Here is a 53,942-nt window from a genome sequence, read left to right as displayed (position 1 = left end):
GCACCGCGTCCGCGAAATTGACATTGGGCCCGCCGACCATGGCGAAGGTGAAATACATCACGAACACGGTGAACAGGAACATGGAGAAGGGCGCGACATAGCGGGCGCGCTTCCCCTCCACATAGTCGCGGGTCAGCGTGCCGGGGCGCAGCGCCAGCATCGGCAGTGTCCGCCAGCCCTTGCTGTCGAAGTGCAGGACGCCGTGAATGATGTCGTGAAAAATGTGCCCGATCGAACGCGGCAGGTGGGCGCTTTGCCCGCATTCGTGGCAATAATGGCCGATGATGGCGGTTTCGCAGTTGGGGCAGATCGTCTGCACCTCGCCCGCTTTTGCGTCCTGTTTGTCCAGCGCCGCCGCCACCAAGCCGCCCGCCGCCAGCGTGCCCGCCGCATCGATCTCGCTGCTCATTGCGTCCCGCCCCGCCTGTCCGAATATCCGCCCGCCAAGTTTCGGCGCAAAAGCTGCGACGATCAAGCGTGCTGCTTGCAGTTGAACCGGGTGCGGTGCCTCTCTATCTAAGCCCCGATAACCGGCTTGCCAGCCAAGGAAGGACATACGCCCGTCATGACCAATTTCAACGACCGCGAAAAGGCTTTCGAGAATCGCTTCGCGCGCGATGCCGAGCTGCAGTTCAAGGTCACGGCGCGGCGCAACCGTCTGCTCGGCAACTGGGCTGCGGAAAAGCTCGGGCTGAACACCGCGGAGGCGGATGCCTATTCACGCGAGGTGGTGGCTGCCGACTTCGAGGAAGCCGGTGATGACGACGTGTTCCGCAAGGTCTACGGCGACCTGACTGCCAAGGGCGTAGAGGTCACCGAGCACGAAGTGCGCCGCGCGATGGAGGAAAAACTCGTCGAGGCGCGCCGCCAATTCATCGAGGAAGTCTGAGGGCCGCGCCATGCCGATGGACGCAGGCGCGATTGAAGACATGATCCGGGCGGCGCTGCCCGATGCGGTCGTGGAGATCACCGACCTTGCCGGCGACGGCGATCATTATGCGGCGCGCGTGGTTTCGGAGGCGTTCCGGGGCCTGCCGCGCGTCCGCCAACACCAGATGGTCTATGCGGCGCTTGGCGGCCGCATGGGCGGCGAACTGCACGCCTTGCAGCTGACCACCGAGGTTCCGGCCTGAGCCGGACGAGGAGCAAGACATGACCGATATCAACACCCGAATCGCCGAGAAGGTGAACGGCAGCGACGTCGTGCTGTTCATGAAGGGCACGCCGCTGTTCCCGCAGTGCGGCTTTTCGAGCCGCGCCGTTGCGATCCTCGAGCACCTTGGCGTCGAATACGACAGCGCGGACGTGCTGCAGGATGCCGAGCTTAGGCAGGGCATCAAGGCGTTCAGCGACTGGCCGACAATCCCGCAGCTCTATGTGAAGGGCGAGTTCGTGGGCGGCAGCGACATCATGATGGAAATGTTCGAATCGGGCGAGCTGCACGATCTGCTCGTCCAAAAGGGCGTTCCGCACGCCGCCTGAACCGGCGTTCGTTTTCAAAATTGGGGGAGTGACGCGTGGCGCTAGCGATCGGCAAGGCCTGGACCGACACGATCGCTGACGTGCAGCGCCGCTTCGGCGAATTCGCGCTGCCGGCCGCAGCCTTCGTATTCATGCCCTCCCTGCTGATCGCGCGCTTCGCCGACGAAAAGGCGCTCGGCGAGCAGAATGCGCAGCTCGCGCAGGCGGTGGGCGGGCTCATCGGCGTGATCGGGCAGGCAGCCATCGTGCTGCTCGTGCTGTTTCCCAATATCGATGCCGGATCGGCGATTCGCCGCGCCGTGGGGCTGACACCGCGCATCATCGTGGCGAGCCTTGCTGTCGTCGTCGTCTTCATGCCGGTCGGCGTCCTCTATCTGGCGGGCGCGCAGCAGGCATCGGTGGCCACGAGCACGCTTCTGCTGCTCCTCACGGCGATTGCCGTCTATTTCGCGCTCCGCCTGTCGCTGCTCGCAGCGATCATCGCGGCCGAGAATGCCCGTGCCGGCGAGGCGCTGCGCCGCAGCTGGGCGATGACGGCCGGGAGTGTCGGGCGTATTTTCGCGATCTTCGCGGTGTTCGTGCTGATCTTCGCGATCCTGAGCGGGCTCGTCGGCGCGATCGGGATGGCCGCCACGGGCGGTACGCCGGACGACCCGTCCTTCCTCACCGAGCTTCTGATCTCCATCGTTGGCGCCGTGTTCAGCGTCTTCGTCTCGGTGCTGTCCGCCAACATCTACCGCCAGCTGGCGGCCTAGCTCCAGGTTGCAACCGGCGGCAGGCTCATCAGGATCGCGTCGATGTTGCCGCCGGTCTTGAGCCCGAACAGCGTTCCCCGGTCGTAGACGAGGTTGAATTCCGTATAGAGGCCCCGGTAGGCGAGCTGGCGGGCGCGGTCTTCCGCCGTCCAGTCTTCATGCATGTGGCGGCGGACAAGCTCCGGGTAGATGCCGAGGAACGTTTCGCCGACGTCGCGGGTGAAGGCGAAGTCCGCGTCCCAGTCCCCGCTCGCGAGCTGGTCGTAGAAGATCCCGCCCTGCCCGCGCGCCACGTTCCGGTGCTTGATGAAGAAATACTCGTCGCACCACGCCTTGAAGCGCGCGAAATATTCGGGGTCGTGGCGGTCGCAGCTGGCCTTGAAGGCGGCGTGCCAGTCGGCGGTGTCCGCCTCCACGGGAATCGGCGGATTGAGGTCAGCGCCGCCGCCGAACCACGCTTTCGTCGTTACGAGATAGCGCGTGTTCATGTGAACGGCGGGCACATGCGGGTTCACCATGTGCGCGACGAGGCTGATGCCTGTGGCAAAAAAGCGCGGGTCTTCGGCAGCGCCGGGGATCGTTTTCGCGAACTCGGGATCGAACGCGCCGTGAACGGTGGAGATGTTGACCCCGACCTTCTCGAACACGCGACCCTTCATCACCGACATCGTGCCGCCGCCGCCGGGCGCGCCCGTATGATCGGCGCGGTCCCAGGTCCTGCGTTCGAATCGGCCGGGCGCGGCATCGCCGCCGAGATCGTCCTCAAGCGCTTCGAAAGCTGCGCAGATGCGGTCGCGAAGGGTTCGGAACCAGTCGGCGGCGGCAGTCTGGCGGGCGTCGAAAGTCGTCATTTGGGAGAGAATCCTGTCTGTCTGAGGGCCTCGCCCGCCACCATCGCGGCGGCAAGCGCGACGTTCAGCGAGCGGAGACCCGGCTTCATCGGGATACGGACACGAAGCGCGGCGGCATCATGCACGAAATCGGGGGCGCCGACCGATTCCTGCCCCACCACCAGCACATCGTCCGGCAAATAGGCGGCATCCGTGTAGGGCACCGAGGCCTTGGTGGTCAGCAGCACGCGTCGGCCGGGCACGCCATCCTGAAACGCGGCCCAATCGGCATGGATATGGATTTCCGCCTGCTCGAAATAGTCCATCGCACTGCGGCGAAGCGCCTCACGTCCGAGCGGAAAGCCACACGGACGGATGATATCCACAGCAAGGCCGAGACACGCGCCCATCCGCACCAGCGTGCCGACGTTGGGCGGCAGATCGGGCTGGAAAAGGGCGATGCGCATGGCGCCTTGCGCTAGCCCAGCCATGCCTCGACAGCAATGCGCCAATTTTGACCATTGCGGCCAAGGGCCATCGGCGGCTATCAGGCGCCCAAGCATCGAACCTAAGGGGGCGTTCGGGCGGAGCATGCCCGAATATCTCCCGCGCGCGGGGTTAGTGAATGACGACAGTCGAAGACACCACCGGTCATCCGATCACCGATGAAGGCGTGCGCCGCCGCGACTTCATCCATGTCGCAACCGGCGCCTTTGTGGGCGTCGGCGCAGCGGCGGCCGCCTGGCCGCTCGTGGACCAGATGAATCCGTCCGCCGACGTGCTGGCGCTCGCCTCGATCGAGGTCGATCTCGCACCGGTCGCGGCAGGGCAGGCGATCAAGCTCAACTGGCGCGGCAAGCCCGTGTTCGTGCGCAACCTGACGCCCGCCGAGATCGCCGAGGCGAACAAGGTGCCGATTTCGGACCTGCGCGATCCGCAGACGCTCGCGGAGCGTACCAAGGAAGGCAAAGCGAACTGGCTGATCACGCTCGGCGTCTGCACCCACCTCGGCTGCGTGCCGCTCGGCGCTGCGGAAGGCGAGAATCGCGGCGACTACGGCGGCTACTTCTGCCCCTGCCACGGTTCGCACTACGACACCGCGGCGCGCATCCGCAAAGGCCCGGCACCGAAGAATCTCGAAGTGCCTGAGTACGCCTTCACGTCCGACACGCGCGTTCAGATTGGATAACCAGCGATGAGCTTTCCCTGGGCAAACCACTATCAGCCGAAGCACCCGTTCATGCAGTGGCTGGATTCGCGCCTGCCGCTGCCGCGCCTCGTCTACAACAGCGTGGGCGCCGGCTATCCGGTTCCGCGCAACATCAACTACTGGTGGAACTTCGGCGTTCTCTCGGGCCTCGCGCTCTTGATCCAGATCGTCACTGGCATCGTGCTCGCCATGCATTTCGGCGCGAACACGCTCGTCGCTTTCGATTCGGTCGAGCACATCATGCGCGACGTGAACTACGGCTGGCTGCTCCGCTACGCGCACGCCAACGGGGCGAGCTTCTTCTTCATCGTGGTCTACATCCACATCTTCCGCGGGCTCTACTACGGCAGCTACAAGGCGCCGCGCGAGCTCGTGTGGATGCTTGGCGTCGTGATCCTGCTGCTCATGATGGCCACGGGTTTCATGGGCTACGTGCTGCCGTGGGGCCAGATGAGCTTCTGGGGCGCGACCGTGATCACCAACCTGTTCTCGGCCATTCCGGTGGTCGGCGACAAGATCGTGACGCTGCTGCTCGGCGGTTTCGCGGTCGATAACGCCACGCTCAACCGCTTCTTCAGCCTGCACTACCTGCTGCCGTTCGTGATCGCGGGTGTCGTCATCCTGAAGATCTGGTCGCTGCACATCCCGGGTTCGAACAACCCGACCGGCATCGACGTGAAGGGCCCGGCGGACACGCTGCCGTTCCACCCCTATTTCACGACGAAGGATCTGTTCGGCGCGGGCGTCTACCTGATCCTCTTCTCGGTGTTCGTGTTCTTCCTGCCGAACTATCTCGGCCACCCGGACAACTACATCCCGGCGAACCCGATCTCGACCCCGGCGCACATCGTTCCGGAATGGTACTTCTGGCCGTTCTACGCGATCCTGCGCGCCTTCACGGTGGACTTCATCCTGCCGGCGAAGCTGTGGGGCGTGCTCGCGATGTTCGCGGCGATCCTGCTGCTGTTCTTCCTGCCGTGGCTCGATGGTTCGAACGTGAAGTCGAATCGCTTCAAGCCGGTTTCGAAGCAGCTCTTCTGGGTGCTGATGCTCGATCTGTTCATTCTCGGCCTGTGCGGCGGCAAGCCTGCCGAAGAGCCGTGGGTGCGGATCAGCCAGATCGCTTCGATGTACTACTTCGCGCACTTCCTCATCATCCTGCCGATCGTCTCGCGCATCGAGCGGCCGCTCCCGCTGCCCAACTCGATCGCCGAAGCCGTGCTCGGCAAATCTGAACCCGCGCCCGCCACGGCGGCGGCGCAGCCGGCCGAATAAGGGACACGACGTCATGGTTCGTCTTTTCGGAATCGCCATCGGCGCCGTTTTCTGCGTGGTCCTGCTGTTCGCGGCGCTCTCGCCCCGCGAAGCGACGGAAGTCGATCCGACGCTTGCGTTCCACAAGCACCCCAAGCAGGTGCACTGGTCATGGGACGGCCCGATCGGGCTCGGCGTGTTCGGCGGCTACGACCGCGTTCAGCTGCAGCGCGGCTTCCAGGTCTACAAGGAGGTCTGCTCGGCCTGCCACAGCCTGAACCGCGTCGCGTTCCGCAACCTCACCGAGATCGGCTTCTCCGAAGCCGAAGTGAAGGCGATCGCCAAGAACTGGGTGCACGAGGTCCCGACGATCAATCAAGAGACCGGCGAAGCGGCGACCCGTCCAGCGATCCTGTCGGACAAGATGCCGCTCGTCTATGCGAACGAGATCGCCGCGCGCGCCGCGAACAACAATGCGCTGCCGCCCGATCTCTCGCTGATCACCAAGGCGCGTGCCGACGGCTCGAACTACGTCTACTCGCTGATCAGCGGTTTCGAGGATGCGCCGGCAGACTTCCCGGCGGACCGTCGCCCCGAAGCGCCGCTCCACTACAACCCGTATTTCCACAGCCTCGCAATCGCGATGGCACCGCCGCTCAGCGCGGGCCAGGTGACCTATGCGGAAGGCCAGCCGGAAGCGACCGTCGACCAGATGTCGCAGGACGTTGCGGCGTTCCTCACCTGGGCGGCCGAGCCGAAGATGGAATCGCGCAAGCGGGCGGGTCTTGGCGTCATCGTCTTCCTGCTGATCCTCACCAGCCTTGCCTACATGAGCAAGCGCAGGGTCTGGGCGGCGATCAAGCACTAGGCCCGGCACCGGGCGATGGGGGGCAAGCTCGGCATCATCGGCGGCAGCGGGCTCTATGCCCTGGGCTCGCTCACCGATGTCGTCTGGCGCGCGGTCGATACGCCCTTCGGCGCGCCGTCCGATGAATTGCTGTTCGGGCGGCTCGGGCAGGTGGATCTCGTCTTCCTGCCCCGCCACGGACGCGGCCACCGGCTGACGCCGTCGGAGGTTCCCTACCGCGCGAACATCGCCGCGCTGAAAGCGGCGGGTTGCACGCACGTGCTGTCGCTCTCGGCCTGTGGGTCGTTCAAGGAAGCGCTCAGCCCCGGCACCTTCGTGCTCGTCGACCAGTTCGTGGACCGGACGCGCGGCCGCGTGAAATCGTTCTTCGGAAACGGCATCGTCGCGCATGTCAGCCTCGCCGATCCCGTCTGCGGCCCGCTCGGGGCGCGCGTCGCGGAAGCCGCGAAGGCGCTCGGTATCCCGTTCGTTTCAGGTGGCACCTACCTCGCGATGGAAGGTCCGCAGTTCTCCACGCGCGCCGAATCGCGCGCTTACGTGGCGGCGGGTTTTGACGTGATCGGCATGACCAACATGCCCGAGGCCGCGCTCGCTCGCGAGGCGGAGCTTTGCTACGCGAGCGTCGCGATGGTGACGGATTACGACAGCTGGCGCCCGGCCGAGGAAGGCGCGAACGTCGCCGACATTCTCGACGTGATGCATGGCAACAGTGCCAACGCGCGCGCGCTCGTCGCGGCGGTTGCGGCAGCGTGGGTACCGTCTGCGGCCTGTCCGCAGGGCTGCGACCATGCGCTCGACCACGCCATCATCACCGATCCGGCGCTGTGGCCGCCGCCGGTCGTGGAGACGCTGCGCGGCGTGGCGGGGCGTGTGCTCAAATGAGCGACCGGAACGCCGACCTTCGCGCGCTCGTCCGCACGATTCCCGATCACCCCAAGCCAGGAATCCTGTTTCGCGACATCACCACGCTGCTGCTCGATCCAGTGGGCTTCGCGGCCACGATCGACCGGATGGCAGAGGCGGTGGCGGGACCTTTCGATCTCATCGCCGGTATCGAGGCGCGCGGCTTCGTGTTCGCCGCCGCGCTCGCGCCACGGCTAGGCGCGGGCGTGCTGCTCATCCGCAAGCGTAACAAGCTCCCCGGCACGGTGATCGGCGTCAATTACGCGCTCGAATACGGCGAGGACCGGGTGGAGATGCACGCAGATGCCTGCGCGCCCGGCGCGCGCGTGCTGCTCGTCGATGATCTGATCGCCACGGGCGGGACGGCCATCGCCGGCGCCGAACTCATCCGCCGCGCGGGAGGTGTCGTGACGCAGGCGGCGTTCGCGATCGATCTGCCCGACCTTGGCGGCGCGGATCGGCTACGCGCTGCGGGTGTGGAGCCCGTAACGCTGATGGCGTTCGAAGGGCACTAGGCCCTTACGCGGGCCGGCGCCGCACCAGGCCGATCGACTTCATCGTCATCACCGGCTCGTCGTTCTGATTAAATACCGTAATGTCGCTGTGCACCGATCCGATGTCAGGCTTGCTGCGCGAAGGGCGAACCTCGGTGACCACCGTTTCAACGCGCAGCGTGTCGCCGGGATAAACCGGCTTCAGCCAGCGGATCTGGTCGACGCCCGGCGAGCCGAGCCCGGCGTGACCGCCGACGGTGAGGTTTTCCACCATCATGCGCATCGTCATAGCGCAAGTATGCCAACCGCTTGCGGAGAGGCGGCCGAAGTAGGTTTTCGCGGCGGCCGCGTCGTCGAGATGGAAGGCTTGCGGATCGAACTTCGAGGCGAAGCCGATCACCTCCTCACGCGTTACCGGATAGTGACCGAAGGCTGCGTGATCACCGACATTCATGTCTTCGAGATACTTCACGGCATCGGTCATAACGCGCAGGTCCTTCAGGCAAATTCACATTTTTCGAGGGGGCGTCAGTTCGCCGCCCGAAGCAATGGGTTGAGCGTTTCGGCGCGGCCATCGACGTTCGAGACCGGCGCGATACCGACGAGGCGGGCGAGCAGCGGATAAACGTCGACATTGTCGAACACCGGAAGCGCGGCGCCGCTCGCGATCGCGGGGCCGGCCGCGATAAACACTGCCGCCATGTCGGGCTCCGCGGGATCGTAGCCGTGCATGCCCTTCAGAATATGTTCGCGGTCACGTGCCTGGATCGCCCAGCCGCGCGCCGCGAGGCAGAGGAATTCGGGGACGCGCGGGTTCTTGCCGTAGGCGAAGTGGGCGGGCAGCGCGCTCTTCCGCCAGCACTGCATATGCTCGTGCGGCGCGAGCAGGGTTGCGGCCACCTCGGCGTCCTTGCCGGGCAGGGCATTGACGCCGGAAAGCGGTCCCTCGGTAACGATCATTCCGACATCGGGCGCGATCATGCGGTCGATGCGGATGACGCGATCGTCGGCGGTGGCGCCCATGCCGTGATCGGAGACGAGGAGAATGTTCGCCGACTGCCCGATCACCTTCAGCCCAGAGATGAGTTCGCCGATCAGCCGGTCGACCTCGGCGAAGGCTGCGGTGGTTTCCGGCGCGTCGGGGCCGAGCTCGTGGCCCACGGTGTCCACCGTGTCGAAATAGAGCGTGACGAACCGCGGGCGTATCGCGGCGGGGCGGCGCATCCAGTCGAGCACGGTGTTGATGCGCTGCGTGCCGCTGACCGCCTTGTCGTAGCGCAGCCAGTCCTGCGGGCGCGCGCCGTGGATGGCGACTTCGGAGCCGGGCCAGAACATCGTACCTGTGCGGATGCCTGCCTTCTCGGCGGTCACCCAGATCGGCTCGGCCTCATCCCACCAGAACGGGTCGAGTGATTGCCGCGGATCGCCGAGTGTGAAGCGCACGTCGGGGCGGCGCGCGTCGATCATCGTGTTGTCGACGATGCCGTGGCGATCGGGGCGCAGCCCGGTGACGAGGCTGTGGTGGTTCGGGAAGGTGAGAGACGGGAACGAGGGGCGCATCGACGCTTTCACGCCGGATGCGGCAAGCGCGTTGATGTTGGGCGAAACACCACGGTCCAGATAATCGGGCCGCAGCCCGTCAATCGAGATGAGGATGGTGACGGGCGCGCGCGCTTCGGCGGCGACCTCCGCGACAGGGCGCGATGTGCCCGCGCAGGCGGACAGCGCGAGGATCGAAAGCGCGGCGAACAGGGTGCGGAGGTGATTGTACATCATGCCCATCTGCCTGCGTGATCCTCGTGACCGGCGGATGACTACACGTTGAAGCGGAAGTGGAGGACGTCTCCGTCCTTCACCAGATACTCCTTGCCTTCCAGGCGTAGTTTCCCGGCTTCCTTTGCGCCGTGCTCGCCGCCCAGGCTCACGAAGTCATCGTAGGCGATGGTTTCGGCGCGGATGAAGCCCTTTTCGAAATCGGTGTGGATGACCCCGGCGGCATTCGGGGCGGTGGCGCCTTTTTCCACCGTCCACGCCCGGGCCTCCTTGGGGCCGACCGTGAAGAAGGTGATGAGGTGCAGGAGGTCGTATCCGGCGCGGATCACGCGCGCGAGGCCGGTTTCGGTGAGGCCGAGGTCGGCGAGGAAGTCGGGACGGTCGGTCGGGTCCATCTGGCTGATTTCCGCCTCGATGGCCGCGGAAATGACGACGCTCGCGGCGCCTTCCGCTTTCGCCTTCGCGGCGACCTTTTCGGAGAGCGCGTTGCCGGTTGCGGCTTCGCCTTCGCCGACGTTGCAGACATAGAGCACGGGCTTCGCGGTGAGGAGCTGCGCCTGCGCGAGCACGCGGGCCTCTTCCTCGTCCTTCGCTTCGACCATGCGCGCGGGCTTGCCCTCTTTCAGAACATCGAGCGCGCGGCCGAGCACGGCGCCCGCGACCTTCGCTTCCTTGTCGCCGCCCTGCCCCTTCTTGACGAGCGCGGGCACGCGGCGCTCAAGGCTCTCGATGTCGGAGAGCATCAGCTCGGTCTCGACAGTCTCGGCGTCGGCGATCGGGTCGACGCGGCCATCGACGTGGGTGATGTCGCCGTTCTCGAAGCAGCGCAGCACGTGGACGATGGCGTCCACCTCGCGGATGTTGCCGAGGAACTGGTTGCCGAGGCCTTCGCCCTTCGAGGCGCCGCGCACGAGGCCCGCGATGTCGACGAAGGCGAGTTGCGTTTCGATGACCTTCTGCGAGCCGGCGATCTCGGCGAGCTTGTAAAGGCGGGGGTCGGGAACCGGAACCTGGCCCACGTTGGGCTCGATCGTGCAGAACGGGAAGTTCGCCGCGGCGGCGGCGGCCGTTTCGGTCAGCGCATTGAACAATGTCGATTTGCCGACGTTGGGCAGGCCCACGATACCGCACTTGAAACCCATCAGATCAGGCCTTTCCGTTCGTTTGCATGGCAAGCGCCACGTCGTTCATGAAGCGCGCGTCGTCGCCTTCCGCAAGCCACCTTGCCTCGCGCGCGATGGCGCCAAGGAGGTCGGCGAGCGGTTCCATTTCCGTCTTCGCATAGTTGCCGAGCACATGGCCCGTCACTCGCGCCTTTTCGCCCGGGTGGCCGATGCCGATACGGACGCGGCGAAAATCCTCGCCGATGTGCGCGGCGATCGAGCGGATGCCGTTGTGGCCCGCCGCACCGCCACCCGTTTTCACCTTCACCTTCATGGGCGCAAGATCGAGCTCGTCGTAGAACACCGTCACGTCGCCCGTGGACAGTTTGTAGAAGCGGAGCGCTTCGCCGACGCTGCGGCCGCTGTCGTTCATGAAGGTTTGCGGCTTCAGCAGCAGCACGCGCGCGTTGCCGATGCGGCCGTCCGCGATCAGCCCCTTGAACTTCTTCGTCCACGGGCCGAAGCGATGGACATCGGCGATGGTATCGGCAGCCATGAAGCCGACGTTGTGCCGGTGAAGCGCATACTCGCTCCCCGGATTGCCGAGGCCGACGAACAGCTGCATCGCGTTTAGAAACGCCCGGCGCGAAGGCCGGGCGTTCTAAGATCAGGCGGCTTCGCCTTCGCCCTCGGCGGCGGATTCGGCATCTTCGCTCGAGCGCAGCGCCGACGGCGCGACGATGGTGGCGACGGTGAAGTCGCGGTCGTCGATCACCGGCTTCAGCTTTGCCGAGAGATTGAAGGCGGAGATGTGCAGCGATTCGCCCACATCGAGACCCTTCAGCGACGCCACGATCTCGTCCGGGATCGCATCGGCCGGGCAGACCAGCTCGACTTCGTGGCGGACGATGTTGAGAACGCCGCCGCGCTTGATGCCGGGCGATTCTTCTTCGTCGGTGAAGCGCACCGGAACGGCGACCGTAACGCGCGCGTCTTTCGACAGGCGCAGGAAGTCGACGTGGATCGGACGATCCGTGACCGGGTGGAACTGTACGTCACGCGGCAGCGTGCGCTCCGTCTTGCCGCCGACTTCCAGCTCCACCACGGAGCTGAGGAAGTGACCGGTCTGGAGCAGCTTCACAAGGGCTTTCGCCTCGACGTGGACCTGCACGGGTTCCTTCTTGTTGCCGTAAATCACGGCGGGTACGCGGCCTTCGCGACGGATTGCACGGGAGGCTCCCTTGCCTGCCCGGTCGCGCGCTTCAGCCGCGAGCTTCAGCGCTTCACTCATGTGTATTTCTCCATTTTCTCGATCCCCGCGGCCGCCTCCAGGGATGACCAGCCGCTCGGGAAGCGGTGCCCCTACACGCCGAAGCGCGGAAATGCAAGGGATTCGGCTTAGTTCAGCCGCTCGACCTTGAGGCCCTTCGCCTCCAGCATCGATTGCACGCTGTCCTTGCCCGCAAGGTGCCCGCTGCCGACGGCGATGAATACGGTGCCCGGCGTGGTTTCGAGGCGCTTCTCGATCCAGTTTGCCCAGTTGAGATTGCGGTCGGTGAGCAGCCGCTTGGCGAGGCCGGGGGAATCGCGCGTGTCGTCCTCAAGCAGCGCGGCGACCGCGTCGACATCGCCCGCCTGCCAGCTCTTCACGGCGTTTTTGATGACGGTGTCGATCTCATCGATGTCGTCGAGGGAGTTGACGAGGAGCGCGCGCTGTTCGGCCTCCGGCAGCGTATCGAAGAAGCCGAGCTGCTCGGTCATCGTCTCCAGCGCCTCGATCCGCTTGCGCTGCGCAGTGGCGCGCGCGGACAGCTGATATTCGACGCCGCCCTCGATACCGTAGCCGAGCTTCTGGATGCGCGCGGTGGAGAGCGACATGCTGGCAAGCCAGGTTTCCATCGCATCAAGCGCCTGTGGCGGAACACCCGCGTGCGTGATGGCGGCGGCAAGCTCGTCGCGCTCGTCGGCCGGAACGCGCTCGGCGAGCGGCGGCAGGCCGGGCGTGTAGCCCATCTTGAGGATGATCGGTGTCGTTACCTTCGGATCGGTGGTGCCGAGCACCTCGAGTACGAGCGTATCGGCGGCATCGAACGCCTTCGCGATCGGCGGCACAAGCCACTCGGTGCCTTCGGGCAGCATGTGGATCGTGCCGAACAGATAGATCGTCGTGTCGGCGTCCTTCACCGCCCACAGCGCCGGACCTTTCGCGACAGAAGCGCCAGCGGATGCCGGCGGGGCTTCCTCCTGTGCTTTTCCTGGGGACTGCGCCGTGCAGGCGATGAGCATGAAGGCGCCGAGCGCCGCTTTCAATCGCGATATCATGAGGGGAACATAGTGATGCGGTCGGGGCTCTGCCAGAACCGTCGGAATTTCTTACAGAATCAAAATAATTTTCAAAAAGGATTATTATTTTCTCTTTGAAAATATAGGAAAGCCAGCCTTGGCATCGATCCTGCATTCACTGCCCAAAGAGGGCGCGTGCTGGTTCGCGTCCGCTGGAAGGGGACGAAAAATGCGCTTGAAATTATTGGCCTGTGCGTCGGCGCTGCTGACAACACCGGCAATCGCTGCCCCTGTCGACCTCACGGGGTGGCAGGCTGACGTACTCGACGATGTGGCCGGGAATGCAAACTGGGCTGTGCAGCCCGGAAACGATTCAGTGTTGCAGACCGTGAACGGGCTGCCGACGATCTTCTTCAAGGACGGTGCCAGCGCGCAGGGCCTTGCGCTCTCCGGCTCGATCAAGGTCACGACGACGGGTGACGACGATTATGTCGGCTTCGTGCTCGGCTACAGCGACGGCGAAATCAATTCGTTGAGTGCCAATTTCATCCTGATCGACTGGAAACAGGCGGATCAGTTCTCCGGCAATATGGCGTACGAGGGGCTGTCCATCTCCCACGTTTCCGGAAACGCGGCCGCAGCGTCCGAATACGATTTCTGGGGCCACGAAGGCGTCGTGAACGAACTGAAGCGGGGGACGACGCTCGGCTCCACCGGTTGGGACGACAATGCCGAATATACGTTCGATCTGATCTTCCTGCCGGACCTCATTCAGGTGAAGGTGGGCGGCGTTCTGGAGCTGAGCCTGACGGCTGCCGAAGCTGGGCTTGCCGCGTTCGACAACGGGTCGTTCGGATTCTACAATTACAGCCAGAGCTTCGTGCTTTATGCGGGCATCACGGAAGATGTCGCGCCGGATCCCGATCCCGAACCGCCGGTCGTCGATGTGCCGGAACCCGGAATGATGGGCCTGTTCGGGCTCGGCCTTCTCGGTGTGGGCCTGCGGCGCCGTCGTCGCGGCTGAGCATGGACTGAATGGCCTCGGGGGCGTCCGGTGCGGCGCCCCCGTTTCCTTTGCGCGTCATTGTTTCCGTGCGTAACGGTCCTTGAGCAGGCGCTTGTAGAGCTTGCCCGTGTCATGACGCGGCAGCTCAGCCTCGAAATCGACCGAGCGCGGGCATTTGACATGGCTGAGGTGCGCGCGGGTGAAGGCGATGAGCTCGGCTTCCAGGTCCGGCCCCGCATCTGCCCAGTCGCGCGGCTGCACGACTGCCTTCACCTCCTCGCCCATCTCCTCGTGGGGCACGCCGAATACGGCGACGTCCGACACCTTGGGATGCATGACGAGCACATTCTCGGCTTCCTGCGGATAGACGTTCACGCCGCCGGTGATGATCATGTAGGCGGCGCGGTCGGTAAGGAAGAGATAGCCGTCCTCGTCGAGATAGCCGATGTCGCCGAAGGTGGCGCCGTGTTCCTTGTGCTGGACGCTTTTCGTCTTCTCGGGATCGTTGTGATAGGCGAACTCGCCGCCGCCCGCGAAGTAGATGCGGCCCTCGCGCCCCGGCGGCAGCACATTGTCGTCCTCGTCGAGAATGCGAATCTCGCCGAGGAGCGAACGGCCCACCGTTCCCGGCTTCTTCAGCCATTCCTGCGGACCGACGGCGCAGAAGCCGGCGCTTTCGGTGGAGGCGTAATATTCGTAGATCGTCTCGCCCCACCAGTCGATCATGCGGCGTTTGACCTCCACGGGACAGGGCGCGGCTGCATGGATCGCGATCCTGAGGCTGGAGAGGTCGTAGCGCGCGCGGGTCTCATCAGGCAGCTTCAGCATCCGCACGAACATCGTCGGCACGAGCTGCGTGTGCGTGACGCGGTATTGTTCGACAAGCGCGAGATAGCGCTCCGGATCGAACTTCTTCATCACGACGAGCGTGCCGCCCGCGCGGTGCACCGACATTGAATAGCGCAGCGGTGCCGCGTGATAGAGGGGGGCGGGCGACAGATAGATCATGTTCTCGTCGAAACGGTAGATCATCTTCGTCAGCACGAAGAGCGGGCTCTCCTCGTCGATAGGGCCTTCGGAAAGCGGCCCGATTACGCCCTTGGGGCGGCCGGTGGTGCCCGAGGAATAGAGCATGTCGCGGCCCTGCGATTCGTCGGCGATGCGCGTATCCGGCATTGCGGCGACGGCAGCGCCGAAGTCTTCGAAGCCGGGAATCGCGCCGCCGACGGAAAAGCGCGGACCGGGCACTGCCAGCTGCGCCGCGATGTCGGCGAGGCCGGGGCTCGCAAGCAGCATCTTCGCTGCGGAATCTGCGAGGATATACTGTGCCTCATCCAGCGTGAGCTTGGTCGACATCGCTGTGAAGACGATGCCGGAGCGCTGCGCGCCCCAGCAGATCGGGATGAACTCCAGACAGTTTTCCATCATCAGCGCGATCACGTCGCCGCGCTTCAGACCGTGCGCGCGGATCAGCTGTGCGACCCGGTTCGAAAGCGCCTCGAGCGCTCTGTAGGTGAGCGTTTCGCCGGTTTCGGCGATGACGATCGCGGTCTTGTCTGGGGTCTTATCGGCAAAAACATACGGGTGCATTGTGGTTCCGGTCCTCCCACGCGGAGGCTATCAAAAGCTGTTGCATAAAGACACGCTGGCGGCTTCGTCAGGTATGGGGCGATTGACGACGGCAGGGCTTGGCCCTATCCGCCACAAGGCGTTTTGAAGCGCCAGGGAGGCGGTATCGTGCGGCGTTCCGATGGGCCCGAGTGGGGTGGGTTCCCGGTCATGCATGACGCTGCTGGCAGTATCTGAAAGGGCCCCATGAGCACGTTCCGCGTCACCTCGTCTTTCGCCGCCAACATCTGCGCCGGCGTTTCCCTGATTGCGCTCGCCGCCGGGCCGGCCGTCGCAGCGGACCTGACCGTTACAGGCACGCGCAACACGCCGATCACGACGTCCAACGCCAACAGCGGGCCGGGCAATGTCATCGTCGACGGCACCGTCGACGTTTCCAGCGGAACGGCGATCACGGTCGATTCCAGCAACAGCGTGACGGTGAACGCCTCGCGCACCGTGAAGACGACGACGCAGTCGAACGGCACCGGTGTCGCGGTCGTGGCACCTGCTGGCGGGCTTTCGGGCACGATCACCAACAACGGCACGATCCAGGTGACGGGCACCGGCGCGAGCAATGCGGTCGGCACCAACAACGTCGGCCTGTTGATCGGCGGCGCGGGCGCGTTCACGGGCAATGTGGTGAGCGGCGGCGGCAGCTCGATCACGGTGGGCGGCACGGACTCTTACGGCGTCTCGGTCACCTCGCGTCTCAATGGCAACCTCGGCGTGAATGGCGTTTCCGTGACGGGCGCGCGCTCCACTGCGGTTTCGGTGTCGGGCGAAGTCACCGGCAACGTGAAGGTCACCGGCGGTGTTTCCGCCACCGGCGCAGACGGCACCGCGCTTGCGGTGACCGGCACGGTCGGCGGCGGTATCGCGAACGCGGGCACCATTGGTACGGGCCAGGCGCAATCGACGACTTCGGACGGTACTGTCGTGCCCGCCGTGGCAGGCAAGGCGAGCGTCCTCATCTCCGGCACGGTCGGGGGCGGCTTCGTCAACGATCGCTATTATGTGGATTCCAACGGCAATCGTGTTGCGCCGGCCGACGTCGATACGACGAAGCACACGCTTGTTGCGGGTAACGTTGCGGCGCTCGGCGGCGCGCCGGCGATCCTGGTGTCGCCCGGTGCGACAGGTACGGCGAACACCGTTGTCGGCAATGTCGGCACGGGCGCTGACGCCTATGGCATCGTCAACCGCTCGGCGATCACGGCCAGCGGCAGCACCGCGGGCCGCGAGACCGATGCGATTCGCGTGGTGGGCGGCAATGGCTTCACGGCGAGTGTCGGCGGCGGCATCAACAACCAGTCGGGCTCCAGCGTCACCGCCTCCGCGATCGATGCGGCAGCGAGCGGGATTCGCGTGGGAAGCGGCGGCATCGCCCCCGATATCGTGAACGGCGGCCGCATCACCGTGCGCGGCAACCGCACCTCGAACAGCGACGGCACCTTCGGTGTGGGCGGCAACGCCTACGGCATCCGCGTCGATGCGGGCGCGACCGTGAATACCGTGACGAACAGCGGCACGATCGAGGTGACGGCGAACGGCAACAACCGGACCGCTTATGGTATCTATTCGGCCGGAAACGTCTCCACGATCACGAACAGCGGCACGATCGACGCGACGGGCTTCAGCGGCGAAAATGTCACTGCTTACGCGATCGACACGTCGGCGAACGGCACGGGTGTCACGCTCACCAACTCCGGCACGATCGATGGCGCGGTGCGCCTCGGCGTGGGCAGCGACACGATGAACGTCACGGGCGGGACGGTCACTGGCGCCATCAGCTTCGGCGGCGGCACCAACGCGCTCAATATCAGCGGCGGCACGGTTACCGGCGGCCTCTCCGCAACCGGCGGCACGCTTGCGCTCGGCATGACCGGCGGCACGCTCGATCTCTCGGGACAGAACAGTCTCTCGCTCCAGACCCTGAACGCGTCCGGCGCCTCCAAGATCATCCTCGACGTCGGCACGGATTTCACCGGGATTAATGTCGCGGGTGCGGCAAATTTCACGGGCACGAGCACGATAGAGCTCAACATCACCGATCTGCTGGCAGGCGAGCGGACGATCGACGTCCTCACCGCGGGCGGCGGCCTCACGACCGATCACCCCGGAACGATCCTCACCGCCGACAGCGTGCCTTACATCTACGCCGTCGACGACGTGGCCGTGGACGCCGACTCGATCAGCATCGACCTTCGGCGCAAGGGCGGCAGCGAACTCGGCCTCAGCAGCGAATACAGCAAGATCTACGAAGCTTCGATCGGTGCGCTCAGCGAGGAGCAGGCGCTGACGAGCGCAGTGAATGCGCTTCGCGATGAAGCCTCGGTGCAGGCCGCCGTCCGCCAGATGACGCCGACGACGTTCGGCAGCGCCGCGGCGCGCGTGCTCATCGCCAATCAGGACGCCGGCTTCGGCGTGCTCGGCCACCGGATGCAGACGATCCGCCAATCGTTCCACGGCGGCGGCATCGACGCGGTGGAGCGCGCCCGCTTCGGTGTGTGGGTCCAGCAGACCGGCAACTTCTTCAGCAAGAAGGAGCGGGACAACGACCCGGCCTTCGACGGCAACTCCTACGGCCTCACCATCGGCGGCGATTATCTCGTCGGCGAGAAGGCTGCGGTCGGCGTCGGCCTCAGCTACATTTCGAGCGAGATCGATCCGGACGGGCTTTCGGACAGCCCGCTCGTCGTGAAGAACCTGCAGGGCGACATCTACACGACGGTCCGCTTCGGCCGCCTGTTCGTGGATGCGACCGCGGGCTATGCGATGAACGACTATCGCAGCCGCCGCGTTATCACCTTCGGCGGGCTGGACCGTGAGGCGGAGGCGAAGTTCTCAGGCTCGCAGCTTTCGGGCAACCTCACCGTCGGCTACGAAATGCCGCTCGGCAAGCGGCTGCGGTTCACGCCCAGCAACAACATCAATTTCCTGAAGGTGAAGCAGGACGGCTACACCGAGGACGGCGCGGACGCGCTCAACCTCGATATCGACAGCGTGTCGTTCGATCTCGTGCGCGGCACGTCGAAACTGGCGCTCGGCTACGGCATCCCGCTGGGCGACGGCGAGCTGTGGCTGGAGATGCGCGGCGCCTACATCTACCGCCTTGCGGGCGACACGATGATCGCCACCAAGGGCCAGTTCCTCGCCACCGGCGCGGCGTTCTACCTCGAATCGAAGTCCTCGCTCGACAGCGGCTGGCGCGCGGGCGCGAGCGCGAACTACGTCGGCGGCCGCACGGCGCTTGGCGTCAACTACGACCGCGAGGGCGGCTCGGGCTACGCGAACGACGCGCTCACGATGTCGCTGGCGATGCACTTCTGAGGACCGTGATGCTTGCGGGGACGGCCCGCGCCCGTTAGACGCGACCCGACTTTTTTGCACCTGCGAAGGGCGGACGCGCGTGGCACTCAGTTTTCAGGAGATCATCCTTACGCTTCAGCGTTTCTGGGGTGACCGGGGCTGTGTGATTCTGCAGCCTTACGACATGGAAATGGGCGCGGGCACGTTCCATCCGGCGACGACGCTTCGTGCGCTGGGGCCGAACCCGTGGAACGCAGCCTATGTGCAGCCCTCGCGCCGGCCGACCGACGGCCGCTACGGCGAGAATCCGAACCGGCTGCAGCATTACTACCAGTTCCAGGTGATCCTGAAGCCGAGCCCGGCGGATATCCAGGACGCGTACCTCGATAGCCTCCGCGCCATCGGCGTAGACCTCGCCAAGCACGACATCCGCTTCGTGGAGGACGACTGGGAATCGCCGACGCTCGGCGCGTGGGGCCTCGGCTGGGAGGTCTGGTGCGACGGCATGGAGGTGACGCAGTTCACCTATTTCCAGCAGGTCGGCGGCTACGACTGCAAGCCGGTGGCGGGCGAGATCACCTACGGGCTTGAGCGCCTCGCCATGTATATTCAGGGCGTCGACAACGTCTACGACCTCGATTTCAACGGGCGCGGTGTGACGTACGGCGACGTGTTCCTCGCGAACGAACAGCAGCAGAGCGCCTACAACTTCGAACACGCGGACACCGATGCGCTGCTCCGCCAGTTCAAGGACGCGCAGGCCATGTGCCGGACGCTGCTCGATAATGATCTGCCGCTCCCCGCCTATGAACAGGCGATCAAGGCGAGCCACATCTTCAATCTTCTGAACGCGCGCGGCGTCATCTCGGTTGCCGAGCGTCAGGCCTACATCGGCCGCGTGCGCGACCTTGCGAAGGGGGCGTGCGAAAGCTGGATGAAGGTCAACAACTGGCTGGAGACGGCATGATGGCCGACTTCCTGCTCGAACTGTTCAGCGAGGAAATCCCCGCGCGGATGCAGCGGCAGGCCGCAGCCGACCTCGCGCGCCTGCTCGCCGCCGAGATCGCGGGCGCGGGGCTGAAGGCGGAGGGCATCGAAACCTTCGTAACGCCGCGCCGCCTTGCGCTTATCGCGCGCGGCCTCCCCGCCGAAACGGAAGCCGTTTCCGAAGAGCTGAAAGGCCCGCGCACCTCCGCGCCGCCGCAGGCGCTCGAAGGCTTCTTGCGCAAGACCGGTCTGACGCAGGACCAGCTCGAAGAGCGCGACGGCGTTTACTTCGCCGTGATCGCCAAGCCCGGCCGCAAGACGGCGGACGTGCTCGCTGAGGCCGTGCCTGCCGTGGTGCGCGCCTTCCCGTGGCCGAAGTCGATGCGCTGGGGCGAGGCGAGCCTGTCGACGGAATCGCTGCGCTGGGTGCGGCCGCTGAAGGGCATTGTCGCGCTTTTGGGCGGCGAGGTGGTGCCGTTCGAGATCGCGGGTGTTGCTTCGGGCCGGACAACGCTCGGCCACCGCTTCATGTCCTCCGGCGCGATCGAGATCGCGGACGCGGACGATTACGCGCCGCGCCTGCGCGCTGCGCACGTGATCGTGTCGTCGGAAGAGCGCGCGGGCATTATCGCGGACACTGCCGAGCGTCTTGCGGCAGACGCGGGGCTTGATCTCGTGGCGGACGCGGCGCTTGCCGAGGAGAACGCGGGCCTCACCGAATGGCCGGTGCCGTTGCTCGGTCGCTTCGATCCGGCGTTCCTCGATGTGCCGCCGGAGGTGATCCAGCTCACCGCTGCGAAGAACCAGAAGTATTTCGTCTGCCGCGACAAGGCGGGCAAGCTCGCCCCGGCGTTCGTCTGCACTGCGAACATTGTGGCGAGCGACGGCGGCGCGTCGATCGTCGCAGGCAACCAGAAGGTGCTTGCAGCGCGGCTTTCAGACGCGCGCTTCTTCTGGGAGCAGGACAAGAAGAAGCCGCTCGCAAAGCACGCGGAGAAGCTCTCGGAGATCGTGTTCCACGAGAAGCTCGGTACGGTTGCGGACAAGGTGGAGCGCGTGGCGAAGCTCGCGCGCTGGCTGGTCGAAGAAGGCATCGTCAAAGGCGCCGATGCAGACCTGGCCGAACAGGCTGCGCGGCTCTGCAAGGCCGACCTCACCACCGGCATGGTCGGCGAATTTCCCGAACTCCAGGGCCTGATGGGCGGTTACTACGCCCACGCCGAGGGACAGGACCCGCAAGTCGCCGACGCGATCCGCGGCCATTACAAGCCGGTCGGGCAGGGCGACGACGTGCCGACTGCGCCGGTGACAGTGGCGGTGAGTCTGGCGGACAAGCTGGATACGATCGTCGGCTTCTTTGGAATCAAGGAAAAGCCTACGGGTTCTCGAGATCCCTTTGCCCTGCGTCGTGCTGCATTGGGAGTGATTCAGCTCATCCTGCGGAATGGGATACGCGCTGGTCTGGAAGTGCTCATAATGTCCACGGCGGGGGGCTTTGTATCCGAGCGCTTCTATGAGGGCATGACAGACGAGGAATACGAAGCGGCGTCGACATGGCTCGAAGATTTTAACGCTGGCCAACTCGCGGTTTTTGATATTCACGACTTCTTCGCCGAGCGCCTCAAGGTGCAGCAGCGCGAGGCTGGAATCCGCCACGATCTGATCGACGCCGTATTGATAGAGGACGATCTCGTCCGTCTGCTCGCACGCGTGAAAGCGTTGCAGGCGTTCATCGGTACTGATGACGGACTGAACCTACTGGCGGGCTATAAGCGCGCGGCGAACATCCTGAAGGCGGAAGCGAAAAAGGGCGCCCCTCCCGTCACCCCGGCGGAGGCCGGGGTCCATGGGGCCGTGGGTATGGATTCCGGCCTTCGCCGGAATGACGCAAAGGTGCAGGACGCGCCCTCTTACACGCCCGAGCCTGCGGAGGCGGCACTGATTGCGGCGCTTAGCGATGCGGCGCCGAAGGCGGAAAGCGCGGTTGCGGCGGAGAATTTCCAGGGCGCGATGGCGGCGCTCGCCAGCCTCCGCGCGCCGATCGACGCTTTCTTCGAGGATGTCACCGTTAACGACAGCGATCCCGGGAAGCGGGCCTTTCGCCTGTCTTTGCTGGTGCGTGTATGCAGCGCGGTGCACCGCGTTGCCGATTTCTCAAGAATTGAGGGGTAGCGGCGGGTGTCTCCCCTCCCGCCGACGAAAACAAAGGAAGCGAGCGACATGACGCAGTGGGTTTACAGGTTCGGTGGCGGCGTTTCCGATGGCGGAAAGGGCGACAAGAACCTGCTGGGCGGCAAGGGCGCAAATCTGGATGGCATGGCCTCGATCGGCCTGCCGGTGCCTCCCGGCTTCACGATCTCCACGGCGATGTGCACGCATTATTACGAGGCGGGCGAGAGCTTCCCGGATTCGCTGCGTGAGCAGGTCGCGAACGGGCTCGCGCATATCGAGGGCATCACCGGCAAGCGCTTCGGAGATAGCGCCGATCCGCTGCTTGTCTCGGTCCGCTCGGGCGCGCGCGTCTCGATGCCGGGCATGATGGATACAGTGCTCAACCTCGGCCTCAACGATGCGACCGTCGAGGGGCTGGCGGCGTCTTCGGGCGACGCGCGCTTCGCGTGGGACAGCTACCGCCGCTTCATCCAGATGTATTCGGACGTGGTGCTCGGCATCGATCACTACATCTTTGAAGACGTGCTGGAGATCGCCAAGGAAGACAAAGGCGTCAACCTCGACACCGAACTCAGCGCGGAGGACTGGCAGCGTCTCGTCGCCACCTACAAGACGAAGGTGGAAGAAGCGCTCGGCCGCCCGTTCCCGCAGGATCCGATGGACCAGCTGTGGGGCGCGATCTCGGCGGTGTTCGGCTCTTGGCAGTCGGAGCGCGCCAAGGTGTACCGGCGGCTCAACGACATTCCGGCCGATTGGGGCACGGCGGTGAACGTGCAGGCGATGGTGTTCGGCAACATGGGCGACACCTCGGCAACGGGCGTCGCCTTCACGCGCGATCCCGCCATCGGCACGCGCGCCTACTACGGCGAATACCTGATCAACGCGCAGGGTGAAGACGTCGTCGCGGGCATCCGCACGCCGCAGTACCTGACGAAGGCCGCGCGCGAAGCGGCGGGCGCGACGGCAGCCTCGATGGAAGAGGCGATGCCGGAGACGTACCAGGAATTGGCGCGCGTTTTCGATCTCCTCGAAACCCACTACCGCGACATGCAGGACATCGAGTTCACCGTCGAGCGCGGCAAGCTGTGGATGCTGCAGACGCGCAGCGGCAAGCGCACGGCGAAGGCGGCGCTCAAGATCGCGGTCGACATGGCCGAAGAGGGCCTCATCACGCAGGAAGAGGCGATCCTGCGCGTCGAGCCGGGCGCGCTCGATCAGCTTCTGCACCCGACGCTCGATCCCGCCGCCGCGCGCGACGTGGTGACGACGGGTCTTCCAGCGAGCCCCGGCGCGGCCTCCGGCATCATCGCGTTCGATGCGGACGAGGCGGAGCGGCTGGCCGCGCTCGGCGAGGACGTGATCCTCGTGCGCGTCGAAACCTCGCCTGAGGACATTCACGGCATGCACGCGGCGCGCGGCATCCTGACGGCGCGCGGCGGCATGACCAGCCATGCGGCGGTCGTCGCGCGCGGCATGGGGCGTCCCTGCGTTTCGGGCGCGGGCGCGCTCAGCATCGACATGGAAGCGCGCGTGATGCGCATCGGCGCGCGCAGCTTCAATGAAGGCGACACGCTCACCATCGACGGCGGCACCGGAGAGGTGATGGCGGGCAAGGTCGCCACGATCCAGCCGCAGCTTGCGGGCGATTTCGGCACGCTGATGGTGTGGGCGGACAAAGGCCGCCGCATGAAGGTGCGCACCAACGCCGAAACCCCGGCGGACTGTGCCGTGGCGCGCGAGTTCGGCGCGGAGGGCATCGGACTTTGCCGCACCGAGCACATGTTCTTCGATCCCGCGCGCATCACGGCGGTGCGCCAGATGATCCTGTCGGAAAACGAAAAGGGCCGCCGCGCCGCGCTTGAACGCCTGCTCCCCGAGCAGCGCAGCGACTTCGTGGAAATCTTCCGCATCATGTCCGGCCTGCCGGTCACGATCCGTCTGCTCGATCCGCCGCTCCACGAGTTCCTGCCGCACCGCGAGGAGGATTATCAGGAGGTGGCGCAGGCTTCCGGCGTATCGATCGACGTGCTGAAGCGGCGCGTGGGCGAGCTGCACGAGTTCAACCCGATGCTCGGCCATCGCGGTTGCCGCCTCGGCATCACCTACCCCGAAATCTATGAGATGCAGGCGCGCGCCATCATCGAGGCGGCGCTCGCCGTCGCCGACGAGACGGGCGAAGCGGTGGTGCCGGAAATCATGATTCCGCTCGTGATGACGACGCGCGAGTTCGAGCTGATGAAGGCCGTTGTCGACAAGGCTGCCGAGGCCGTGTTCGCCGCGAGCGGCAAGCGGCTCGATTATCTCGTCGGCACGATGATCGAGCTGCCGCGCGCGGCGCTGATGGCGGGCGAGATCGCGGAGCAGGCCGAGTTCTTCTCGTTCGGCACCAACGACCTCACGCAGACGACACTCGGCATCAGCCGCGACGACGCGGGCAAGTTCCTTTCGGCCTATGTCGACAAGGGCGTGCTGCCGAAAGACCCGTTCGTCAGCATCGACGTGGACGGCGTCGGCCAGCTCGTGAGCCTCGCGGCCGAGCGCGGCCGCGCAGCGCGCAGCGGCCTCAAGCTCGGCATCTGCGGCGAGCACGGCGGCGACCCGGCCTCGATCGCCTTCTGCGAGAAGACCGGGCTCGATTACGTCAGCTGTTCGCCTTACCGCGTGCCGATCGCGCGCCTCGCAGCGGCGCAGGCGGCGCTCCGGGCCAGCAAATAAGCGAGTTGGCATCGCCCCGCCGTGTGTCATGCTTCGCGGCATGATGCGGTGGGGCAAATGGCTGCTGGCAATCGTCGCGGGGCTCGCGGCGGGCCTTTGCGGCGCGTGGCTCTCCGTGCACGGCGGACTCGGCGCCGGGTCCGCGAAATCGGGGCCGTGGGTGACGTCCGCGACCACCGGTTCCGCCGACGCCGGCCTTCGCACGCGCGCGACCGTTGCCATTGCCGGGCTGCTCGCGCTCTCCGCGAAGGAAGCGATCTACTTCAATGCGGAGGAGGACAGCGCGGGCGCGCCGCTCGATGGCCGCTGCCGCTACCGCGTCACCGGCAGCGATCCGAAGGCGCGCTGGTGGAGCATCACGCTTTACGGCGCGGACCATTTCCTCGTCGCGAACCCGGCGCAGCGGTTCAGCTTTCACATGCGGAACGTGCCGCGCGCGGGCGATGGCGGCTTCGCCTTCGATGTCGCGCCGACGGGAGAAGGCGCCCGCTGGCTGCCGACCGGCGGGCAGGCGCGCTTCGCGCTCACGCTGCGCGCCTATAATCCCGATCCCGCGATCATCGGCCGCCCGGACCGCGCGCATCTGCCAAGGATCGAGAAGGTTTCGTGCGCATGAGGTGGCTCGGTCCCATCCTCCTCGCGGGCCTTGTCGCGGCGCTCACCTACGTGGCGGCGCTTTGGGCGATACCGCATGTGATCATGGCGAAGGCGATGGAAAAGCTCGGCGCGGGCCGCATCAATGTGATGCGGCATCAGGGGCTTCCGGATGCCGAAAGCCGCTTCGTCGTGCGTCCCAGCCCCGATCTTGCCTACAGCATCTGCGTGTTCGATCTGTCGAAGGGGCCGGTCGCGATCGACGCCTTCGTGCCGCCGCAGCGCTACTGGTCGCTCTCGGTCTTCGATGCGAACACCGACAACATCTTCTCGGTGAACGACCGCACCGTATCGGATCGCTACGCGCTCACGCTTTCGAAAGACGGCGCAGGCGGATCACTCGCCGTCCCCGGCGGCAAGGGCATCGCCCTGATCCGCATCCTCGTGACGGGTCCGCATGATCTCGGTCGTATCGATCCCCTCCGCCGCCGCAGCACCTGCGGTGTCAGGAAATGAAAAGCGCCGCGCCGGCTTCCTTCGCGATCGCGCGCTGATAGCCGTCCCGCGCCTGCATCCGCGCCCAGTACGCCGCGACGTTTTCCGGGAAGGCGCCCAGCTTCAGGATCTCTGCAAGCCGCAGCGCATAGGCGAAGCCGATGTCGGCGATCGTGAACCGACCCGCCGCGATATAGTCGCTATCGCCGAGCAGCTTCGCGGCGCCCTTCAGGCGCGAGAAGAACCAGCGCGTGTAATCCTCCACCGCCTGCGGCAGCCGCCGCTCCTCGGGCTCGAACACGCCGTAGCGCAGCACGAGCGTCTGCGGGAAGGTGAGCGTCGCATCCGACTGGTAGAGCCAGTTGAGATAGCGGCCGTAGTCCGGCTCGTCCGGCTGCACGGCAAGCGAGGTCGGGCCATAGCGCTCGGCAAGATAGTGGCAGATGCCGGTGGACTCGGTCATCAGCGTATCGCCGTCGGTGAAGGTCGGCACGGTGCCGAAGGGATTGATCTCCAGATAATCGGGCTCGGTGAAGCGCGGCGGGAACGCCATCACGCGAAGGTCGTAGTCGAGACCCAGCTCCTCCAGGCACCAGAGCGGCCGGAAGGAGCGCGCGCCCGCGCAGTGCCAAAGCTTCATGCGATCAACATTTCCTGAGGGTTATCGGGGCACCGCCATCGCGCGATATGGTCATCGTGTCTGCTGCCGGATAGGCGAGGGCCCATTCCTCGCGCGACCACTTGCCTTCCGACTGACAGACCATGCGGCGCTTCTCGTCCGTGCTCGCGACATCCGGCGGAAGAATGTCGCAGCGGAGACGGGCCTTGGTGAGCAGTTCGTCGTTCCAGAAACGCCACCAGCCGTCGGTGCACTGGTCGGCGCTTTCCGCCCAGCGACCCACGTAGCGCGGCGGCGGCGGGAGCTGCACGGCGGGCTCGGCCGGTGTCTGCGGTGTTTCCGTTGCCGCGACCGCCTTTTCAGCGGGCGCGGATTCGGGCGCGCTGCCGCACGCGGCGAGGGTGGTGAGAAATGCTACGAGCGCGGTGCGCATCAGTCGCTGCCAAGCTTGCCGAAGCGGGCTTCGTATTCGGTGAGACGACCGCTCGCGAGCAGCTTCGCCTGCTCGATCAGGTGGTCTTTTTCGATGCGGCCGCGGAAGTTGTCGAGCTTTGCGTCCACGAGTTTCACCTCCTCGGGACTCCAGTCCGCGATCTGCGCGAAATAGAAAATTCCGATCTCGCGAAGCCGCGCTGCGAGGCGCGGACCGACGCCCTTCAGCAGGGAGAGATCGTCGGTCGGGCCGATTGGCGCTTCGAGGAATGTCGGGAGCTTGCGGCCAGCTTTCCAGCCGATTCCGGGGAGCGGTGCCGCGCTCGGCGTGCTATCGGCGGGCGGCGGTGTCCCCGTGCTTTCCACCTTCCGCGCGGCCTTTTCGCGGCGCAGCCGGTCGACCTCGTCCGCAAGCGGTTTCACCTGATCGCGCGCGGAGGCAAGCTCCTTTTCCAGCCGCGCAACCTCGGCACTCGCCGTCGCCAGTCGCGAAGCCGCCTTGTCGTGTTCGGCCTGCATCGCTTCGAGCTTGGCCGTGCCGCGGAACAGCATCCAGCCGAGCGCAAGCCCGACGACAAGGCCGGGCAGACCGAATGTCAGCAGCGCGGTGATGTCGATGGCCATGATCCTATCCTTGCTTGGCGTCGCCCTTGCGAACTGATAGCGCGGTCGCCGCCGAATCCAAGGAGACAATCGCGATGGGCCCGCTTTCCGGCCTCAAGGTTCTCGATCTCTCACGCGTGCTCGCGGGTCCGTGGGCGACGCAGATCCTCGCCGATCTCGGCGCCGAGGTGGTGAAGGTGGAGCGGCCTGGCGCGGGCGATGACACGCGAAGCTGGGGGCCGCCGTTCATCAAGGGTGCGGACGGGACACAGGGCGATGCAGCCTATTATCTCGCGGCGAACCGCAACAAGAAGAGCCTCGCCATCGACATCGCCGATCCGCGCGGCGCGGCGCTCGTGCGCAGGCTTGCGGAAAGTGCGGACGTGGTCGTCGAGAACTTCAAGGCGGGCGGGCTCGCGCGCTACGGGCTCGACTATGCGGGGCTTGCCGCCGTGAAGCCGGACATCGTCTACTGCTCGATCACCGGGTTCGGGCAGGACGGGCCGAACGCAGAGAGGCCGGGCTACGACTTCGTCATCCAGGCGATGGCAGGGCTGATGAGCCTTACCGGCGCCGCCGGCGGCCAGCCGACCAAGGCGGGCGTCGCCATCGCCGACATCACCACCGGGCTTTACGCGACCATCGCCATCCTTGCCGCGATCCGCCACCGCGATACGACGGGCGAGGGACAGCACATCGACATGGCGCTGTTCGACACGACGCTCGGCTGGATGGCGAATCAGGCGATGAATTATCTCGTGTCGGGCAAGGTGCCGCGCCCGATGGGGAACGCACACCCCAATATCGTGCCCTATCAGGATTTCCCTACCGCGACGCGCCGGATTGCGGTCGCCGTGGGTAACAACGGGCAGTTCCGGGCCTTCGCCAAGGCGCTGGGGCGGCCTGAATGGGGCACTGATGAACGCTATGCTTCCTCATCGGCCCGCGTTGCCAATCGCGATGCGCTCGTCGGGGAGATCGAGGCGGAACTGCTGCGAGAGCCCGCCGAGCACTGGCTCGCCGCGTTTGATGCGGTGGGTGTTCCGGCCGGGCCGGTCAACGATCTCGCGCAGGCCTTCGCGGAGGAACAGACAAAGGCGAGGGGCCTCGTGATCGAGCAGCCGCACCCGCTTGCGGGCACGGTGCGGACGATGGCGCAGCCGATGCGCTTTTCGAAGACCCCGCCCGATTATGCGAACGCGCCGCCGCAGCTCGGCGCGGACAGCACGGATGTGCTGCGCGCTGCAGGTGTTTCCGATGCGGAGATAGAGGTGTTGATCGGCGCGGGCGTCGTCGAAACGAACGCCCGCGCCTGAAACCCGATCAGCTCGTGAAGTTGTCAGCGATCGCGCAGGCCGCCGGCCCGAGGATCACGACAAACAACACCGGCAGAATGAACAGGATGAGCGGCACGGTCATGATCGCCGGAAGCCGCGCGGCCTTTTCCTCTGCGCGCATCATGCGCTCGTTGCGGAATTCGGCCGAGAGCACGCGCAAGCTGGAGGCGAGCGGCGTACCGTATTTCTCGGTCTGGATCATGGTTGTCACGACGCCGCGCAGCGCTTCCAGATCGACACGGTTCGCGAGGTTCTCGAACGCCTGGCGGCGATCGGTGAGGAAGCCGAGCTCGATCGCGGTGAGCGCGAATTCGTCAGCGAGTTCGGGATAGCCATTGCCGAGCTCCTTCGCGACGCGGTTGAATGCCGCGTCGACCGTGAGGCCGGCCTCGGCGCAGATCACGAGGAGGTCGAGCGCATCGGGAAGGCCCTTGCGGATCGCATCCGAACGCTTCGTGATTAGATTCTTCACATAGATGTCAGGCGCCTTGTAGCCGAATAGCAACGCACCGCCGACGATCATCGCCTTCGTCGAGGAGGCGTAGTCCGGGAACATGCCGAGACCATAGATATAGAAAGCGGCGAGTGCGCCGAGCGCGAACGGCGCGATCAGGCGACCGAACATGAATACGACGACCGCATCCTTGGAGCGGATGCCGGCCTGAACGAGTTTCGATTCGGCGAGCTTGGTCTGCTCGTCCTGCATCACCGACATCTTCTTGAGGATGCCGCGCATGAAATCGGTGGCTTCGGTTTTCGCCGCAAGATTCGAGCGCCGCCGCGGAGCGACGATGCCGGCCTTCAGCTGTTCTCGGCGATCCTGAAGCGCTTTCACGCGGCCGCGCATGGGATCGCGGACGGTCGCCACCGACCAGATCGCGACCATCATGGCGAAGACACCGAGTGCTGCGAGCAGCGTGGCGAGATCGGTCCCGGTCATGCCGAGAAGGAGGGTTTTCTCTTCCATCAGATTTCGAAGCTCACCATCTTGGCCATGATAAAGGCGCCGATTGACATCCAGATAAGGCCGCCGACACCCGCCACCATCAGTCGCGGATCTGTGAAGAACGGCGCGAGGTAGGAGGGGTTCATCATGTACACCAGCGTGAACACGATGAACGGCAGGGCGCCGACGATGTAGGCCGATGCTTTCGATTCCGACGACATCGCCCGAATTTTCAGCTTCATTTGTGCGCGTTTGCGCAGCACCTCGGCGAGATTGTTCAGCGTTTCGGCAAGGTTGCCGCCGGTCTCGCGCTGAATCGACAGCGTGATGACGAAGAACTGGAATTCCGGCGTCGTCAGTCGGTTCGCGGTTTCCTGGAGCGCCTGCTCCATCGTCCGGCCAATGCGGATCTTGTCGGAAACCTGACGGAATTCGTACCCGACCGGGTCCATGATTTCCTTGCCGACGACGCCGATCGATTCAGAGATTGGAAGACCTGACCGGAGACCACGCACGAGCAGATCGATCGCATCTGGAAAGCGATCGTTGAAATCCTTGATGCGCTTCTTGATGAAGAAGCTGACCACCATGTGCGGCAGGAACAGGCCGAAGAACACGCCCGCGAGCGCTGCGAGCGCTATCGGCGCGCCGGCACCCGAAATGGCGATGAAAGTGACCGCGAGAATGCCGAGGCTCGCAACCGCATACTGACCGAGCGACCAGGATTTTCCCGTGCGCTCCAGCCGTTGGCGAAGCAGTGCACGGTTCGGGATCAGACCCTGGAACATGTTGTCGAGCCGACTCTCGCGCGAGGCAAGGATGCGGCGCATCTGCACTTGCGCAAGCACTTCGCGCGAGGACGAATGCCGCTCGCGGAGCTGTTCCAGCCGCTTCGCGCCGCGCTTGGCATTCCCGTCGCCGCTCATCATGATGATCAGCGCCAGCGCCACGAAGACGCAGCCGAAGATCACGGCGATCATCAGGTCACGGCTCATCCCATGCACTCCATCAAGGCGCGGCCAAGACCGAAATATTCCGCGCGTTCGTAGCAATTCGGGCGGAGGCCCGTGCTGATGTATTCGCCCTTCAGCTTTCCTGTCTCGTCCTCGCCGTTGTAGCGGTAAAGGAACAGGTCCTGCATGGTGATGACGTCGCCTTCCATGCCGACCACTTCCGAGATGTGTGTGATGCGGCGGCCGCCGTCACGCATACGGCTGATCTGCACAACGAGGTTCAGCGCATCGGAAATCTGCTGGCGAATGGCGTTCGGGCTGAGATTGAGCCCGGCCATGTTGATCATGTTTTCAAGGCGCGTCAGCGCTTCGCGTGGGCGGTTCGCGTGCAGTGTGCCGAACGAGCCGTCGTGGCCTGTGTTCATGGCGGCGAGCAGGTCGAACGCCTCAGGTCCGCGAACCTCGCCGAGGATGATGCGATCAGGACGCATACGCAGCGCGTTCTTCACGAGATCGCGCATCGTGACCTGGCCGTTGCCTTCGAGGTTCGCGGGGCGCGTTTCGAGACGCACGACGTGCGGCTGCTGTAATTGCAGCTCCGCCGCGTCTTCGATGGTGACGATGCGCTCGCCCGGATCGATGTTACGCGAAATCGCGTTCAGCATCGTCGTTTTACCCGAGCCTGTACCGCCTGAAATCAGGATGTTGAGGCGGCAGCGGCCCGCGATGTTCAGGAACTTGCACATGGCAGGCGACATCGACCCGCCTTCCATCATGCGTTCGAGCGTCAGTTTGATCTTCGAGAATTTACGAATCGAGATCGAGGTGCCGTCGATGGCGAGCGGCGGGATCACGACGTTGACGCGGCTGCCATCGAGAAGGCGCGCGTCGCAGATCGGGGAGGTTTCGTCGACGCGGCGGCCGACGGCGCTGACGATGCGCTGCGCTATGTTGAGCAGGTGCGCGTCGTCGCGGAACTTGACTTCGGTCTGCGCGAGCTTGCCCTTGCGCTCGGCGTAGACAACGTTCGGTCCGTTGACCATGATTTCGCTGACTTCGTCGTCGTTCAGCAGTGGTTCGAGCGGCCCAAGACCGAGCATGTCGTTCAGCAGCAACGTAACGAGATCGCGCTGCTCGCGCTGATTGAGCCCGATTTTTTCCTGGACGAGAATTTCGGAAATCACGTCGGAGATCTGCTCGGCGAGTTCGCCGCGCGAGAGATCGGCGATGACGCTCGCGTCGATCCGTTCCATGAGGATCGGGTGGACACGTTCCTTGGCGGCCAGCACGCTTTGGGTGCTTGCGCTGGCGGCACGCGCAGTCCGCTCGGCCGTCTCTGCGCCGGCGGATGGTTTCAGGCCGCCGACGAGATTGATCAACTCGTTGAGGAGGACCGTGACGGTATCGCGAACCTGCCCATCATCAATCGCCATGCCCTGAATGTCGGCGAGACGCTTGATGGTATCTTCCATCTCTGCGGCGAGTTCGCCGCGGCGGCGCGTGCGTGTTTTTGCAGGCGGGAACAATTCGGAGAGCTGCGGCGAGAGAATCGCATGTAGTTCCCACACGCAGTTTTCGGTGCTGCGGCCGCGCGGTGCTTCGACAGGTTTTGAAAGACCGAAATCCCCGGAATCGGCAACAAGCGGCCGTCTGCCGGTGTTGACGGCGGAGCCCTGTCCGAAGCTCTCGCCAACCACCTGCAGTCCTGCACCGCTTCGTTTTCCGAACCCTTTGGGCTGCATGCCTTACCCCGTTTTACGCAGTGCGTTCCGGCCGGTTGCCCGGCCGGGGGCGCGTTACTTTTTACCCGAAGCCTTGGCCGCGCCCTTGCTGGGCAGCAGGCTCCGAACCTTGCTCATCAGTGTCTTCGCTTCGACCTCTGCGGCGATTTCACCGGCGAGCTGGACTGCGAGCGCCTGGAGAGCGCTGCCGACCTTGCCGGTCGCGACCGCAGAAAGGGCGCGGCCCTGCTTCGCAGCGCCCACGGCCTGCTTGACGTCGAGCGGAATAACGATGTCGAGCTTGCGTTCGATCGAAGCCTCGAAATCCTTGCGCGCGACTTCCGGCGGCGGATTTGTACCGACGCGATTGGCGACCATCGTCACACGCGCGTGCGGCGCGTTTGCTTTCAGGAAGCCGAGCAGGCGGATCGCGTCGCGCGTCGAGGCCAGCGTCTGCTCGGTCACGACGACGACGTGGTTGACGTCGCTCAGGAGGTGCGGGTGCTGCACGGCAACGTTGCGCGGCAGGTCCACGATCACCGTTTCGAACGCGTTGCGCATCTCTTCCTGAAGCTGGAACAAGGCGCTGCCATCGGCGATGAGCGGCTGGCTGATCGGCGCTTCGGCGGAGAGCACGGCAAGCTTGTCACCCACGCGCACCATGGCGCGCTCGATGAAAAGACCGTCGATGCGGCTCGGGTTTTCGAGCGCATCCGTGAGACCGCGGCCCGGTTCGAGATCGAACGAAAGCGCACCCGTGCCGAACTGGACATCGAGATCGAGAAGCGCAGTCGAACGGCCCTGGCTGTCAGCAGAGAGCCATGCGAGCGAACTTGCCACGGTCGATGCGCCGACGCCGCCACGGGTGCCGATCACGGCGATTGTCGTGCGCGGGCGATCGCTGGTATCGACATCCACGTGCTTCGGCCCCTGAAGCGTGACCTGCGCGTGCATGAAGGCTTCGCGCATCGCGTCAGCAGACAGCGGCTTCAGCAGATAGTCCTGCAGGCCGCTCGCGACGAGATCGCGGTAGAGTTTCACGTCGTTGATCATGCCGACCGCGATCACGATCGTCCCCGGCTCGCAGACTTCGGCAAGCGCGTTGATGTCGTTCAGCGGATCCCCCGATTCCGACAGATCGACGAGCAGTACCATCGGGCTTGAAGAGACCGAGAGCGTTTGAACGGCGTTGCGAAGGCCGCCCTTGTTGACCTTCTCGACAGCCCAGCCGAGCTCGGCTGCCACGACCTTGACAGCGTCAGCGGTTTCGTCGTCGCAGACGAAGGCGTTGAAGGCGTCGCGTGCACCGACGCCGGTTTTCGGATTCCAAGGCGCGTTCATACCTGCATCCCCTCGTTTAATTGCTGCCGGCCTGGCCGACGGTGCTCTTCACCTTGTTGGTGCCTTCGCCCGCCTTGCCCCGGTAGGTTTCGATCGCCTTCACGGTGGTCAGCGCGTCGGTGCCGGTGTGGGGCTTGCCCGACACGAGGTCGTTCGCGTCGACGACCATCGCGGCAAGGTTGCTCTCGCTGGCGCAGCCGTAGTTGCTCATCGTCGAGGCCTCGAATTCGAGCTGAGACGGACGAGACCAATCCGGGCAGCCCGGGACGCTGGCAGTTGCGCGCATCACGACCACGCGCGCGCCGGCATTGCCTGCACCAGCCGTGACCGGCACCTGCTCGTTCAGAAGCAGCCCATATCCGGCGAGCACAGATGCAATCGCTGCACGGCGGGCGCCCGAGCCGCTGCCGCTGTCGTCAACGCTGACGCGGTCGCCATAGCGGATGCCGATGCCCTCGAACCATTCCGCAAGCGACTTGCGCTGATCGCTGGAAAGTCCGTCCGTGCCGGCGTAGCCGAGATCGTGGACAAGAATCGTCTGCGTGACGACCGGAGCCTTCGCCGACGCCATCCCCGGATTGGGTGAACTGCCGCCACACGCGCCGAGCGCGAATGACAAAGTGAGAAGGGTACCCGCCGCAAGGCGGCGCATGGTGATGGTCTTCATGGTCATTGTGCCCCTCTCCATCAATTGTTCGAGAAGCCGGGCGCGACGGAGCTGGCGACCGTGGGCGGTCCCGCTGTCTTTGCTTCGGCAACCGGCGCCTTGGCGCCCTTGAACGTTTTGCCCAGCAACCAGCGTTCCGCATCGTTCGGAACAGCAAGGCCATCCGTCGGCAGCGCAAGGCGGGTGTTGGTCGGCTTCACGAGATAGGGCGTCACGATAATGACGAGTTCCGATTCGTCGCGCGCGTAGCGGTCGGACTTGAACAAAGCGCCGAGGATCGGAAGATTGCCGAGCAGCGGAGTCTTGTCCTGCGTCGTGCCGACGCGGTTCCTGAGCAGGCCGGCGATCATGAAGCTCTGACCCGAGCCGAGCTCGACTGATGTTTCGGCCCTGCGCGTCGTAAGTGCCGGGATCGAGATGTTGTCGAGACGGATTGCACGGGCTTCGGAAAGCTCGGAGACTTCCGGGCGAACGCGCAGACTGATGCGGCTGCCGTCGAGCACGGTGGGGGTGAAGGCGATGCCGACACCATATTCCTTGAACTCGACGCTGATACCGCCGTTGCCGTCTGCCACCGCGATCGGGAATTCGCCGCCTGCGAGGAAGCTGGCGGTTTCACCTGAAAGGGCGGTGAGGTTCGGTTCGGCGAGCAGAGAAACAAGGCCATCCTGTTCCAGCGCGTCGATCATGCCGAACACGTCCATACCGAGGAAGCGTGCATCACCGAAGATGCTTGTCGCGTCGGGACGCGAGATCAGCACATTGCCGTTCGTACCTTGGGTGATGAAATCTCGACCGCGACCGAGGAAGAAGTTTATGCCTCCAGCATTGGTGCCGAATGCTTGGAGGTTGAGACCCAGTTCCTTCACCAGGCTGCGGCTTACTTCGGCGAATTTCACGCGGAGGTTTACCTGCGCCGGTGTCGCGGTCTGCAGCTTGTTGACGATGGCTTGGCCTTCTCCGACGAAGGTCTTGACGAGGCGTGTGGCCTCCTCGACCTCTTCGGGATTGGCGACAGTGCCCGTGAGCAGCGTCATGCCGTTCATCGAATTGACCGTGATCGCGGCGCCGGGCATCGCAAGACCCAGCATCGTGCGGATCTGATCGATGTTCTGTGCGACGCGAACGTTCGCGGAATAGACGATGCGCCCGGCACCGTCCGTCGCGTAGATCGTCGTTTCGCCGGCGCCCACGCCGTAGACGTAGAGCAGGCGGTCGGACCGGACCTGTACGTCCGCGATCTTCTGGTTGGCGACGAACACGTCGCTCATCGAGCGATCGAGCCGGATCAACGTGCCCTTGTTGACGCCGACGTTGAGCGAGGATGACGCCGACGTGATCGTCGTATCCTGCGCCTGTGTCGCCGGCGTAGCCACGGCGGCCAGCGACAGTGCGGCAGTGCAGCCGCACAGGATTGCCTTGAGCTTCATGTTATTCTGCCCCCACAGAAACTTCGGTCGTCTTGTTGCCGCGGAACACGCGAACGCTTGGACCCGCAGGTTTTCCGGACTTCACGGCCACGGGACGCGGATCGAGATTGGACGCGAAACGCGAGACCTCGCCGCCGGTGGTGAACGACGGATTGCGGTCGTTCGGCTGCATCTGGAGCGCAATCTGCATGTGCTTTTCCTGCGTGGCGCTCAGGTCGTCGCCGACCTCCACCTCGCCTGTCGCGATCATCTGTTCCAGCTCCTGCGTATTTTCCGCGAGCGGACGCAGGCTGAGCGAGATCTGGCCGAGCGTTTGTGCGACGGCGATCTTCTCGACGAATTTCGGAGGCACTTCGAACGTCACGGTGCGACCGGTTTTCGGACCAGACCCTTCGCCGCCAAGTTCGTTCGTGCGCTGGTCGATCGCAAGCACGCGAACGTTGCGCATCATGGTTTCGGAAACACGCAGGGCCGGAGCCGGCGTACCTTCCTCGGTGTCACCCTGATAGCTGACGCCGTGCGTGAGGATCATGTCCACGCGGTCGCCCGGGAACACGAAGCCGGCGACGCCGCTCTCCGCGTTGATCGAGACCGTGACGGCGCGCATCCCCGGCGTCAGTGCGGCGGCCAGGAACCCGCGCTCGCCCGGCCCGACGATCGAGCCCTTGGTGAGCGGCTGTCCGGCCGGAACCGAAACGCGCACGACCTTGCCGTTCAGGCTTTCGAGATTGGTCTCGCCTTCAAGGAAGTAGACGTTCTCGACGAGATCCTTGGGCCAAGGCTGCAGCTTGAACATTTCAGCATTGAGGATGGTGCCGAGCGGCAACGGCTTGGTGGCGACGAGCACCTTCGGGCCCTTGTGCTCGACCTCGCTGGCCTGCACCTGCTGTGTGCCGCTGTCGCTGACAAGCGCGCGCACAAAGAAGGCCGAGATGCCCGCTATGACGAGCGCGCCGACCAGCAATATGATCTTCTTTACGTCCATGACCCCTGTAGCCTCCAGGCGAAAACCCCTGCGTGCACTATCCAGCCAATTGCTTAACAATCGGTTCGCCAAGTGCGACGAAGGTCGCGAGGCAGATTGCGCACCCGTATGGAATCTCCGGATTGCCCGCTTTTCCGCGCTTGCGGTGCCAGACGAGATAGGCGAGCGTCAGGACGCCGCCGATGATCGACATGAGCACGAGCATACGCAGATACGGAATGGCGGGCAGCCAGAGCGCGAGCGCGGTAAGCAGCTTGACGTCACCGCCGCCCATAGCGCCCAATGCGAAGATTCCGGCGAAAACGGCGAACACGCCAACAGCCAGCAAAAGCTGCCAGCCGACGAGCGGCCAAAGCGCCTCTCCCGAGCCCAACCAGAAGGGAACGGCGAGCAGCGCGACAGCGGCGTTGACGATGTTCGGAATGATGCGCCGGGTTACGTCACTGTAAATGACGTAGGCGAGCAGTACGAAAAGTACTGCGACGCTGATGATCTGAAGAGCCCCGGCCATGTCGACCGGTCCTAGACGTCATGACTGAAAAAAACGTAACCATGCGCCGTGACGCCCGACCCGCTCTCCGACACTGCCTTGACCCGCCGCCGTTCGCTGCCCCCGGAGGCCAGCTGGGCGGAATGGATCGCCGCTGACGGTTGGCGCATCCGCACGGTGAGTTGGGCGCCGATGGCAGGCAAGCCGTCGATCCTGTTCCTGAACGGGCGCGCGGATTTCATCGAGAAGTATTCGGAGAGCTACTGGCACTGGCGGGACCAGGGCTATGGTCTCTTCACCTTCGACTGGCGAGGGCAGGGGGCTTCGGTACGCTTTCCGTCCGGTGAGGAGGGATATTTCGGCACGTGGCTCGCTGATCTGGATGGCCTCGCTGACCGTGCAGGGGTGCTGCTCGGTGGGCCGCTGGTGATCGCGGGGCACAGCATGGGCGGGCATCTCGCGCTTCGGCATCTCGCGGCGGGCGGTACATCCCGCTACCGCCGTGCCGTGATGTTCGCACCAATGGTGGGCATCGCAGCGCACGGTGTGCCGCCGCGCGTGCTGTCGTGGCTTGCACACACCCGCGTGCACGCGGGTGCGGGTGACACATATCCGCCGCTGCAGGGACCATACGGGGAGCGCTCGCGGGGCGTACACCGCCAGCGCATCTTGACCGGCGATCCGGAGCGGTTCGCAGACGAAGCCTGGTGGATCGACGCAAACGCTGCGCTCGCCTTTGGCGGGGCGAACTGGCGTTGGGTGTTCGAGGCATCGGCATCATGCCGCGCACTGGCTGCGCGCGGCGTGCCCGAGGCGATCCGGTTGCCGGTTGACGTGTTCATCGGCGACAACGAGCGGCTCGTGGACGGCGCCGCGGCGCGGCGGTTCGTTCAGCGGTTGCCGGATGGGCACCTGCACGTCATTGCGGGCGCCGCGCACGAATTGCTGCGTGAACGAAGCACGGTGCAGGATGCCGTGCTCACGGCGGTTGACGGGTTGGTGGCGTTATGACGGGTCGGTACGACATTGTTGTCGTGGGTGCGGGCATCGGCGGTGCGAGCCTCGCGTGGTTTTTGAGCGAACGGGCCTCCGTGCTGCTGATCGAGGCTGAAGAACAGCCGGGCCTGCACAGTACCGGCCGCTCGGCGGCGTTCTTCGCTGAGACGTATGGTGGGCCTGGCGTTCAGCCGCTGACCGCTGCGTCAAAGGCCTTCATGATACAGCCGCCGGAGGGTTTCGCGGACGGTCCGCTCGTGACGCCGCGTGGTGCCCTTCATATCGCTGGGCCGGATGCGCGCGATGCACTCGATCAGATGGAAGGCGCGTTCCGGGCTTTGGGCGTTGCTGTTGAACGCCTTGATGCCGATCGGACGGCTGCGCGAGCGCCGCTGCTCTCCCCTGCATGGCGGCAGTGCGGGCTCTGGGAGCCGGGGTGCAGCGACATCGAGGTGGCGCGCCTGCATCAGGGTTTCCTCGGCGGTGCACGGCGGCGCGGGGCTGCGCTTGTTACGGGCGCGCGTGTTCGAGGCCTTGAGCGTCGTGACGGGTGTTGGCGGATCGAAACCGGCGCGGGGCATTTCGAAGCGGATGTGGTGGTGAACGCGGCGGGGGCGTGGGCGGATGAGGTCGCCGTGCTGGCGGGTGCGCAGCCGCTGGGGGTGCAGCCGTTGCGGCGGACAATGGTCGTGGCGGATCTGGGCCAGGCTGTGGAGGCGGACCTGCCGGTTGTGCTGGATGTGGCAGGTGCCTTCTACTTCAAACCCGATGCCGGGATGATGTGGGTCAGTCCCCACGACGAAACGCCGGTGGCGGCGAGTGATGTGCAGCCTGAGGAGCTGGACATTGCGATTGCCGTGGACCGGTTCGAGACCGCGACGACCGCGACGGTGCGTCGGGTGGTGCGGTCGTGGGCGGGGCTGCGGAGCTTCGCGCCGGATCGGCTTCCGGTGTACGGTTTTGCGTCGGACGCACCCGGCTTCTTCTGGTGCGCGGGGCAGGGCGGATTTGGGGTGCAAACATCACCCGCAGCCGGCGCGATGGCGGCGGCGCTGATCACGGGAGCGGCTTGGAGCGCGCCTGGCGTTGATCCCGAGCGCTACGCGCCCAGGCGGTTCAGTTGACCTTGCGGCGGCGTGCGGCGCCGATGCCGATGAGGCCGAGGCCGAAAAGGCCGAGCATCGCCGGTTCCGGAACATCGCTCGTGTAGAAGTTCATCTGCGCGAGCTTGAACGAATCCGGATAATCCCGGTACGCGCCGGCGTAATAGAGATCGGCCGCGATGATGACGACGTTGCCGTAGTGCCCGCCGGCATCGAAACCGACATAGGGGCTGGACGGGCTCGTCTTGATCTGGATTTCGTGCAGATCGGTCGAGAGGTCCGGGAATGCAGCTTCGACATCGAGGAACTGGTTCCAGCCGGTGCTGACGGTGCCGATCAGGATCGTCGCGTCATTGTCCTTGGTCCAGTTGCCGCCGCTGTACATGTCGTAGGCATTGAGCACGACTGCAGAGGGCGAGACGAGCTGGTCGAACTGCAGGACGATATAGTCCTTGGAGCCCGCATTGTCCGTGGTGTGGCGCCCCTGCGCGCCGCCGGCCCAGTTGCCGGTGCCGTTGCCGTCGCCGCCGCTGCCGACCGAACCTGACGACGTAACGCCGAGACCGCCATCGTAAAAGCCGAGGAACGCCTGCTCGTGATCGCCGCTGTTCCAGGTGCCGCCCTTGATGGTCCACGCCGTGGCGCGAACGTTAACGATGCTGCCGTCCGATGCGGTGGTGGTGAAGTTGCGGACGTTGCCGTCAGGACCGTCGATGCCGCAGTTCACCGCGCAGCCGCCGCTGAGATCGAGGCTGCCGATGGCGGCGGCAAAGGCGGGCGATGCTGCCAGCGCCGCAGCGGTTAGCGCGAGCGCGCCCAGCACTGCGCGGCGTGAATTCGACCTGATCACAATCAATCCCCTGTACGAACGCCCTGCGCCGAAGCACATTTGCGTCCTCCCAAGCAATTTATGTACCAGACGAGAAAAAGGCTTTGGATTCAATGCAGGCCGCGATCGTTGCGGATGCGTATGTAAAGCCTGCCGACGTTATGCGCGCGGTGCGAGCTCGGTGATCGCAAGATTGGCGAGCTCGTCGGCCCGCTCGTTCTCGGCATGACCGTTGTGGCCCTTCACCCAATGCCATTCGACACGGTGGGGCGCGGCGGCGGCGATCAGGGCCTGCCACAGATCGGCGTTTTTCACCGGTTTCCGGTCCGCGGTACGCCAGCCGTTCCGCTGCCAGCCGTGCACCCATTTGGTGATGCCGTCGCGCACGTAGACCGAATCGGTGGTAAGCTGCACACTGCACGGGCGCTTCAGCGCCTTCAGCGCCTCGATCGCCGCGGTGAGTTCCATGCGGTTGTTGGTGGTGAGCGGCTCAGCGCCCTTCAGCTCCCGTTCCTTGCCCTTTGCACGCAGGATCGCACCCCAGCCGCCGGGCCCGGGGTTGCCCTTGCAGGCACCATCGGTGAACACCTCGACGTCGGGGACATCGGGGGACGCGGCGCTCATTCGGCCTCGCGGTAGTGGAGAAGCCGCCGTGCGAAGGCCATCGGGTCCTTGCGGGTGACAAGCGCGTCCGCCGGGGTGTTGAGCCAGTCCCACGCGCGCGTCAGCAGGAAGCGCAGCGCAGAGGCGCGACGCAGCACGGGCATTGCGGCTGCCTCCGCGTCCGAGATCGGGTGCGCGGCGCGGTAGCCCGCCTCCAGCGCTTCGGCACGTTCGGGATAGAAAACCGCGCCGTCGTTGCTGAAGCACCAGGCGCCGTGCATCACGGCAAGGTCGTAGGCGCGTGCATCGGTGCAGGCGAAATAGAAATCGATGATGCCGGTGACGGTGTCGCCGAGCGCGAGCATATTGTCCGGGAACAGATCGGCGTGGATCGTCGCCTGCGGCAGGTCGGCGCGCCAGTGCGCCTTCTGGAACGCCATCTCCGTCTCGATGAGCCCGGCAAGATCCGGATCGATTTCGCCCGCGCGCGGCAGGCACTTCGCGGCCAGCTCCAAGCGTCCTTCGTGCCCGAGCGCATTGGGGCGTGTGCCCTTGAAATCCGCAGTTGCCGCGTGCAGGCGCCCGAGCGCTTCACCGGCGGCATGGCACAGGGCGGGCGTGGGCTCGGTTACCGAAATGCCGGTGAGGAACTCGATCACGCACGCCGGCCGGCCCGCGAGATCCTGCAGGGCATCTCCGGCGCGGTCCTCGATCGGCTTCGGCACGGGCAGGCCGCGGTCCGCAGCGTGCCGCATCAGGGCCAGGAAATAGGGAAGATCGTCGACCGCAACGCGCTTTTCATAGAGCGTCAGGATGTAACGTCCCCGCGTCGTGTCGATCAGGTAATTCGAGTTCTCGACGCCCTCGGCAATGCCCTTCGCAGCGACAAGATCGCCAATGTCGTAGCGTGCGACGAACGCGGACAAATCCTCCGCGGGAACATGCGTATAAACAGCCACCGTCTACTCCGAGAGTACGCGCGGCAGCTTGAAGACGACGTCCTCGGTCGCGGTCGAGACCTGCTCAATGTTGAGCGTACGGCGCGCGGCGAGCGCGTCCAGCAGCTCCTGCACGAGCACTTCGGGCGCGGATGCGCCTGCCGTGATGCCGACAGTGTCCGCATCCTCAAGCCAGGCCCAGTCCAGCTCGGCGGCGCGCTGAACGAGGTAGGCCCGCGCACCGCAACGCTCGGCGACCTCGCGCAGGCGCAGAGAGTTCGAGGAATTGGGCGCGCCGATCACGAACACGACATCGCAATCGCCCGCGAGGGCCTTCACGGCATCCTGCCGGTTCGATGTCGCGTAGCAGATGTCCTCGCCGCGCGGCGCCTGAATCTCCGGGAAGCGGCGGCGCAGCGTTTCGACGATGTCGTGGGTGTCGTCCACGGACAGGGTTGTCTGCGTGAGGAAAGCGATGCACGAAGGGTCTGCGACGGCGATGGTTTCGGCGTCCTCGATCGTTTCCACCAGCGTCATCGCGCCCTGCGGCACCTGCCCGAACGTGCCGATCACCTCGGGATGCCCGGCATGGCCGACGAAGATGATGTGCCGCCCCTGCTCGATCAGCCGCTCGGCCTGCCGGTGTACCTTCGACACGAGCGGGCATGTGGCGTCGACATAGACCATCTTGCGCGCCTCGGCGGTCTTCGGCACGCTTTTCGGCACGCCGTGCGCCGAGAAGATCACCGGAACGTCTTCCGGAACCTCGTCCAGTTCCTCGACGAACACGGCGCCCTTGGCGCGCAGGCCATCGACGACGAAGCGGTTGTGGACGATTTCGTGGCGCACGTAGACCGGCGCGCCCCACTTTTCGATCGCAAGCTCGACGATGCGGATGGCGCGGTCGACGCCGGCGCAGAAGCCGAGCGGCGCGGCCACCTTCACACGGAGGGGGCGTTTCAGATCAGGATTGATGTCGGCCATGGCGGCGCCCCCTCTACGCGATTGCTTGCCGCTTCAAAAGCCGGTTCCTATAGAAGCGGACGACAGGGGGTGCCAAAGGGTGCTCTCAGCCCGATGCGGGAAGGATCGTCACTCGTGCGCCAGTTTTTCGTTGTTGTGCCTGCGCTCCTCATGCTGGCAGCTTGCGGTGGCGGCAATCCGCTGAAGATCACGCGCAGCCCCTGCCCTGCGGCCGGTACGCTCCAGTACGCGAGCGAGGTGACGTTGTTCTCGCCCGAGACAAGCCGCGATGCGAACGCCATCGATGTGACCGCGGCGATCACCAATGTTCGCGCCACCTGCGCCGAATCGGCGGAGCGGCTGAACAGCCAGCTTTCCTTCGACGTCGTCGCGCAGCGCGCGAACGCCAGCGGCGCGCGCGACGTGACACTGCCTTATTTCGCCGTTGTGCTGCGGGCGGGCGACCAGCTGCTCTCCAAGCAGCTCGGCAGCGTTACGCTGCGCTTCGATGACGGCCAGCTGCGTGCGCGCACGACCGGCTATGCGCGCAGCGACATCAGCCGCGCCGCCGCGGCGCTGCCTGAAAACATCGCGCGCGAGCTGACCCGCGAACGCAAGCCGGGCGACGCCGACGCCGCGATCGACCCGCTCGCCGCGCCGGAAGCGCGCAGCGCGCTGAAGAACGCCAGTTTCGAGCTGCTGGTCGGCTTCCAGCTCGACGATGCAGCGCTCGCTTACAACGTCGGGAAGTAGCGCCCGCGGGCTCTATCCCCCGTTGACAGAATCCCTGCCGCCCCGCATGGAGACCATGCCGTCGGTGCTCCGGCATCGGTGACGCGCGGGAGAGTCCGCATTCTTCGGGATGCGGCGCCGAAGGAGCAACCGCCCCCGGAATCTCTCAGGCCAATGGACCGCGCGGCCACCTTGTACGGCGCTCTGGAAAGCGGATGCGGCTTCGGGCGCATCCCACCGACGGGGTAAGCGCAGGCTCGGCCAGCGCGAAACTCTCAGGTTCCGTGACAGATGGGGGCGGCCCGGTGCGGCTTTGCATCGGGAGTCTGTGTCACGAACGGAGCCTTGATGTCCACAACCGATGAAACCGCGCTGACGCTGCCGCTCGATGCCCTGCATCGCGAACTCGGCGGGCGCATGGTGCCGTTCGCAGGCTATGCCATGCCCGTGCAGTTCGAAGGCATCATGGCCGAGCATAGCTGGACGCGCGAGAGCGCCGGCCTGTTCGACGTGAGCCACATGGGACAGCTGGAATTTCGCGGCCAGGACATTGCAGCCGCGCTCGAGAGCCTGATGCCCGGCGATTTTCTGGCGCTGCGCGAGAACCGGATGCGCTATTCGCTGCTGCTCGACGACAACGGCGGCATCATCGACGACCTGATGGTGACGAACCGCGGCGATCATTTCTATGTTGTCGTCAACGGTGCGACCAAGCACGGCGACATTGCGCACATTGCGGCGCGACTTGCGGACGGCGTATCGCTCGTTCACCGCACCGATCTCGCGCTGCTCGCGCTGCAGGGGCCGAAGGCGGTGGATGCGCTGGCGCGCGTCGCGGGCGAAGTTTCGACCCTGGTATTCATGAAGGCCGGGGCCTTCCGCATTGAGGACGTCGACGTGTGGGTGAGCCGTTCCGGCTACACGGGCGAGGACGGATTCGAGATTTCAGTGCCCGCAGAGCACGTCGAAGCCGTTGCCCGCGCGCTGCTGGCGCAGCCTGAAGTGAAGCCGATCGGCCTTGGCGCGCGCGATTCGCTGCGGCTGGAAGCGGGGCTGCCGCTTTATGGCCACGACCTTTCCACGGCCTCCACGCCGATCGAGGCCGATCTCGGCTTCGCGATTTCCAAGCGCCGCAAAGCAGAAGGCGGATTTCCGGGCGCGGAGCGTGTGCTCGGCCAGCTGCTGAACGGTGCACCGGTGAAGCGCATCGGGCTCCGCATCGAAGGCAAGCTGCCAGCGCGCGAAGGCGCCGAGATTTTCGCCGGGACCGAGAAGGTGGGGATCGTCACCTCGGGCGGGTTTGCGCCCACGGTGGGCGCGCCGATCGCGATGGGCTTCGTTTCGACGGGCCACACCGCGGACGGCACCGCGCTTGAAATTGATGTTCGCGGACGGCGGATCGCCGCCGTCGCCGCGCCCATGCCGTTCGTTCCGCACCGTTATGTCAGACAGGGAGGCCAGTGATGACCGTCTATTATTCGAAAGAGCACGAGTGGGTCCGCGTTGAAGGCGACACCGCCACCGTGGGCATCACCGATTATGCGCAGAGCCAGCTCGGCGACGTGGTGTTCGTGGAGCTTCCGGCCGTGGGCAAGGCGCTCGTGCAGGGCAAGGATGCCGCCGTCGTCGAATCGGTGAAGGCCGCGAGCGAGGTCTATGCGCCGATCTCCGGCAGCGTCCGCGAAGTGAACGACGCGCTTGAGGCCGACCCGTCGCTCGTAAACAGCGCGGCGGAAACCGATGGCTGGTTCTTCAAGATGAGCATCGGCAATTCTGCCGAGCTTTCCGGCCTGATGGATGCGGACGCCTACGCGGCGTTCTGCGCGGACCTCTAGGGGGGCTTCGATGACGCGGCAGCACAATTTCGATCCAGCCGAATACGCTGCCCATGCGGCGTTCGTGCCTGCGCTCGGAGCTGCCGTGCTTGGCCTGCTTGCGCCGAAGGCGGGCGAGCGGATTCTCGACCTTGGCTGCGGCGACGGCGTGCTGACGCTGAAGCTCGTCGAGGCGGGGGCGAGCGTGCTCGGCACCGATGCCGACCCGGCGATGGTGGAAGCCGCGCGCGCCAAGGGCCTCGACGCCGAGGTGATGGACGGGCAGCAGCTGAAGTTCGACGGCGGCTTCGATGCCGTGTTCTCGAACGCTGCGCTGCACTGGATGCCCGACACGGCGGCGGTGTTCGCGGGCGTCTACCGCGCCTTGAGGCCGGGCGGGCGCTTCGTCGCGGAGTGCGGCGGCTTCGGCAACATCGCCGCGATCCGCGCCGGGCTGCGCGGCCTGCTGAAGGCGCGCGGCTATGCCGTGCCTGGCCATGAGGACCAGATCTACATGACCGCGCCGCAGGCGCGAGGCGGGCTGGAGGCTGCGGGGTTCACGGTCGAGACTTGTGACATCATTCCGCGGCAGACGCCGCTCGCGAGCGGCATGGCGGCGTGGCTCACGACGTTTCGCACGGGCTTCCTCGATGCGCTGAAGGTCACGGACAGCGACCGGCAGGCGGTGATCGACGAGACCGTCGAACTTCTCCGTCCCATCCTCTGCGATGCGGACGGCAACTGGATGGCGGATTACGTGCGGCTGCGCTTCGCGGCCACAAAACCGGAGTAGCGAATGCGATACCTGCCCCTCACTGCCGACGACCGCGCCGCGATGCTTGGGCGCATCGGCGTTCGACACGTCGACGACCTGTTCCGCGACATGCCCGCCGATGCGCGGCTTTCCGGCCCGGTGGAGGGCCTGCCGCTCCACATGAGCGAGATGGAGGTGGAGCGCGCGCTTTCCGCGATGGCACGGAAGAATCTCACCGCCACGCACGTGCCCTTCTTCCTCGGCTGCGGGGCCTACAAGCACCATGTGCCGGCGAGTGTCGATCACCTGATCCAGCGTGGCGAGTTCCTGACGAGCTACACGCCCTATCAGCCGGAAATCGCGCAGGGGACGCTGCAGTACCTGTTCGAATTCCAGACGCAGGTCGCGCGCCTGACCGGCATGGATGTGGCGAACGCCTCGATGTACGACGGCTCCACGGCGTGCGTGGAAGCGATCTTCATGGCGCGGCGCGTGACCCGCAGGGCGAAGGCGTTGCTCTCGGCGGGGCTGCATCCGCACTATGTGTCGGTCGCGAAGACGCTGACGCACTTCACCGATGACGAGGTGATGACGGCGGTGCCGGTGCTGACGGACGGCGCGCCGGGCGATGATATCGCGGCACTGATCGCGGCGATCGACGACGAGACGAGCTGCGTCGTCGTGCAGAACCCAAACCTCTTCGGCCACGTCGCCGACCTTTCGGAGCTTGCCGCGCGCTGCCACGAGAAAGGCGCGCTGCTGATCGCGGTGGTGACGGAAGCCGTCGCTTTCGGCGCGGTCCGTTCACCGGGCGCGATGGGCGCGGACATTGTGGTGGGCGAGGGCCAGTCGATCGGCGGCGGGCTCAGCTTCGGCGGGCCGTATCTCGGCCTCTTCGCCTGCAACCACAAGCACGTCCGCCAGATGCCGGGCCGGCTCTGCGGCGAGACGGTGGATGCCGAAGGGCGGCGCGGCTTCGTGCTGACACTCTCGACGCGCGAGCAGCATATCCGCCGCGAGAAGGCGACCTCGAACATCTGCACCAACTCCGGGCTCATCAGCCTTGCGTTCACGATCCACATGAGCCTGCTCGGCGAGAAGGGCCTGCGCGACCTTGCGGCGCTCAACCACGCCCGCGCGGTGCAGGTGGCCGAGCGGCTGGCGGCGATTCCGGGGGTCGAGCTTCTGAACGGGCCGTTCTTCAACGAGTTCACGCTGCGGCTTTCCGTGGAGGCACGGCCTGCGATCCGCCGCATGGCGGATGCGGGCGTGCTTGGCGGTGTCGCGCTCGGGCGGCTCTATCCGGGGGAGGCGAGCCTTGCCAATGGTGTCGTTGTCGCTGTGACGGAAACGCAGACCGATGACGATGTAGACAATCTAGTCGCTGCGTATGAGGAGGCCGTGTCATGCTGAACCGTCAGGGACGTGAGACGGCGCCGGGGGCGGCGGAGGCGAAGGTGGATACTTTCACCGGAAACCGGGGCCTTGCGCTTGAAGAGCCGCTCATCTTCGAAATCGGCGACAACACGCGCACGGGTGTCGACCTGCCCGCGCCGCCGAAGGTCGCATCGCGCCTCGGCGGGCTGGAGCGGGAGCCGATCGGGCTTCCGGGACTGTCCGAGCCGGAAGCCGTGCGCCATTACACGCGCCTCAGCCGCCAGAACTTCGCGATCGACATGGGCCTGTTCCCGCTCGGCTCGTGCACGATGAAGCACAACCCGCGCCTCAACGAGAAGATGGCGCGCCTGCCGGGCTTTTCGGACATCCACCCGCTGCAGCCGGTGGACAGCGTGCAGGGCGCGCTGGAGCTGATCGACAGCCTGGCGCACTGGCTGAAAACGCTGACCGGCATGCCGGAAGTCGCCATGAGCCCGAAGGCGGGCGCACACGGCGAGCTGTGCGGAATGCTGGCGATCCGCGCGGCGCACGAGGCGCGCGGCGAAACGCGCAAGGTGGTTCTGGTCCCCGAATCGGCGCACGGCACCAATCCCGCCACGGCGGCCTTCTGCGGCTATGAGGTGGAGAACATCCCGGCGACCCCGGCGGGCCGTGTCGATCTCGCGGCGCTGACGGCCCGGCTTGGGCCCGACGTCGCGGCGGTGATGATCACCAACCCGAACACGTGCGGCCTGTTCGAGCCGGACATGAGCGCGATTTCCGAGGCCGTGCACGCGGCGGGCGCTTACGTTTACTGCGACGGCGCCAACTTCAACGCCATCGTCGGGCGCGTCCGCCCCGGCGATCTCGGCATCGATGCCATGCACATCAACCTCCACAAGACCTTCTCGACACCGCACGGCGGCGGCGGGCCGGGCGCGGGGCCGGTGGTGTTCTCGGCGGCGCTGGCGCCGTTCGCGCCGCTGCCGTTCGTACGCCACACGGGCACGCACTTCGAGCTGGTCGAGGAAGAGCAGGCGCACGGCAAGGGTGACGGACACGCGCGGAGCTTCGGCCGCATGGTCGCCTTCCACGGCCAGATGGGCATGTTCGTGCGCGCGCTCAGCTATATCATGAGCCACGGCGCGGACGGCCTGCGGCAGGTCGCGGAAGACGCGGTGCTGAACGCGAACTATATGCTGCGCAGCCTCGACGACGTGATGACCGCGCCGTTCGGCACGTCGGGGCCCTGTATGCACGAAGCGCTGTTCGACGATGGTTTCCTCGACGGCACGGGCGTGACCACGATCGACATCGCCAAGGCGCTGATCGACGAGGGCTATCACCCGATGACGATGTACTTCCCGCTCGTCGTCCACGGCGCGATGCTGATCGAGCCGACGGAAACCGAGAGCAAGGCAACGCTCGACCAGTTCATCGCCACGCTGCGGCATCTCGTGGCGCGCGCGAAGGCGGGTGAGGCGGAGTATTTCAAAGCCGCGCCGCACCTCGCACCGCGTCGCCGCCTCGACGAGACGCTGGCGGCCCGGAAGCCCGTGCTGAGCTGGGTGCCGGAAAGCATCGCGGCGGAGTAGACGCACGGCCTGTTAAGCACAGGCATGGCAAGACGGCGGCGATGGGAACGATCGCATATTATCTGATCGCGGTGAACCTCGCCGCCTTCGCCGCCTATGTCTGGGACAAGCATTTGGCCGAGACGGGCGGACGCCGGATTTCGGAAAGTACGCTGCTTGGCCTTGCCTGTCTCGGGGGTTCGCCCGGCGCGTGGGCGGCGATGCGGCTGGTGCGCCACAAGACGCGCAAGGCATCCTTTCAGACAAGCTTCCGCGTGCTTTTGGCTGTGCAGATCGTGCTTCTTGTCGCGGCGTCGACCGAGCGCGGACGCGCGTTCCTGATCTTGCTCGTCTAACCTTCGGGGTCGGCGGTAAATTCGCTGAACCGCCAGCCTTCGGCGCCCTTGCTGAAGTAGAAGACATAGGGGGCGCAGAACACGACGAAGCGGTCCTCCTCCGGCTGTGGCTGCGCGATGCCCATGCACTGGCGCACGGCGGGCGTGAACAGGCCCATCCAGATCGAATCGAAGCGGTCGGCGCTGAGCTCCCGGCCTTCGAACAGGAAGGGGAAGCGGGTCAGCGCCTTGACGGTCGCGGCGTCGCCTGTGGCGGCGGCGGTGGCGAAGCGCGTCCAGTCCGGCGCGAATGAGGCGACGGCGCCCGGGCTGCTCGTCGCGGCGGCCGGTCCCAGTTCGAGCTTCAGGATGCGCTTGTCGTCCCACTGTTCGTGGTAGGTGACGCGGGCGCGCATTCCGTTCTCGACGGGAATGGGCGGATCGCCCCGGTTCGTGAAGCTGGCGCCCGAAGGCTGGAAGCCGCGCCAGTAGCCGAACGTGACGCCGCCGACGGTGAAGCCTTCCCACGTGCGGTAACGATAGCCGATGTCGCCCCGGCTGCGGGCTTCACGGCGTTCCTGCGTCCAGGCATCGCTGACGACGCCTTCGGCGACCTTGATATCGCGGCCATCGGCCATCACGCGCTGCATGGCGTGATAATCCCACAGCGGGATGAGCATGATCACGAAGGTGGCCGCGGCGAACGCCACCAGCACCTTCGACCAGCGCTGCGTGTGGCTTCGCCAGCGCCCGATGGCCGCCAGCGCGAACAGCGCGAGCGGGACCGCGAAGAAAACCCATTCCTCGTAGCGCGTGTTCGCGATGTCGAAGACTGTCCGCATCAATGTGCCGTGCCCGCCCGTGCCCTGCCGCCGAATGCTGCGGCGTTTCACTGCGCTGTGCAAGCCATCAGCCCAAACCCCTGTTGACCGCCACGCATCGCCCGTCCAAAACGCGCTTCACTGAACGTGCATGGGGAGTGAGATGACCGGCGTGGACACGGCATCGCTGGAGGGGCTGAGCTTTGAAGCCGCGCTCGCGCGGCTTGAGAAGATCGTGCACCAGCTCGAAGCCGGTGAAGTCGATCTCGAAGCCTCGATCGGACTCTATGAACAGGGCCAGCAGTTGAAGGCCTTTTGCGAATCGAAGCTGAAGGCGGCGCAGGCGCGCATCGAGCTTATCCAGATCGGCCCCGACGGCGAACCGAAGGGCACGCGACCCTTCGATACCGAATAGGCGCCGCGGTGTACGCTTCGCTCAGCCTGAAGCCCGCGCTCGATGCCATCGGAACCGCGATCGACCAGCGTTTCGATAAATTGCTGCCGATCCCCGCCGATCCGCGTCGGCGCCTCGTGGAAGCGATGCGTTATGCGGCGATGGGCGGCGGCAAGCGGATGCGGCCGCTGCTCGTGGTCGCCTCGTGCGACCTGTTCCATGTCGACAAGGAACGCGCGCTGCGTACCGCGATCGCCACCGAATGCGTGCACGTCTACAGCCTCGTCCACGACGATCTGCCGTGCATGGACGACGACGACACGCGGCGCGGCAAGCCGACGCTGCACAAGGCATTCGACGAGGCAACGGCGGTGCTGGCGGGCGATGCGCTGCAGGCGCTCGCTTTCGAAGTGCTTGCCGACGAAGCCACGCACGAAGACCCCTATGTGCGGGCCGAGCTGGTGCTCGAACTCGCGCGTGCCAGCGGCCCCACCGGCATGGCGGGCGGGCAGATGATGGATCTCGTTGCCGAGGGCGAGACGTTCGATCTGCCCACGACGACACGGCTGCAGCAGCTGAAGACGGGCGCGCTCATCGGCTTCGCGATCGAGGCGGGCGCGATCATGGGCAAGGCGAGCGCGGACAACCGCGTGAAACTGCGCGGCTATGCGCGCGATCTCGGCCTTGCCTTCCAGATCGCCGACGATCTGCTCGACGTGGAGGGCGACAGCGGCCGCACGGGCAAGGCGGTGCGCAAGGACGCGGGCGCCGGCAAGGCGACCTTCGTGTCGCTGCTCGGCATCGAGCGCGCGCGCAAGCAGGCGGAAATGCTGATCGATCAGGCGATCGGGCATCTGCACGGCTTCGGCCAGTCCGCCGATCTGTTGCGCGCCATCGCGCGCTTCGCGATCGAACGCGACCGCTAGACCAACAAGCAGGGGACACGTCATGCGCATCGGCGTTTATCCGGGCACGTTCGATCCGATCACGCTCGGCCATATCGACATCATTCGACGCGGCGCCAAGCTTGTCGACAAGCTGATCATCGGCGTATCCACGAACCCTTCGAAGTCGCCGATGTTCACACTCGACGAACGGCTGGACCAGGTGCGCCGCGAGACCGCGGGCATCGCGAACGGGACGATCGAGGTCGTTTCGTTCAATGCGCTGCTGATGGATTTCGCGGCGAGCCAGGGCGCGAGCATGATCGTGCGCGGGCTGCGGGCGGTCGCCGATTTCGAATACGAATATCAGATGGCGGGCATGAACCAGCAGCTGAACAGCGAGATCGAGACGGTGTTCCTGATGGCGGACGTCGCGCTGCAGCCGATCGCGTCTCGCCTGGTGAAGGAAATCGCCATATTCGGCGGCGAGATCGGCAAGTTCGTCACGCCTGCGGTGGCGGCGGCGGTGAAGACGAAAGTGGCCGCCGGCAAATCATGATATTCAGCACGCGTGCAGCCTTTCCGGGCTATGGCGTGCAGCAGTTTGGCAATCGAGGGTTCGGCATGAAACGAGTATGGACTGCGCTGTTTGCAATGCTGGCGATCGCGATGGCGTCCCCGGTGTCTGCGCAGGAAGCGAGCAAGATGTCGCCGGAACAGGCGATGAAGGTGCAGCAGGCGGCCTCTGCCGCGCCGGCTCCGGCGGTTGCTCCCGTCGCCAAGGACCCCGAGAACATCCTGTATCTTGACCTGTCGACGGGCGGGCGCGTTGCCATCCTGATGCGGCCGGACGTGGCGCCGAACCATGTCGAGCGCATCAAGACGCTGGTGCGGCGCGGCTTTTACGACGGCATCATCTTCCACCGCGTGATCGAAGGCTTCATGGCGCAGACCGGCGACCCGCAGGGCACCGGGCAGGGCGGCTCCGACCTTCCCGACCTCAAGGCGGAATTCAATGCGCTGCCGCACCTGCGCGGAACCGTCTCCATGGCGCGCACGCAGGAACCCGATAGCGCGAACAGCCAGTTCTTCATCATGTTCATGCCGATGACGGGCACGATGGACGGCAACTACACCGGCTGGGGCCGCGTGATCTCCGGCATGGAATTCGTGGACAAGATCGCGCGCGGAGAGCCGCCTGCGAATCCCTCCCGCATCCTCAAGGCCTCTATCGCCGCCGACAACGTACCGCCGCCGCCGCCCGCGATTGCCGCGCCGGAACCCGCGCCGGCAGAGCAGCAGGCCGCCGCACAAACCCCGGCGCCGCCGCAGAACTGACTTGCGCGTCGACGATTTCGATTTCGAACTCCCGCAGGACCTGATCGCGCTTCGCCCGGCCAGCCCGCGCGATGCCGCGCGGATGCTGGTCGTGCGTCCGGGCGGTCTCGACGACCGGGTGGTGCGCGATCTGCCGGGGCTGCTGGCACCGGGCGACGTGCTCGTCTTCAACGATACGCGCGTGATCCCCGCGCAGCTTTTCGGGCAGAAGGGCGATGCGAAGATCGGCGTGACGCTCCACAAGCGCGAGGGGCCGTATGAGTGGCGGGCGTTCGTCCGCAATGCGAAGCGGCTGAAGGCGGGCGACCGCGTCGATTTCGGCGCGGGGCTGGAGGGTGTTGTCACCGAAAAGTCGGCAGACGGCAGCATCCTGTGGCGCTTCGAATGCGAGGGGGCGCTGGAGGCCGCGCTGCACGCGGCGGGCACGATGCCGCTGCCGCCCTACATCGCGGGCAAGCGCCCGGCCGATGCGCGCGATGCGGAGGACTATCAGACGATGTTTGCCGCGCGCGAAGGCGCTGTCGCCGCGCCGACGGCGGCGCTGCACTTCTCGCCGGATCTGATCGCGGCGCTGGATGCGCGCGGCGTTGGGCGCGAGACGCTGACGCTGCATGTCGGTGCGGGGACGTTCCTGCCGGTGAAGGTGGACGACACGCGCGACCACAAGATGCACGCCGAATGGGGCGAGGTGAGCGCAGGGGCTGCGGCACGGCTGAACGCGGCGCGCGCGGCGGGCGGGCGGATCATCGCCGTCGGCACCACCTCGCTGCGCCTGCTTGAAAGCGCTGCGCGCGAGGACGGGCAAATCGCGGCGTTCAGCGGCGATACCGACATCTTCATCACGCCGGGCTATCGCTTTCGCGCGGTGCAAGGCCTGATGACCAACTTCCACCTGCCGCGCTCGACCCTCTTCATGCTGGTGAGCGCGCTGGTGGGGCTGCAGACGATGCGCGGCGCCTATGCGCACGCCATCGAAAACGGATACCGCTTCTACTCCTATGGCGATTCGAGCCTGCTCTTGCCGTGATCCGATCCTGGCTGTATTATGCATGTAATACGGTTAATGAGGTGATCATGAAGACGCTGATGATTCCGGCGCTCGCGCTGCTTGGCCTTGCC

58 protein-coding genes and 2 riboswitches (2 of these 60 cut by a window edge) are annotated in these 53,942 nt (G+C 65.6%); of the genes, 32 read left to right on the top strand and 26 right to left on the bottom strand.

Going from position 1 to position 53,942, the window contains the following annotated elements:
• On the bottom strand, window positions 1–409 hold the start of the coding sequence (locus tag DFR51_RS11135; protein WP_160119053.1) for a DUF3667 domain-containing protein. It extends 734 nt beyond the left edge of the window; only the first 409 of its 1,143 coding nucleotides appear in the window; it begins with the start codon at window positions 407–409; the stop codon falls past the left edge of the window.
• 156 nt (window positions 410–565) lie between these two features.
• On the opposite strand from DFR51_RS11135, the gene DFR51_RS11130 reads away from it, so the two are divergent.
• From DFR51_RS11130 to DFR51_RS11115, 4 genes are read left to right on the top strand one after another with little or no spacing between them, the layout of a single operon-like run.
• A complete protein-coding gene (locus tag DFR51_RS11130) occupies window positions 566–889 on the top strand; it encodes a DUF1476 domain-containing protein (protein ID WP_121051106.1) in 324 nt (107 codons plus the stop codon).
• Window positions 890–899: 10 nt separating this feature from the next.
• Window positions 900–1,133 (top strand): BolA family protein, encoded by a 234-nt coding sequence (locus tag DFR51_RS11125; RefSeq protein WP_121051104.1) that lies wholly within the window; start codon window positions 900–902, stop codon window positions 1,131–1,133.
• Window positions 1,134–1,152: 19 nt separating this feature from the next.
• On the top strand, window positions 1,153–1,482 hold the full coding sequence (gene grxD, locus DFR51_RS11120; protein ID WP_121051102.1) for a Grx4 family monothiol glutaredoxin: 330 nt from the start codon (window positions 1,153–1,155) through the stop codon (window positions 1,480–1,482).
• Window positions 1,483–1,517: 35 nt separating this feature from the next.
• Window positions 1,518–2,237, top strand: a complete 720-nt coding sequence (locus DFR51_RS11115; protein ID WP_121051100.1) for a DUF7847 domain-containing protein — start codon at window positions 1,518–1,520, stop codon at window positions 2,235–2,237.
• Here DFR51_RS11115 and hemF read toward each other — a convergent pair.
• Complete coding sequence (hemF, locus tag DFR51_RS11110) at window positions 2,234–3,088, bottom strand: oxygen-dependent coproporphyrinogen oxidase (protein WP_121051098.1); 855 nt, start codon at window positions 3,086–3,088, stop codon at window positions 2,234–2,236. The two genes, DFR51_RS11115 and hemF, sit on opposite strands and share 4 nt — an antisense overlap.
• Entirely contained in the window at window positions 3,085–3,534 is a 450-nt protein-coding gene (locus DFR51_RS11105) for a tRNA (cytidine(34)-2'-O)-methyltransferase (RefSeq protein ID WP_121051096.1), read from the bottom strand. The genes hemF and DFR51_RS11105 overlap by 4 nt, the downstream gene beginning before the upstream one ends.
• 158 nt (window positions 3,535–3,692) lie before the next feature.
• Here DFR51_RS11105 and petA point away from each other — a divergent pair, with 158 nt between their 5' ends.
• From petA to DFR51_RS11080, 5 genes are read left to right on the top strand one after another with little or no spacing between them, the layout of a single operon-like run.
• On the top strand, window positions 3,693–4,256 hold the full coding sequence (gene petA, locus DFR51_RS11100; RefSeq protein WP_121051094.1) for a ubiquinol-cytochrome c reductase iron-sulfur subunit: 564 nt from the start codon (window positions 3,693–3,695) through the stop codon (window positions 4,254–4,256).
• Window positions 4,257–4,262: 6 nt separating this feature from the next.
• A complete protein-coding gene (locus DFR51_RS11095; RefSeq protein WP_121051092.1) occupies window positions 4,263–5,552 on the top strand; it encodes a cytochrome b in 1,290 nt (429 codons plus the stop codon).
• Window positions 5,553–5,565: 13 nt separating this feature from the next.
• Window positions 5,566–6,399 carry a cytochrome c1 gene (locus tag DFR51_RS11090; RefSeq protein WP_121051090.1) on the top strand — a complete coding sequence of 278 codons (834 nt, stop codon included), beginning with the start codon at window positions 5,566–5,568 and terminating at the stop codon, window positions 6,397–6,399.
• Between the two features lie 15 nt (window positions 6,400–6,414).
• On the top strand, window positions 6,415–7,281 hold the full coding sequence (gene mtnP, locus DFR51_RS11085) for an S-methyl-5'-thioadenosine phosphorylase (protein ID WP_121051088.1): 867 nt from the start codon (window positions 6,415–6,417) through the stop codon (window positions 7,279–7,281).
• Complete coding sequence (locus tag DFR51_RS11080) at window positions 7,278–7,817, top strand: adenine phosphoribosyltransferase (protein WP_121051086.1); 540 nt, start codon at window positions 7,278–7,280, stop codon at window positions 7,815–7,817. Before mtnP ends, DFR51_RS11080 begins: the two co-directional genes overlap by 4 nt.
• Before the next feature lie 4 nt (window positions 7,818–7,821).
• On the opposite strand, the gene DFR51_RS11075 is transcribed toward DFR51_RS11080, so the two are convergent.
• From DFR51_RS11075 to DFR51_RS11050, 6 genes are all read right to left on the bottom strand, one after another.
• Window positions 7,822–8,268, bottom strand: a complete 447-nt coding sequence (locus DFR51_RS11075) for a MaoC family dehydratase (RefSeq protein ID WP_121051577.1) — start codon at window positions 8,266–8,268, stop codon at window positions 7,822–7,824.
• A 56-nt stretch (window positions 8,269–8,324) separates the two neighbouring features.
• A complete protein-coding gene (locus tag DFR51_RS11070) occupies window positions 8,325–9,572 on the bottom strand; it encodes an alkaline phosphatase family protein (protein ID WP_121051575.1) in 1,248 nt (415 codons plus the stop codon).
• Between the two features lie 38 nt (window positions 9,573–9,610).
• Window positions 9,611–10,711, bottom strand: a complete 1,101-nt coding sequence (gene ychF, locus DFR51_RS11065; RefSeq protein WP_121051084.1) for a redox-regulated ATPase YchF — start codon at window positions 10,709–10,711, stop codon at window positions 9,611–9,613.
• Window positions 10,712–10,715: 4 nt separating this feature from the next.
• Window positions 10,716–11,297 carry an aminoacyl-tRNA hydrolase gene (gene pth / locus DFR51_RS11060; RefSeq protein WP_121051082.1) on the bottom strand — a complete coding sequence of 194 codons (582 nt, stop codon included), beginning with the start codon at window positions 11,295–11,297 and terminating at the stop codon, window positions 10,716–10,718.
• Window positions 11,298–11,339: 42 nt separating this feature from the next.
• On the bottom strand, window positions 11,340–11,963 hold the full coding sequence (locus DFR51_RS11055) for a 50S ribosomal protein L25/general stress protein Ctc (protein WP_121051080.1): 624 nt from the start codon (window positions 11,961–11,963) through the stop codon (window positions 11,340–11,342).
• 107 nt (window positions 11,964–12,070) lie between these two features.
• Window positions 12,071–12,994 (bottom strand): TraB/GumN family protein, encoded by a 924-nt coding sequence (locus DFR51_RS11050; protein WP_121051078.1) that lies wholly within the window; start codon window positions 12,992–12,994, stop codon window positions 12,071–12,073.
• Between the two features lie 190 nt (window positions 12,995–13,184).
• Here DFR51_RS11050 and DFR51_RS11045 point away from each other — a divergent pair, with 190 nt between their 5' ends.
• Window positions 13,185–13,979, top strand: a complete 795-nt coding sequence (locus tag DFR51_RS11045) for a PEP-CTERM sorting domain-containing protein (protein ID WP_121051076.1) — start codon at window positions 13,185–13,187, stop codon at window positions 13,977–13,979.
• A 57-nt stretch (window positions 13,980–14,036) separates the two neighbouring features.
• On the opposite strand, the gene DFR51_RS11040 is transcribed toward DFR51_RS11045, so the two are convergent.
• Window positions 14,037–15,551, bottom strand: coding sequence for an AMP-binding protein (locus DFR51_RS11040; protein WP_121051074.1), 1,515 nt, complete (start codon window positions 15,549–15,551; stop codon window positions 14,037–14,039).
• A gap of 225 nt (window positions 15,552–15,776) precedes the next feature.
• Here DFR51_RS11040 and DFR51_RS11035 point away from each other — a divergent pair, with 225 nt between their 5' ends.
• The 6 genes from DFR51_RS11035 (at window position 15,777) to DFR51_RS11010 (ending at window position 25,865) form a co-directional block, all read left to right on the top strand.
• Entirely contained in the window at window positions 15,777–18,902 is a 3,126-nt protein-coding gene (locus tag DFR51_RS11035; RefSeq protein WP_121051072.1) for an autotransporter outer membrane beta-barrel domain-containing protein, read from the top strand.
• Between the two features lie 79 nt (window positions 18,903–18,981).
• Window positions 18,982–19,848 (top strand): glycine--tRNA ligase subunit alpha, encoded by an 867-nt coding sequence (locus DFR51_RS11030; protein WP_121051070.1) that lies wholly within the window; start codon window positions 18,982–18,984, stop codon window positions 19,846–19,848.
• Entirely contained in the window at window positions 19,848–22,040 is a 2,193-nt protein-coding gene (gene glyS, locus DFR51_RS11025; protein WP_121051068.1) for a glycine--tRNA ligase subunit beta, read from the top strand. The genes DFR51_RS11030 and glyS overlap by 1 nt, the downstream gene beginning before the upstream one ends.
• A 48-nt stretch (window positions 22,041–22,088) precedes the next feature.
• Entirely contained in the window at window positions 22,089–24,755 is a 2,667-nt protein-coding gene (gene ppdK / locus DFR51_RS11020; RefSeq protein ID WP_121051573.1) for a pyruvate, phosphate dikinase, read from the top strand.
• A gap of 40 nt (window positions 24,756–24,795) precedes the next feature.
• Window positions 24,796–25,371, top strand: coding sequence for a DUF1214 domain-containing protein (locus DFR51_RS11015; protein ID WP_160119051.1), 576 nt, complete (start codon window positions 24,796–24,798; stop codon window positions 25,369–25,371).
• Window positions 25,368–25,865 carry a DUF1254 domain-containing protein gene (locus tag DFR51_RS11010; protein WP_121051064.1) on the top strand — a complete coding sequence of 166 codons (498 nt, stop codon included), beginning with the start codon at window positions 25,368–25,370 and terminating at the stop codon, window positions 25,863–25,865. Before DFR51_RS11015 ends, DFR51_RS11010 begins: the two co-directional genes overlap by 4 nt.
• Here DFR51_RS11010 and DFR51_RS11005 read toward each other — a convergent pair.
• Genes DFR51_RS11005 through DFR51_RS10995 form a run of 3 tightly spaced genes read right to left on the bottom strand, consistent with a single transcriptional unit; the run spans window position 25,855 to window position 27,519 of the window.
• Window positions 25,855–26,484 (bottom strand): glutathione S-transferase family protein, encoded by a 630-nt coding sequence (locus DFR51_RS11005; RefSeq protein WP_121051062.1) that lies wholly within the window; start codon window positions 26,482–26,484, stop codon window positions 25,855–25,857. The two genes, DFR51_RS11010 and DFR51_RS11005, sit on opposite strands and share 11 nt — an antisense overlap.
• 4 nt (window positions 26,485–26,488) lie before the next feature.
• The gene (locus DFR51_RS11000) at window positions 26,489–26,896 is read right to left on the bottom strand and encodes a hypothetical protein (protein ID WP_121051060.1); all 408 of its coding nucleotides are present in this window, start codon (window positions 26,894–26,896) and stop codon (window positions 26,489–26,491) included.
• Window positions 26,896–27,519, bottom strand: a complete 624-nt coding sequence (locus DFR51_RS10995) for a hypothetical protein (protein WP_121051058.1) — start codon at window positions 27,517–27,519, stop codon at window positions 26,896–26,898. Before DFR51_RS10995 ends, DFR51_RS11000 begins: the two co-directional genes overlap by 1 nt.
• Before the next feature lie 74 nt (window positions 27,520–27,593).
• Here DFR51_RS10995 and DFR51_RS10990 point away from each other — a divergent pair, with 74 nt between their 5' ends.
• Window positions 27,594–28,814 carry a CaiB/BaiF CoA transferase family protein gene (locus DFR51_RS10990; protein WP_121051056.1) on the top strand — a complete coding sequence of 407 codons (1,221 nt, stop codon included), beginning with the start codon at window positions 27,594–27,596 and terminating at the stop codon, window positions 28,812–28,814.
• A gap of 7 nt (window positions 28,815–28,821) precedes the next feature.
• Here DFR51_RS10990 and DFR51_RS10985 read toward each other — a convergent pair whose 3' ends face one another.
• The 8 genes from DFR51_RS10985 to DFR51_RS10950 are packed head-to-tail and all read right to left on the bottom strand — an operon-like array spanning window position 28,822 to window position 37,389.
• A complete protein-coding gene (locus DFR51_RS10985; RefSeq protein ID WP_121051054.1) occupies window positions 28,822–29,802 on the bottom strand; it encodes a type II secretion system F family protein in 981 nt (326 codons plus the stop codon).
• Window positions 29,802–30,776, bottom strand: a complete 975-nt coding sequence (locus tag DFR51_RS10980; RefSeq protein ID WP_121051052.1) for a type II secretion system F family protein — start codon at window positions 30,774–30,776, stop codon at window positions 29,802–29,804. Before DFR51_RS10980 ends, DFR51_RS10985 begins: the two co-directional genes overlap by 1 nt.
• Entirely contained in the window at window positions 30,773–32,476 is a 1,704-nt protein-coding gene (locus DFR51_RS10975; RefSeq protein ID WP_121051050.1) for a TadA family conjugal transfer-associated ATPase, read from the bottom strand. Before DFR51_RS10975 ends, DFR51_RS10980 begins: the two co-directional genes overlap by 4 nt.
• A gap of 54 nt (window positions 32,477–32,530) precedes the next feature.
• Window positions 32,531–33,796, bottom strand: a complete 1,266-nt coding sequence (locus tag DFR51_RS10970; RefSeq protein ID WP_121051048.1) for a CpaE/TadZ family protein — start codon at window positions 33,794–33,796, stop codon at window positions 32,531–32,533.
• Window positions 33,797–33,812: 16 nt separating this feature from the next.
• Entirely contained in the window at window positions 33,813–34,469 is a 657-nt protein-coding gene (locus DFR51_RS10965; RefSeq protein ID WP_160119050.1) for a CpaD family pilus assembly protein, read from the bottom strand.
• 14 nt (window positions 34,470–34,483) lie between these two features.
• Window positions 34,484–35,893 (bottom strand): type II and III secretion system protein family protein, encoded by a 1,410-nt coding sequence (locus DFR51_RS10960; protein WP_121051044.1) that lies wholly within the window; start codon window positions 35,891–35,893, stop codon window positions 34,484–34,486.
• Window position 35,894: 1 nt separating this feature from the next.
• Complete coding sequence (cpaB, locus tag DFR51_RS10955; protein ID WP_121051042.1) at window positions 35,895–36,878, bottom strand: Flp pilus assembly protein CpaB; 984 nt, start codon at window positions 36,876–36,878, stop codon at window positions 35,895–35,897.
• Between the two features lie 37 nt (window positions 36,879–36,915).
• Window positions 36,916–37,389 carry an A24 family peptidase gene (locus DFR51_RS10950; RefSeq protein WP_121051040.1) on the bottom strand — a complete coding sequence of 158 codons (474 nt, stop codon included), beginning with the start codon at window positions 37,387–37,389 and terminating at the stop codon, window positions 36,916–36,918.
• Between the two features lie 48 nt (window positions 37,390–37,437).
• Between DFR51_RS10950 and DFR51_RS10945 the strand changes: the two genes are divergently transcribed.
• Together DFR51_RS10945 and DFR51_RS10940 are read left to right on the top strand one after the other, a co-directional pair.
• The gene (locus DFR51_RS10945) at window positions 37,438–38,379 is read left to right on the top strand and encodes an alpha/beta fold hydrolase (protein WP_121051038.1); all 942 of its coding nucleotides are present in this window, start codon (window positions 37,438–37,440) and stop codon (window positions 38,377–38,379) included.
• The gene (locus DFR51_RS10940; protein WP_121051036.1) at window positions 38,376–39,488 is read left to right on the top strand and encodes an NAD(P)/FAD-dependent oxidoreductase; all 1,113 of its coding nucleotides are present in this window, start codon (window positions 38,376–38,378) and stop codon (window positions 39,486–39,488) included. Before DFR51_RS10945 ends, DFR51_RS10940 begins: the two co-directional genes overlap by 4 nt.
• On the opposite strand, the gene DFR51_RS10935 is transcribed toward DFR51_RS10940, so the two are convergent.
• The 4 genes from DFR51_RS10935 to ispH all read right to left on the bottom strand — a co-directional run bounded on the left by DFR51_RS10935 (window position 39,481) and on the right by ispH (window position 42,821).
• Window positions 39,481–40,317: a PEP-CTERM sorting domain-containing protein gene (locus tag DFR51_RS10935; protein WP_160119049.1), complete on the bottom strand. Its 837-nt coding sequence runs from the start codon at window positions 40,315–40,317 to the stop codon at window positions 39,481–39,483. The genes DFR51_RS10940 and DFR51_RS10935 overlap by 8 nt on opposite strands.
• Window positions 40,318–40,455: 138 nt before the next feature.
• Window positions 40,456–40,920 (bottom strand): ribonuclease HI, encoded by a 465-nt coding sequence (gene rnhA / locus DFR51_RS10930; RefSeq protein WP_121051032.1) that lies wholly within the window; start codon window positions 40,918–40,920, stop codon window positions 40,456–40,458.
• Complete coding sequence (thrB, locus tag DFR51_RS10925; protein WP_121051030.1) at window positions 40,917–41,858, bottom strand: homoserine kinase; 942 nt, start codon at window positions 41,856–41,858, stop codon at window positions 40,917–40,919. The genes rnhA and thrB overlap by 4 nt, the downstream gene beginning before the upstream one ends.
• 3 nt (window positions 41,859–41,861) lie before the next feature.
• A complete protein-coding gene (ispH, locus tag DFR51_RS10920) occupies window positions 41,862–42,821 on the bottom strand; it encodes a 4-hydroxy-3-methylbut-2-enyl diphosphate reductase (RefSeq protein ID WP_121051028.1) in 960 nt (319 codons plus the stop codon).
• A 114-nt stretch (window positions 42,822–42,935) separates the two neighbouring features.
• On the opposite strand from ispH, the gene DFR51_RS10915 reads away from it, so the two are divergent.
• The 7 genes from DFR51_RS10915 to DFR51_RS10885 all read left to right on the top strand — a co-directional run bounded on the left by DFR51_RS10915 (window position 42,936) and on the right by DFR51_RS10885 (window position 49,407).
• Window positions 42,936–43,553: a hypothetical protein gene (locus tag DFR51_RS10915; protein WP_243445505.1), complete on the top strand. Its 618-nt coding sequence runs from the start codon at window positions 42,936–42,938 to the stop codon at window positions 43,551–43,553.
• 76 nt (window positions 43,554–43,629) lie between these two features.
• Window positions 43,630–43,724, top strand: a riboswitch (glycine riboswitch).
• A gap of 2 nt (window positions 43,725–43,726) precedes the next feature.
• A riboswitch (glycine riboswitch) is annotated at window positions 43,727–43,833 on the top strand.
• A 47-nt stretch (window positions 43,834–43,880) separates the two neighbouring features.
• The gene (gene gcvT / locus DFR51_RS10910; protein WP_121051026.1) at window positions 43,881–44,996 is read left to right on the top strand and encodes a glycine cleavage system aminomethyltransferase GcvT; all 1,116 of its coding nucleotides are present in this window, start codon (window positions 43,881–43,883) and stop codon (window positions 44,994–44,996) included.
• A complete protein-coding gene (gene gcvH, locus DFR51_RS10905; RefSeq protein WP_121051024.1) occupies window positions 44,996–45,367 on the top strand; it encodes a glycine cleavage system protein GcvH in 372 nt (123 codons plus the stop codon). Before gcvT ends, gcvH begins: the two co-directional genes overlap by 1 nt.
• 10 nt (window positions 45,368–45,377) lie before the next feature.
• Window positions 45,378–46,139: a class I SAM-dependent methyltransferase gene (locus DFR51_RS10900; RefSeq protein ID WP_121051023.1), complete on the top strand. Its 762-nt coding sequence runs from the start codon at window positions 45,378–45,380 to the stop codon at window positions 46,137–46,139.
• 3 nt (window positions 46,140–46,142) lie between these two features.
• Window positions 46,143–47,513: an aminomethyl-transferring glycine dehydrogenase subunit GcvPA gene (gene gcvPA, locus DFR51_RS10895; protein ID WP_121051022.1), complete on the top strand. Its 1,371-nt coding sequence runs from the start codon at window positions 46,143–46,145 to the stop codon at window positions 47,511–47,513.
• Window positions 47,507–49,072, top strand: a complete 1,566-nt coding sequence (gene gcvPB, locus DFR51_RS10890) for an aminomethyl-transferring glycine dehydrogenase subunit GcvPB (protein ID WP_121051020.1) — start codon at window positions 47,507–47,509, stop codon at window positions 49,070–49,072. The genes gcvPA and gcvPB overlap by 7 nt, the downstream gene beginning before the upstream one ends.
• 41 nt (window positions 49,073–49,113) lie before the next feature.
• Window positions 49,114–49,407, top strand: coding sequence for a DUF1294 domain-containing protein (locus DFR51_RS10885; RefSeq protein ID WP_121051018.1), 294 nt, complete (start codon window positions 49,114–49,116; stop codon window positions 49,405–49,407).
• Here the strand turns inward: DFR51_RS10885 and DFR51_RS10880 are convergent.
• Complete coding sequence (locus DFR51_RS10880; protein ID WP_121051016.1) at window positions 49,404–50,279, bottom strand: hypothetical protein; 876 nt, start codon at window positions 50,277–50,279, stop codon at window positions 49,404–49,406. The genes DFR51_RS10885 and DFR51_RS10880 overlap by 4 nt on opposite strands.
• Before the next feature lie 91 nt (window positions 50,280–50,370).
• Between DFR51_RS10880 and DFR51_RS10875 the strand changes: the two genes are divergently transcribed.
• The 6 genes from DFR51_RS10875 to DFR51_RS10850 all read left to right on the top strand — a co-directional run.
• Complete coding sequence (locus tag DFR51_RS10875) at window positions 50,371–50,622, top strand: exodeoxyribonuclease VII small subunit (RefSeq protein WP_121051014.1); 252 nt, start codon at window positions 50,371–50,373, stop codon at window positions 50,620–50,622.
• An 8-nt stretch (window positions 50,623–50,630) separates the two neighbouring features.
• Window positions 50,631–51,527 (top strand): polyprenyl synthetase family protein, encoded by an 897-nt coding sequence (locus DFR51_RS10870; protein WP_121051012.1) that lies wholly within the window; start codon window positions 50,631–50,633, stop codon window positions 51,525–51,527.
• Between the two features lie 22 nt (window positions 51,528–51,549).
• Window positions 51,550–52,044, top strand: coding sequence for a pantetheine-phosphate adenylyltransferase (gene coaD / locus DFR51_RS10865; RefSeq protein WP_121051010.1), 495 nt, complete (start codon window positions 51,550–51,552; stop codon window positions 52,042–52,044).
• A 65-nt stretch (window positions 52,045–52,109) separates the two neighbouring features.
• Complete coding sequence (locus DFR51_RS10860) at window positions 52,110–52,823, top strand: peptidylprolyl isomerase (RefSeq protein WP_121051569.1); 714 nt, start codon at window positions 52,110–52,112, stop codon at window positions 52,821–52,823.
• 1 nt (window position 52,824) lies between these two features.
• Window positions 52,825–53,850, top strand: a complete 1,026-nt coding sequence (gene queA, locus DFR51_RS10855; protein WP_121051008.1) for a tRNA preQ1(34) S-adenosylmethionine ribosyltransferase-isomerase QueA — start codon at window positions 52,825–52,827, stop codon at window positions 53,848–53,850.
• 47 nt (window positions 53,851–53,897) lie between these two features.
• A protein-coding gene (locus DFR51_RS10850; RefSeq protein WP_126494474.1) for a hypothetical protein crosses the window boundary here: on the top strand, window positions 53,898–53,942 show its start. It continues 489 nt past the right edge of the window; the window shows 45 of its 534 coding nt (coding positions 1–45); it begins with the start codon at window positions 53,898–53,900; its stop codon lies off the right edge, out of view.

Source organism: Sphingosinicella microcystinivorans (assembly GCF_003634215.1).
GTDB classification, from domain to species: domain Bacteria; phylum Pseudomonadota; class Alphaproteobacteria; order Sphingomonadales; family Sphingomonadaceae; genus Sphingosinicella; species Sphingosinicella microcystinivorans.
Note: the sequence above shows the minus strand (reverse complement) of the source record. Positions and strands in the feature narration are given on the sequence as shown.

Bases quoted from the DNA above. Each gene is read 5' to 3' on its own strand.
- DFR51_RS11105 (WP_121051096.1), bottom strand. From the start codon at position 3,534: ATGCGCATCGCCCTTTTCCAGCCCGATCTGCCGCCCAACGTCGGCACG.
- DFR51_RS11130 (WP_121051106.1), top strand. From the start codon at position 566: ATGACCAATTTCAACGACCGCGAAAAGGCTTTCGAGAATCGCTTCGCG.
- coaD (WP_121051010.1), top strand. From the start codon at position 51,550: ATGCGCATCGGCGTTTATCCGGGCACGTTCGATCCGATCACGCTCGGC.
- DFR51_RS10985 (WP_121051054.1), bottom strand. From the start codon at position 29,802: ATGGAAGAGAAAACCCTCCTTCTCGGCATGACCGGGACCGATCTCGCC.
- gcvPA (WP_121051022.1), top strand. From the start codon at position 46,143: ATGCGATACCTGCCCCTCACTGCCGACGACCGCGCCGCGATGCTTGGG.
- DFR51_RS10960 (WP_121051044.1), bottom strand. From the start codon at position 35,893: ATGAAGCTCAAGGCAATCCTGTGCGGCTGCACTGCCGCACTGTCGCTG.
- DFR51_RS11095 (WP_121051092.1), top strand. From the start codon at position 4,263: ATGAGCTTTCCCTGGGCAAACCACTATCAGCCGAAGCACCCGTTCATG.
- gcvPB (WP_121051020.1), top strand. From the start codon at position 47,507: ATGCTGAACCGTCAGGGACGTGAGACGGCGCCGGGGGCGGCGGAGGCG.
- DFR51_RS11035 (WP_121051072.1), top strand. From the start codon at position 15,777: ATGAGCACGTTCCGCGTCACCTCGTCTTTCGCCGCCAACATCTGCGCC.
- DFR51_RS11125 (WP_121051104.1), top strand. From the start codon at position 900: ATGCCGATGGACGCAGGCGCGATTGAAGACATGATCCGGGCGGCGCTG.
- DFR51_RS10970 (WP_121051048.1), bottom strand. From the start codon at position 33,796: ATGAACGCGCCTTGGAATCCGAAAACCGGCGTCGGTGCACGCGACGCC.
- cpaB (WP_121051042.1), bottom strand. From the start codon at position 36,878: ATGGACGTAAAGAAGATCATATTGCTGGTCGGCGCGCTCGTCATAGCG.
- DFR51_RS11055 (WP_121051080.1), bottom strand. From the start codon at position 11,963: ATGAGTGAAGCGCTGAAGCTCGCGGCTGAAGCGCGCGACCGGGCAGGC.
- DFR51_RS10990 (WP_121051056.1), top strand. From the start codon at position 27,594: ATGGGCCCGCTTTCCGGCCTCAAGGTTCTCGATCTCTCACGCGTGCTC.
- gcvH (WP_121051024.1), top strand. From the start codon at position 44,996: ATGACCGTCTATTATTCGAAAGAGCACGAGTGGGTCCGCGTTGAAGGC.
- DFR51_RS11070 (WP_121051575.1), bottom strand. From the start codon at position 9,572: ATGATGTACAATCACCTCCGCACCCTGTTCGCCGCGCTTTCGATCCTC.
- DFR51_RS10965 (WP_160119050.1), bottom strand. From the start codon at position 34,469: ATGACCATGAAGACCATCACCATGCGCCGCCTTGCGGCGGGTACCCTT.
- DFR51_RS10875 (WP_121051014.1), top strand. From the start codon at position 50,371: ATGACCGGCGTGGACACGGCATCGCTGGAGGGGCTGAGCTTTGAAGCC.
- grxD (WP_121051102.1), top strand. From the start codon at position 1,153: ATGACCGATATCAACACCCGAATCGCCGAGAAGGTGAACGGCAGCGAC.
- DFR51_RS10995 (WP_121051058.1), bottom strand. From the start codon at position 27,519: ATGGCCATCGACATCACCGCGCTGCTGACATTCGGTCTGCCCGGCCTT.
- pth (WP_121051082.1), bottom strand. From the start codon at position 11,297: ATGCAGCTGTTCGTCGGCCTCGGCAATCCGGGGAGCGAGTATGCGCTT.
- DFR51_RS11010 (WP_121051064.1), top strand. From the start codon at position 25,368: ATGAGGTGGCTCGGTCCCATCCTCCTCGCGGGCCTTGTCGCGGCGCTC.
- mtnP (WP_121051088.1), top strand. From the start codon at position 6,415: ATGGGGGGCAAGCTCGGCATCATCGGCGGCAGCGGGCTCTATGCCCTG.
- petA (WP_121051094.1), top strand. From the start codon at position 3,693: ATGACGACAGTCGAAGACACCACCGGTCATCCGATCACCGATGAAGGC.
- rnhA (WP_121051032.1), bottom strand. From the start codon at position 40,920: ATGAGCGCCGCGTCCCCCGATGTCCCCGACGTCGAGGTGTTCACCGAT.
- ispH (WP_121051028.1), bottom strand. From the start codon at position 42,821: ATGGCCGACATCAATCCTGATCTGAAACGCCCCCTCCGTGTGAAGGTG.
- ppdK (WP_121051573.1), top strand. From the start codon at position 22,089: ATGACGCAGTGGGTTTACAGGTTCGGTGGCGGCGTTTCCGATGGCGGA.
- DFR51_RS11005 (WP_121051062.1), bottom strand. From the start codon at position 26,484: ATGAAGCTTTGGCACTGCGCGGGCGCGCGCTCCTTCCGGCCGCTCTGG.
- DFR51_RS10885 (WP_121051018.1), top strand. From the start codon at position 49,114: ATGGGAACGATCGCATATTATCTGATCGCGGTGAACCTCGCCGCCTTC.
- DFR51_RS10860 (WP_121051569.1), top strand. From the start codon at position 52,110: ATGAAACGAGTATGGACTGCGCTGTTTGCAATGCTGGCGATCGCGATG.
- gcvT (WP_121051026.1), top strand. From the start codon at position 43,881: ATGTCCACAACCGATGAAACCGCGCTGACGCTGCCGCTCGATGCCCTG.
- DFR51_RS10950 (WP_121051040.1), bottom strand. From the start codon at position 37,389: ATGGCCGGGGCTCTTCAGATCATCAGCGTCGCAGTACTTTTCGTACTG.
- DFR51_RS10975 (WP_121051050.1), bottom strand. From the start codon at position 32,476: ATGCAGCCCAAAGGGTTCGGAAAACGAAGCGGTGCAGGACTGCAGGTG.
- DFR51_RS10980 (WP_121051052.1), bottom strand. From the start codon at position 30,776: ATGAGCCGTGACCTGATGATCGCCGTGATCTTCGGCTGCGTCTTCGTG.
- DFR51_RS11050 (WP_121051078.1), bottom strand. From the start codon at position 12,994: ATGATATCGCGATTGAAAGCGGCGCTCGGCGCCTTCATGCTCATCGCC.
- glyS (WP_121051068.1), top strand. From the start codon at position 19,848: ATGGCCGACTTCCTGCTCGAACTGTTCAGCGAGGAAATCCCCGCGCGG.
- DFR51_RS11015 (WP_160119051.1), top strand. From the start codon at position 24,796: ATGATGCGGTGGGGCAAATGGCTGCTGGCAATCGTCGCGGGGCTCGCG.
- ychF (WP_121051084.1), bottom strand. From the start codon at position 10,711: ATGGGTTTCAAGTGCGGTATCGTGGGCCTGCCCAACGTCGGCAAATCG.
- hemF (WP_121051098.1), bottom strand. From the start codon at position 3,088: ATGACGACTTTCGACGCCCGCCAGACTGCCGCCGCCGACTGGTTCCGA.
- DFR51_RS11080 (WP_121051086.1), top strand. From the start codon at position 7,278: ATGAGCGACCGGAACGCCGACCTTCGCGCGCTCGTCCGCACGATTCCC.
- DFR51_RS11000 (WP_121051060.1), bottom strand. From the start codon at position 26,896: ATGCGCACCGCGCTCGTAGCATTTCTCACCACCCTCGCCGCGTGCGGC.
- DFR51_RS11090 (WP_121051090.1), top strand. From the start codon at position 5,566: ATGGTTCGTCTTTTCGGAATCGCCATCGGCGCCGTTTTCTGCGTGGTC.
- DFR51_RS10900 (WP_121051023.1), top strand. From the start codon at position 45,378: ATGACGCGGCAGCACAATTTCGATCCAGCCGAATACGCTGCCCATGCG.
- DFR51_RS10940 (WP_121051036.1), top strand. From the start codon at position 38,376: ATGACGGGTCGGTACGACATTGTTGTCGTGGGTGCGGGCATCGGCGGT.
- DFR51_RS11040 (WP_121051074.1), bottom strand. From the start codon at position 15,551: ATGCACCCGTATGTTTTTGCCGATAAGACCCCAGACAAGACCGCGATC.
- DFR51_RS11045 (WP_121051076.1), top strand. From the start codon at position 13,185: ATGCGCTTGAAATTATTGGCCTGTGCGTCGGCGCTGCTGACAACACCG.